This window comes from Streptomyces europaeiscabiei (assembly GCF_036346855.1).
In the GTDB taxonomy this organism is placed as follows: domain Bacteria; phylum Actinomycetota; class Actinomycetes; order Streptomycetales; family Streptomycetaceae; genus Streptomyces; species Streptomyces europaeiscabiei.
In genome coordinates, this window is sequence record NZ_CP107841.1 from 2,289,593 (window position 1) to 2,346,066 (window position 56,474).

Below are 56,474 nucleotides of genomic sequence, written 5' to 3' on the forward strand. Positions count from 1 at the left end.
GGCCTCGGCGAGCGGTTCGGCGTTGCCCGGCCGTCCGGCCAGGATCGCGGTGTGCGCGAAGGCCGCCGCCGTCGCCGTCTCGGTCGGCTCGGTGACCGTCAGCAGAGGGGTGCCCGGCCCGGCGAGCGCCTCGATGCCGATCTGCCGGTCCACGGCATCGACCAGCACCGCCGTGTCGAACCCGATGTCCGATCCCGTACGCGCCCCCGCGCGCCCCCAGTTCGTCGCGATCCGGCGCGCGGCGCGCGCCACCGGCTTGCGCGCGAGCACTCCGTCCCCATCAGCCACATGGTCACGCACCTTGGCCGAGGCGAGCACCAGCGAGACGGCGGCGGCGAGCCGCGCGCCCTCGCCCTGCGCGACGGAGGCGGTGCGCATCCCGCGCAGCGGACAGGGTCCGGCGGTGCGCCTCCAGTCGGTGGTGCGCTCGGCCTGAGCCTCCGTCAAAACGGAGACCAGCAGACCATCATAATTGGTGACGATCCGGGCGAACTGCCCGTGGTCCCCGCGCAGCGCGAGGCAGAGCCCGCACAGATGCGCCATCCATTGCGTCCGCAGCCCTTCGCCGAGCCGGTGGCTGCAGGGCCTCACTATTCCGAACACGACACTCCCCCGTGTCTCCCCGAGTCTCCGCCCGCTCGTCGGCGTGGCCGCATCGTAGCTGCCGGAACGTTCACCCGGACGGGCCTGGGCTCACCCAAACGCCACGAACAATATTATTTCACTCCCTGTCAGCAGGTGTGTACAGCGGAGCCCTTGGGGCACATGGACTCTCGACGAATTCGTTCTGCACCAGTACCGTCACGAAACCCCCGTGCGGCGTCTATCCACTTGGCGAGACCTCCGCATCATGGACGACGATAGGGATGCGGAAAGCACGAAAGACCGCTGCGAGAGGAGGCGTCCATGGGATCGGTGCGCAAGGCGAGTGCCTGGCTTGGCCTCGTCGACGACAACGATGACGAGCGTTACTACGACGACGACTACGCCGATGAGCGGGAGTCCGGCTCCGGCGAGGCCTGGGTCACCGACCCTCGCGTCAAGGTCGCGGCCGAGTCCGTGCAGGACCACGGCCGCCGGATCGGCACGGTCACGCCGGACAGCTTCCGTGACGCCCGGCACATCGGCGAGCTCTTCCGGGACGGCGTCCCGGTCATCATGAACCTCACGAACATGGAGCCCGGAGACGCCAAGCGTGTCGTCGACTTCGCGGCCGGCCTGATCTTCGGTCTGCGCGGCTCGATCGAGCGGGTGTCCAACCGCGTGTTCCTGCTGACCCCGGCCGACACGGAGATCGTCAGCGGCGAGGTCGTGAGCCGTCCGGTCGACGGTTTCTTCAACCAGAGCTGAGGCAGGGCCGCTCGCCGGCCCGTCCTTGCGGTGCGCGGTCGTACGACGCGGCTCACCGGAAGGCGTCAAGACCGGTGAGCGCCTTGCCCAGCACCAGTTGGTGCATTTCGACGGTGCCCTCGTAGGTGAGCACGGACTCCAGGTTCGTCGCGTGCCGCATCACCGGGTACTCGAGGGAGATTCCGTTCGCGCCGAGAATCGTGCGCGCGGTACGGCAGATCTCGATCGCCTCTCGTACGTTGTTCAGCTTGCCGAAACTGATCTGCTCGGGACGGAGCCGTCCCGCGTCCATCCGCCGCCCCAGATGGTGGGCGAGCAGAATCCCTTTGTGCAACTCGACCGCCATGTCGGCGAGTTTGGCCTGGGTGAGCTGAAATCCGCCGATCGGCTTCCCGAACTGCTCCCGCGTCCTTGCGTATTCGACGGCCGACTCGAAACACGCCCGTGCGGCACCCATCGAGCCCCACACGATTCCGTAGCGGGCATGCGAGAGACAACTCAGCGGCCCTTTCAGCCCCTTGACCTCCGGCAGTACGGCGTTTTCGGGCAACCGCACGTCGTCCAGGACGAGTTCACTGGTGACGGAGGCGCGCAGGGACCACTTGTGCTTGATCTCCGGCGCGGAGAACCCGGCGGTGTCCGTGGGCACGACGAACCCCCGGACGCCCTCCTCGGTCTGCGCCCACACCACGGCGACCCCGGCGACTGACCCGTTCGTGATCCACATCTTCCGCCCGTTCAGGACCCAGTCACCGCCGTCCCGCTTGGCGTACGTACGCATGGACGCCGGGTCGGAGCCGTGGTCGGGCTCGGTGAGCCCGAAGCACCCGATGACCTCACCGGAGGCCATGCGCGGCAGCCACGCCTGCTTCTGCTCCTCGCTCCCGAACCGGTGGATCGCGTACATGGCGAGCGACCCCTGCACGGACACCAGCGACCGGATCCCCGAGTCCGCGGCCTCCAGCTCCAGACAGGCGAGCCCGTACTGCACCGCACTGGCCCCCGCGCAGCCGTACCCCTGGAGCGACATCCCCAGTGCCCCGATCGCCCCCAGTTCCCGGGCCAACTCCCTGACCCCGGGGAGCTCCCCCTGCTCGTACCACTCGGCGACATGTGGCAACACACGATCCGCCGCCCAACTCCGCACGGTGTCCCGTACGGCGAGATCCTCGGGGTCGAGCAGCTCGTCGAGACCGAGAAAATCGGTGGGGTCGAAGCTCATGGGGGGTACCTCCGGCTCATAAAACTAGCGACGCTAATCACCGTACCCACCGTGCGCACCCTCCAAGGCCGATTGCGCGGTTCCCCCGCGCCCTGTGAGGGCCCTCTGGCCGCCCCACACGGCTCAGCGCACCGACTCCGCACGCACGGGGGTCGGCGCCTTGGCCCCCCGCGGCCCCGGCACCTCCGCGGAAGCCCCGCACTCCATCCCCCGAGGCAGTCGCAGGGCCATCACCGCGCCCAGCACGAGCAGCGCCGCACTCACCAGCAGCGTCACATGCAGCCCGTGGACGAACGAGTCCCGGGCGGCGTGCCGCAGCGCCTCCCCCGAGGGCCCGCCCAACCGGTCGGCGACCTCGTACGCCTCGCCGAGCGAGTGCCCTGCGGCAGCGGAGGCCGAGCCGGGAACCCCCGGCACGGACGACAGCCCCGGCGCGTACGCCGCGTTCATCACACTCCCGAGGAGCGCGATCCCGATACCGGCGCCCAGCTGGTACGACGTCTCACCGATCGCCGCCGCCCCGCCCGCCGAGGACGCCGGCGCCTCGCTCAGCATCGACTCGTACGCGCCGAAGAGAGTCGTCTCCAGGCCGAAGCCCAGCAGGACGAACCCGGCGAGCAGCAGCCCCGCGTTGTCGTGGCGCCCCATGGCCGTCAGCAGGACGACCGCGAAGGCGGTGAGGCAGAAGCCGAGGCAGACCATGCGGCGTGGCCCGAAGCGGTGCAGCAGGTGGGAGCCGACGAGCCCGGCCGCCATGGCGGCGATGGTCAGCGGCAGCAGTCGCAGCCCCGTCTGCAGGGGGGACAGCCCGAGGACCAGCTGCAGATACTGCGCGGCGATCAGCTCCAGCCCCACCAGCGCGAGCATCGCGAGGACGATGCAGCCGACGGACGTGCTGAACGCGGGGCGCGCGAACATCCGCAGGTCGACCAGTGGATGCGTCCTGCGCCGCTGCCGTCGTACGAACGCGATCAGCAGCCCTGCGCCGACGGCGAGCGCGAGCGCGGTGCCCGGGTCGAACGGCGGGTGTCCGCCGCCGAGCCGCTTCACGGCGAAGACGACGCCGAAGAGGCCGACAGCCGCCATCAGGGCGCCGACCACGTCCCAGGGGCCGTCGCGGTCGCCCGTCGACTCGGGCAGCAGCAGCCGTCCGATCGGCAGACCGACGAGCATCAGCGGGATGTTGACCAGGAAGACCGAGCCCCACCAGAAGTGCTCCAGCAGGAACCCGCCGAGCAGCGGTCCGACGGCCGCGCCCACCGCCGCTACCGCGCTCCAGATGCCGATGGCGAGCGCCCGCTCCCTCCGGTCGGGGAAGACCTGGCGCAGGATCGACAGCGTCGCGGGCATGATCATCGCGCCGCCGACACCGAGCAGGGCGCGGGCCGCGATCAGGATCTGCGGGTTGTCCGCGCAGGCCGCGAGGCCGGAGGCGACACCGAAGAGGGCGTATCCGAGAAGGAGGATCCTTCTGCGGCCGACCCGGTCGCCGAGGGTGCCGAAGAGGATCAGCAGCGAGGCGCAGACCAGCGGGTAGACGTCGACGATCCAGAGCAGCTCCATGCCACTCGGCTTGATGTCCTCGGTGACCGCGGGAACCGCCACGTGCAGCACGGTGGCGTCGACGGCGACGAGCAGCAGGCTGACGCACAGGACGACGAGGACGACCCAGCGGTTGGCACCGGCCCAGGCCTCCCGGCGGCGTCGCACAGCGGCCGTGGGCGTCCCGGACATGTACCTACCTCCCAGATGCTCTCGCGTTCGGCGGTACCAACGGGGTGGGGACTCCCCGGCGGCCACGGCCCGGGAGGAGCGGCGTCCCGGACCCGCGCAACGAAAGGCGAGCGAGCCGACAGCGTACGCGAGTCCCGGCCGGTGAAAAGTGGCGGGTGTCTCATGGAAGCTTCATGTGACGTGTGGCATACACCACGCCCCGGGCCGTCCACCGGTCCTCCATGACTCCTTCATCACTCGTCCGTGGTTCGCCGGTCACCGTCCATCACGGACCACCACGTGACCGCGTCCCGGCCGGTTCCCGACTCCGCCGATAATCGAGCGCGTGACCGATCTTGCTACGCGCCCGGCGCCGCCTCTCCCGAGACGGGCCGCCCCCGCACTCCTCGGGTACGCCGCCGTGCGCGCCCTGGGCCTCGTCGCCCTGGCCGTGTGGAGCGCGGCGCGCGACAAGAGCGCCCTGACGCTGCTGTCGGCCCGCTGGGACTCGCTCTGGTACACCCGCGTCGCCGAACTCGGTTACGGCTACGAGGTGCGCCTGCCGAACGGCGACATCCACTCGAACCTGGCCTTCTTCCCACTGCTCCCCTGGCTGGAGCGGGCGGTGTCGGCGGTGACCCCGCTGCCGTACGCCCACGCCGGTCTCGTCGTCGGCACGCTCGCCTCCTTCGCCGCGGCCTGGGGGATCTTCGCGGTCGCCGACCACGTGTACGGGCGTCGGGTCGGCGTGTGCGCGGTGCTGCTGTGGGCCGTGCTGCCGGTCGGGATCGTGCAGTCGATGGCGTACACGGAGTCGCTGTTCACCGCGTTGGCGGCCTGGTCGCTGTACGCCGTCCTGACCGGCCGCTGGGTGACGGCGGGCGCCCTGGCCGCCCTGGCCGGCCTGACCCGCCCCGTGGGGCTCGCGGTGGTCGCGGCGCTCTGGGCGGCGGCGATCGCGTCGTACCTGCGGGAACGGCGACACGCACCCGCTCCCGCGTCGGTACGGAACCGGAGTGCGGAGGCATCGAACGGCGCCCACCTCTGGCCGCGCGCCCTAGGGATGCTCCTCGCACCTCTGGGTGCCGCCGGTTACGTCCTGTGGGTCGGCCACCGCACGGGCAAGGGCCCGCTCGGATATCTCGACGTCCAGGCGGGCTGGCGCAACGGCTTCGACGGCGGCTACGCCTTCGCGCGTTTCGTCGCCGACAAGTTCACGTCGTTCCCGTCGGCCCTGGCGGGTGTCGGCCTGATCATCGGAGTGGCGTTGGTCATCTGGCTGTACGTGGTGTGCGTACGGCAGGGGCAGCCGCTGCCGTTGCTGGTCTACGCGGGGGTCGTCACCGCGCTGGCACTGTGCGCGTCGAGCTACTTCGGTTCGAAGCCCCGGCTGCTGATGCCCGCCTTCCCGCTGCTGCTGCCCCTCGCCCGGGCCCTCGCCGGAGCGCGTACACCCAGGTCAGCGACGATTGTCGGCGCGGTCGGGGTGGCGTCGGCGGTCTACGGGGCGTTCTGGCTGAATGGCTCGGGTCCGCCCTGACCGGCCCGCGACGGGCAGCGAGCGAACGGGTAATTCCGCGCAAGCATTCGGTGAACGAATTCAAAAGGGCCGCAAAACGACTGCTCAGCATTAGGCCATGGAATTGAAGGTCGAGTGGCGCAACGATTCGTCATTCAGCAGAAATAAACATCAATATGAGAGCAATCCCACATCACGGCGTCATCACAAAGCCGGTGATTCACGCCGCGCCGGAGCTCACTCGCTGTAACGTCGATTGGGTGCGTACCGAACTAAAGCCGACCCGTCTGGACCGGGTCTTCTCCAGGCTGGACCGTGAGCCGGAACGACCGGCCCACATCGATGTGCCGGTCATGACCCGGCACCGGGTGGTGCTCCTCGGCTCCACCCTGGCCTTCTACGTGGCCATCGTGTGGGCCGTCGTGATCACCTCGTGGCTGGTCCGGCTCGACTGGCAGATCATGTTCTTCCGGCCGTACCAGCAGTGGCAGCAGATCCACGCCTTCCTGGACTACTACGTCGTCCTGGGCCAGCGCGGCCCCACCGCCGTGATGGTCGCCGCGTGGCTGGGCTGGCGCTCCTGGAGACAGCACACCCTGCGCCCGATGCTCGCCCTCGGCGTCTCGCTGCTCCTGCTGAACATCACGGTCGGCGCCGCCAAGATCGGCATGGGGCGGCTCGGCCCGCACTACGCCACCGAGATCGGCGCCAACGAGATGTGGCTGGGCGGCGACATATTTCCTTCGGGACACACCGCCAACGCCGTGGTGACCTGGGGCATCCTGGCCTATCTGGCGTCGACGCCGAGAGCCAGACGCTGGCTGTCCGCACTGTCCGCCGTGATCTCGCTCGGCGTCGGTCTCACCACGGTCTACCTCGGTACGCACTGGTTGAGCGACGTCCTGCTGGGCTGGGCCGCCGGTCTGCTGATCATGCTGGCCCTGCCCTGGTTCGAGCCGCTGATCGCCCGCGCCGAGGCCTGGCTCTTCTCGCTGCGGGACACCTGGCGCGACCGCCGTACGGCGCCGGTGGCGGCACCCGCGCCGACACCCGTGCCGGCACCGGTGGCGGCGCCCACCGCGGTGGGCACGGCCTCGCTGCGGGGGCCCGGCGAGGAGCCCGCGACCGTCCGGGAGACCGGCATCGCGGCCCGCGCCGCACACTCCCCGATCGTGCCGCTGCATCTGTCCCCCGGACCTCATCTGACCAGGTCGGAGAGGGCCCCGGTCACCCCGACCGGCCCCCGGCGACCGCCTCACGCGGACCGGGTCGCGCACAACGCGACCTCGGCCCGGCCGGTCGCGGGAGGCTGACACGAGACAGCGGGGCCGGTACGCACCACCCATGCCCCGCACGGTGAAGGCCCGGCTCTCCGAGAGCCGGGCCTTCACCCGTCCTGGACCTGACGACGCCTGCTCTCAGCCCTTCCAGGCGCGCCTCACCCGGCCGTCCTCGACCTCGAGGTTGAGCCGGCCGAAGCGGTACTCCATGGTGATGATCGCGCCCGGCGGCAGCTTTCTGACAGTGGACCAGCCGCGTTCCGCGGCTCGGCGCTCGGCGTTCGGCGCCTCCAGTCCGACGTACGCGTCGGGGTCGTCCCGGGGCTCTTCGGGCGGGGTGGGGATGGGTGCCATGACCGCCACGGTAGGCGGCCGGAGGCCCGCTGTCCTCCCGCAGTCACGCTTCTGTCACAGAACCACGACACGCGTTTCGGCCCAACTCAGTCACACGTACGAGCGGTTCCTTACGCCTTCCGCGTGCTGCCGAACGTAATTCCCGCCCACTTCGGCACCATCGCGAATAGCCCGTCGGAAAGCATGTCCGGGACGCGGTGTGTCCGGTGCATGTCCAGCCTTTTCCCACTGATTCCCGGACGGCTCCCGAAGCCCCCACCTCATGGGAAATACACGGTTCCCGCACACTTTCCCCGTACGCCCCTGTCGGGGCGACCGGGGCGCGAGCATCATGGCGTGCGGCACGGGCCCAGGACGCGGCAGCGAAGGGGCGAGCGATGGGGACCGAGACCGTACAGGAGCCGGCACGACCCGTACGGACCAGGCAGCCGGGCCGGATCATGGTCGACTGGCTGACCACGACGGACCACAAGAAGATCGGCCACCTCTACCTGGTCACGTCGTTCCTGTTCTTCCTGGCGGCCGGTCTGATGGCGCTGGTGATGCGCGCCGAACTGGCCCGGCCGGGCACACAGATCGTGGACCACGAGCAGTTCAACCAGCTGTTCACGCTGCACGGCACGATCATGCTGCTGCTCTTCGCGACGCCGACCTTCGCCGGGTTCGCCAACGAGATCATGCCGTTGCAGATCGGCGCGCCCGATGTCGCCTTCCCCCGGCTGAACATGCTGTCGTACTGGCTGTTCCTGTTCGGCGGGCTGATCGTGATGGGCTCGCTGCTGGTGCCGTCGGGGCCCGCCGACTTCGGCTGGTTCGCCTACGCGCCGCTGAACAGTCTGGAGCGGTCGCCGGGGATCGGGGCCGACATGTGGATCATGGGGCTGGCGCTCTCCGGCTTCGGGACGATCCTCGGCGCGGTGAACTTCCTGACCACGATCATCGGGATGCGCGCCCCCGGCATGACGATGTTCCGGATGCCGATCTTCACCTGGAACACGCTGTTCACGTCGATCCTGATCCTGATGGCGTTCCCGGTGCTCGCCGCGGCGCTCCTGGTCCTGGAGGCGGACCGGCGGTTCGGCTCGCAGGTGTTCGACGCGGCCAACGGCGGGGCGCTGCTGTGGCAGCACCTGTTCTGGTTCTTCGGGCACCCCGAGGTCTACATCATCGCCCTCCCCTTCTTCGGGATCATCACGGAGATCATCCCGGTCTTCAGCCGCAAGCCGATCTTCGGCTATCTGACGCTGGTCGGGGCGACCATGGCGATCACCGGACTGTCGGTGGTGGTGTGGGCGCACCACATGTTCGCCACGGGCGCGGTGCTGCTGCCGTTCTTCTCGTTCATGAGCTTCCTGATCGCCGTGCCGACGGGGGTGAAGTTCTTCAACTGGACGGGGACGATGCTGAAGGGCTCGCTGTCGTTCGAGACGCCGATGCTGTGGGCGACCGGTTTCCTGGTGTCGTTCCTGTTCGGCGGTCTGACGGGGGTGATCCTGGCGTCGCCGCCGATGGACTTCCACGTCACGGACTCGTACTTCGTGGTCGCGCACTTCCACTACGTCGTCTTCGGCACGGTCGTCTTCGCCACCTTCGCGGGGTTCTACTTCTGGTGGCCGAAGTTCACCGGGAAGATGCTCGACGAGCGGCTCGGCAAGATCCAGTTCTGGACGCTCTTCGTGGGCTTCCACACCACGTTCCTGGTGCAGCACTGGCTGGGCGCCGAGGGCATGCCCCGGCGGTACGCGGACTATCTGGCCGCCGACGGCTTCACGGCCCTCAACACGCTCTCGACGATCGGCTCGTTCCTGCTGGGCATGTCCACGCTCCCGTTCCTCTACAACGTCTGGAAGACGTCCCGGTACGGCGTGCGGGTCGACGTCGACGACCCGTGGGGCTACGGCCGGTCGCTGGAGTGGGCGACCTCGTGTCCGCCACCGCGCCACAACTTCGTGACGCTGCCCCCGGTCCGCTCCGAGGCCCCGGCGTTCGACCTGCACCATCCGAGGTTCGCGGCGATCACACCGCCCCAGACCCGGAAGGGCCAGGAGAGGACGCCGCATCCCCGCTTCGGTCAAGAGCGGCCGACAGACGGTCCCGAAGGGTCCTGATCGCCCCGGTCAGCTCCGCCGGTTCGACGACCTCGAAGTCGACGCCGGTCATCATCACGTGAATGGCCATCACATCGAGGCTCGCGGCCCCGGTGCGCAGCAGACAGCTGTGCTCGTCGTGGGCCTCCAGGGTGCCCGCCGAGGGCGAGATCCGTTCGGCGGCCTCGTGCAGGGGCACCAGCAGCCGTACGACGGCGTGCGAGGCGTACACGCGTGTGGAGACGCCCTGGGAGACGTACGCGGCGAGATCCTCGGCCGGTGGCTCGCGGGGGACGAAGCGCGGGCCGTGCGGCGGCCTGGGCGTGACCCGGTCCACGCGGAAGGTGCGCCAGTCGGCGCGGTCGACGTCCCAGGCGACCAGGTACCAGCGGCGTTCGGTGCACACCAGGCGGTGCGGCTCGACGGTACGGCGGGTGGCGGTGCCGCCGTGGTCACGGTAGTCGAAGCGCAGCCGCTCGGCGTCCCGGCAGGCGTTCGCGAGCTCGGTGAGCACCGCCGGGTCGACCGCGGAGAGCTGGGGGCCGCGCAGCAGCGGCACGGTGAAGGCGTTCAGGGCGCCCACCCGGCGGCGCAGCCGGTTCGGCAGTACCTGTTCGAGCTTGGCGAGGGCGCGTACGGAGGACTCGCCGATGCCGTCGATGCCCTGCCCGGCGGCCGAGCGCAGCCCGACGGCCACCGCGACCGCCTCCTCGTCGTCGAGGAGCAGCGGCGGCAGCTCGGCCCCGGCGCCGAGCTGGTAGCCGCCGCCCGTGCCGGGGCTGGCGTTGACGGGATAGCCCAGCTCACGCAGCCGGTCCACGTCACGGCGGACCGTGCGCGCGGTGACGCCGAGCCGGTCGGCCAGGTCCGCGCCGGACCATTCGCGGTGGGCCTGCAGCAGCGAGAGCAGTCGTAGCAGCCGTGCGGATGTCTCCAACATGGGGCGAGTGTGTCAGCGGTCGCGGACAGCTTGTGTCCTCGACCGCCGACGTCGGCTCGGCTCGGCAGCTCCGCTCGGCTCGGTGGCTCCGCCAGATCGGCCAGATCGGGCAGATCGGTCAACTCACGGCGACGACCGTGACGGACAGGTCGTTGTGGGCCGTGTAGTACGGCTCACCCTCCACCGGGCCCTGCTCGGTCTCGGCGCGGATCCTGGGATAGACGAAGACCGGGTGCTTGTCGACGATGTCGTCGAGCAGCCGCGCGATCCGCACCCGCGGACCACTCTCTCCCTGGGGGCGCAGCCACAGGTCCCAGTGACCGGGCCGCAGGTCGCCGTAGGCGACGGTGAAGCGGAGGCCGCCCCGGTCGTCGTCCGAGGCGAGATCGGTCCGTACGGCGGGTAGCACCCCGTTCTGGTCGGTGAACTCGGCGTACGCGTCGGGCGTGGGCCCGGCGCCGTACAGCTGAACGCTCACCTCGAGCCGGCCGTCGCCGAGGTGGAGTTCGCCTGCCTCGGCGTGAGGGGAGCGCTCCCAACTACGGATGGTGAGGTTGCCGTGCTTGGTGCCGTACGGGATGCGGACGGCGATCCGGCCGGCGGAGGGGGTGGGGGCGCGGTCGACGAGGGAGCGCAGGTCGTTGACGCCGGGTGACAGGCGTCGCGGCTCGTCGTCGGCCACCTGGAGGTAGACGTCCCAGTAGCCTTCGGGGACGTCCACGCTGCTCGGCAGCGCGGCCCTCAGACGGCCTTTGCCGGCCGGGGTGAGCGGCAGTCGCACCCGCTGGTCACCGCTGCGGAGGACCAGGACCAGGTGGGCGGGGCCGGACTCGCCGCGGTCGGCGACCTCGAAAGTCAGTCCACCGGCGAAGTCGGCGACGCAGTCGGCGCGCGGGGGCGTAACCCTGTCCTCCTGGTCGTCGCGGTGCGTGGGCTGCTGCGGAGCCAGCGTCATCATGCGGTGCGCCCCTTCTTGATGGCGGAACGTCCGGCATCCCGAACGGCATACGCTCCACCGAGCAGAACACCACGGGTGCGGTGCAGTGAGCCGCGTATCCGACCCACCGACGAGCCTGGGCCACGGGCGGCGAGGTCGCCGAAGAGCGTCTCGTAGCGCTCGGCGATGCGGGTCGGGTCGAAGCGCTCGGAGTCCTGGAGCGCGGCGTGGGCCATCCGCTGCCGCTTGTCGTCGTCGTTGATGAGCTCCAGCAGACCGTCGGCGATGGCCTCGACGTTGCCCACCTTGACCAGGCGGCCGTCGACGCCGTCGTCGATGATCTCGCCGGGGCCGTGCGGGCAGTTGGTGGAGACCACCGGCAGACCGCAGCGCATGGCCTCGACGATCGTCATGCCGAACGACTCCAGGCTGGAGGTGACGGCCGCGATGGAGCCCTTGGCCCACTCGGGCTCGATGGGGTTGGCGGGGCCCATCAGATACACGTGGTTGTAGAGGCCCAACTTGTCGACGAGGGCGCGGAGTTTGTCCTTCTGCTTGCCGCCGCCGTAGATCCGCAGACGCCAGTCGGGCCGCTCTTCGCGCACCTTGTCGAAAGCCTTGATGAGCAGGTCGTAGCGCTTCACGGGCGCGAGCCGCCCGGCGGCGACGACCCACTTGCCGGAGCCGTCGGCCGGGTCGATGCCCGGCTCGGGCACCGGGTTGGGCACCGCCTGCAGGCGGACGCCGGGCAGCCGCATCTTCGAGCCGTACGCGCGCGCGTCGGCCTCGGTGGTCGTGGTGAGCGCGTCGAGCCTCGGGTAGACGCCGCGAAGGGTGGCGCGCAGGGCCGGGGAGTGACTGTCCAGCGTGAGGTGCTCCTGGCCGACGCGGACCGGGCCGCGGCGGGTCTGCCGGGCCATGTGCACGTTCAGTCCGGGGCGGGTGCCGACCAGGACGTCGGCGTCGACCGAGGAGAGGTGCTCGGAGATACGCCGGTCGGTCATGGCGCTGTACTGGGCGTAGCGGCCCTCGGCGCGCGGGAAGACCCTGGCGGGGCGCTCCAGGTCGGCGTGGCCCTTGTCGGCGCCGCCCTCCCTGATGTCGACGAGGCCCCGCAGCCGGACCCTCGGGTCGACGTCGAACACCGGCTCGTCACGGTGGCGGAAGACGGAGACGATCTCCACGTCGTGCTGTTCGGCAAGGGTGTTCGCCAGGTTGTACGTCGTGCGGATCGTTCCCCCGATGCCGTACGCGTTGTGTATGAGGAAAGAAATGTGCATGCGTCCCCCGAGCCCCCTGATTTCCCTGGTCATCCGTTGATTTCGCTGGTCATCCGTCAATGGCGGTGCTGGTCCACCGCCGCACCGTTAGACCCGGCATCCCTGGGAATGGTTGGACAGCATCATCAACTTGTTTTGGAACGGTTGCCCGATCGATAGGCGAAAGAGGGAACTTGTTCGCTTCGAAACGCATCAGGGCCGGTAAGGAAGCTGTGGAACGTCGAAACAGGTGTCGTTCATGTCCCCCTGGCCCACCCACCCCTTACCGTCCTGCCAGCGGGCCACCGACACACACGTCCGGCGTGTCCTCGGGGGCTCGGTGAGCCGCTCGAAGCGGACGGGCACGAGCAGTCCGTCGGCGCTGTAGGGCTCGTCGCGGTTCATGAACCGGTCGACACACGCGCGCGTCACACCTTCCTCGTCCCCCGCGCACGAGCGCGCCGCGTCCGTGAACCACATGGCGGCCGCCCAGCCCTCCAACTGCCACTGGGAGTGCGTCTTCAGACGTTTCGTCGCGTCCCGGAACTCCCGTACGGCCTCGTCGGCGTCGTCCGCGTGGTTGCGGCTGGAGCCGGTGGCCCACAGGGCGTTGCGACAGCGCGGGGCGTCCTTGTAGTCCTCGGCGACCGTGGAGGTCCAGTTCTGCACATTGGTGACCTTGGCGGTGAGTTCGACGCCCGCCTCGTCCATCGCCTCGCAGAGCCGGGCGTTGCCGTGGCCGTCGATGGCGTCGAAGACCAGGTCGACGCCCTGTTCCTTGATGTCGGCGGCGGCCGCGCGGAAGTTGGGCAGCGCGAAGTCGACCTGCTCGGTGACCACTTCGTACCCCTCGGCCTTCAGCCCCTGCACGACCAGGCGCGCGTACGCGGCCGACGCGGACTGGTTGTACGAGACCACGGCGGCGGTACGGGCGCCGTGCGCACGCTTGAAGTAGCGGTAGACCTCGGTGCCGCCGTACTGCCTGCCGTCCCAGCCGGTCGTGCCGCTGCGGGGCGCGAGGCTGCCGTAGACGCTGTACAGGTACGGGTACGTGTCGTACGCCGGGCCGATGGGCTGGCCGCCGATGTCGGGCACGCGCGCGCGTGCGACACGGGAGGCGCCCGCGTAGTCGAGGGCGGTGGTGGCGACGAGCGCCACCACCTCGTCCTCCTCCACTAGTCGGTGCACGCACTCGTTGTTGCCCACGCCGCTGCCGCCGTCGTCGCACTCCCGCACCTCGACGCGGCGGCCGTCGATGCCCCCGCGCGCGTTGAGCGCGGCGAAGTAGGCCTTCGCCCCGTCGCGCGGCCCGGTGAAAGCGGTACCGCCGACGGGGCTGGTGACGCTGGTGATGATCCCGACGCGCAACGGCTCGGCACTCGCCGGTGCCGTGGTGGCCCCCCGTCCCTCGAAGTCGCTCTCCGGAAGCCGGCTCCCGCAGGCCGTCGCCAGCAGGAGCAGCAGGCCTGCGGCAGCCGTCTCAGCAGCCCGGGCCCGGTGTCGCATTGCCGCTCAGCGCGACCAGTCCGCACAGCGTCTTGACGGAGACCTTCCAGGTGCCGTCCTGTTCGACGGCCGTGCCCGCCGCGTCCGGCAGAGCCGTGGCGCCCTCCAGGAGCAGGGTGTACGTCACGTCGGCGTCGGTGGCCGAGGTGAACACGACCTTCTGGACCTCGGCCTCCACCTGTCCGCCGCGTTCGTCACCGCTGAACGCGGCGAGGACCGGGCCCATCTCGTCGCCGTTCTCCAGCACGGCCTGTTTCTCCTTGGTGGAGGTGGCCGGGTCGAAGAACGTCTTCCAGTTCTTCTCGATCTGCTTCTCGGCCGCCTCCGTGTCCGCGGGACCGCTCGCGCTCACGGTCGCTTCGGCGGGTTCGCTGGTCGTCCGTTCCACGGACGGCGTGGGCGGCGCCGTGTCGCCGCCGCCACCGCTGTCGTCACTGCACGCCGCGAGGGCCGGGGCGAGGAGGAGGACGAGGGCGGCCGCCAGGGCCGTACCCCGTCCCGCCGCCCGTGGGCCGCGGCCCCGCCGTCCGTTCGCCCGCCTGAGGTCGCTCCCGAGAACCATCTGGCTCACCACCGGGTGTCGGTCCGGGCGGCTCGCGCCCGGTTCTTTCAGGGTCAGCTTGCAGAAGGCATAGTGCAAGCCATCGGCTGGGATGGACAGACACACGACGTGTGGGAGCCCCGATGCGGACAGCCCGACTGCGGACCGTGCACCCCGTCCTCTGGGCCGGCTGGGCCGCGCTCGCCGGCGGCGCGGTGCTGTGCGTCATCGGCTGGTACGGCGTCTCCGGCGAGCGTTTCGCCGAACGGCAGCTCCCCTACCTGGCCTCCTGCACGGTCCCCGGCGCCGCGCTGATCATCGCGGGCGCGGTCCTCCTCGCCCACGGCCGGAACGCCCTGGCCGCCACGCGCGTCGAGGAGTTGTACGGCCTCCTGGTCGCCGCCGAGCCCTCCGACGCCGACGCGTCCGGGCAGGCGGCCGTGCCCCTGGCCACCAGCGGCAGCCTGCTGATGGTGCCCGGCGGCACCCTATGGCACCGCGCGGACTGCCCCCTGGTGGCCGGCCGGGCGGAGGCGGTGCCGGTGGACTCCCGGGTGCTGAGCGGCGGCGAACTGCGGCCGTGCCCGATCTGTGAAGCGCCCTCCGGGAGCGACCCCGCCGAGCCCCCGGAGGGCTGATGGCGTCCCTGAGTTACGACCTCACGCTGGCCGGACTGTCGGTCGGCAGCGCGGCGGCCCTCACCGGAATCGGCCTGATCGTGACGTACCGGGCGACCGGAGTGCTCAACTTCGCGCACGGGGCGATCGCGATGGTGTGCGCGTATCTGCTGCGCCAGTTCACCGTGGAGTGGGGGTGGCCCCTCTGGCTCGGCGCCCTCGTGACCCTGTTCCTGGTCGCCCCCGCCGTCGGCCTCGCCCTGGAACGCCTCGTGTTCCGCCCGCTCGCCGTGCTCGGCAACGACCCGGCACAGACCCTGGTCGCCTCGATCGGCGTCTTCGTCCTCCTGGTCGGCGGGGCCGCGCTGCTGTGGGGCCAGGGGGCGCGGGACGACGCCCCGACGTTGGTGTCGGCCGACCCGTGGGATCAGCTGGCGGTGGCCGTGGCGATCGCGGCGACCGTGGGTGCGGTCACCCGCTGGACTCGCTTCGGCCGCGAACTCCGTGCCGTCGTGGACGACCGGTCCCTCGCCGTCCTCGGCGGCATCGACGCGGACCGGGTCGCCGCCGCGGGCTGGGCGTTCGGCTCGTTCACGGCGGGTCTGACGGGCGTCCTGCTGGCCCCCTACGTACGCCTCGACCCGTACGGCATGCCGCTGCTGGTGATGGAAGTGGTCGCCGTGGCGGTCGCCGCCCGGATGCGCAGCCTCCCGGTGGCCGTGCTGGTCGCACTGGGCATCGGGATCGCCCAGAGCCAGCTGACCCGGCTCCACCCGTCGGGCTGGGCGGAGCCGTTGCTCCAGGCCGTCGGCGCCAACCTCTTCGTCGTGGCCCTCCTGATCGCGGCCCTCGTCCTGCCCGGCGTGGGCACCCGCGACGTGCTGCCCCGCGCGGCGACCGCGCCGGTCCGCGCACCCGTCGGAGCGTGGATCGTGGCGCTTCTGCTGTTCCTGATCCCGCTGGGCTTCGCGGGCGAGGACCTGCACACGGCCGTCCAGGTACCGGCGCTGGGCGTGGTCCTGCTCTCCCTGGTGGTGGTGACGGGCAGGGGCGGCCAGATCTCCCTGGGCCAGGCGGCGTACGCGGGTCTGGGCGCGCTCTTCACGGCACTGCTGTCGGCCGGCCGCCTCCCCTTCCTCCCCGCGCTCCCCGAACTGACCGCCCTCCTGGTGGCCGTACTCCTCGTGGCCCCCCTGGGCCTGCTGACCGGCTGGCCCGCCATCAGCCGTCACGGTCTGGCGCTGGCCCTCGCCACGTTCGCCGTGGGCGTCGGCGTGAGCCGCTTCGTCTTCGCCCAGCCGTACGCGACCTCGGGCCTCACCCTCACCCGCCCCCCGGGCTTCGAGGGCGACCGCGCCTACTACGTCCTGGAGCTGGGTCTGCTGTCCGCGGCCCTCCTGGCCACCCACGCCCTGCGCCGCGGCCGCACGGGCCGGGCCCTCGCCGCCATGCGCGACCACGAGTCGGGCGCGTCGGCGGCAGGCGTACGCGTCCCCTCGCTGAAGCTGGCGGCGTTCGTGACGGGCGCCGCCCTGGCCGCCCTCGGCGGCGGCATGCTCGCCATGGGCGTCCGCGCCTTCGACCCCACCGCCTACGACCCCGTCCGCGGCCTTCTCTGGTTCGCCGCGATCGTCGTCCTGGGCGCCGACAGCACGCTCGGCGCGCTCGCGGCGGCCGCCCTGCTGGTCGGCCTGGACGCGGGCACCGAGGGCGGTGTGGCCGCGGCGGTCGTCGGCGTCCTGGCGGTACTGGTGGGCCGTTTCCCCGGCGGGCCCTACGAGGCGGTCCGGGCGGGATCCGCACGCCTGCGCCGGGGAGCGGGGGCCCGACGCGGGCTCACGGCGGCGGGGGTACGGGCTCGGGAGCGGGTGCGCGCCGGTGTGCCGGGGTCGGTCGCCCCGGGCCGGGGTGCGGCTTCGACGCGGGGCTCTGCACAGGACGCGAGCGGCGCATGGGCGAGGCGGGGCGTGGGTGCTGCCACAGGGGCGACGCTCGCCGCGGCGGACGGATCGATGCGGGACGGCGGCGTCGCGGGTGCGGCTGAGCAGGACGCGCCCGGCAGGGCCGACCGGGCCGACGGCCCAGCGGTGGGCAGGAGCCCGGCCGTGCGCCGCGACGGGCCCGGCCTAACGGCCCCGGGCGGCCGGCGGAGCCGTGGCGGAATCGGTCGACGGCGGCGGGCATCGGCGCCGGATCGACCAGCGCCGCAGGACCAGGGACAGCCCGCCGAGAGGAAGCCGGGAATGGCGGAGCCCTCCGAGAGAAGGCCGGGAATGGCGGAGCCCTCCGAGAGAAGGCCGGGAGTGACGGAGCCCTCCGAGCGTGGCGGGGCGCGGGCCGGCACGGTGGCGCAGCCGTCCCCTCCCGGCCTCGACTTTCCCGCCGGGCACCGGCACGGGACCGGCCCGGCCTCCCTTCCTCGGCCGGCCACCACCCCTGCCCCCGCCCCGCGCTTCCCTGGCGCCGTCCCTCCTCCTGCTCCCTCGCTCCAAGCCCGCCGCCTCCGCCTCGGATACGGCGGGTTCACGGCCCTCGACGGTGTCGATCTCGACGTCCTCCCGGGGTGGGTCAGTGCGGTGGTGGGCCCCAACGGTGCCGGGAAGAGCACGCTCTTCCACTGTCTGACCGGGACGCTGCGGCCCGGCACCGGCCAGGTGCGCCTGGGCGGGCGGGACATCACGCGGCTGCCCGCGCACGCCCGCACCCGGCTCGGGATCGCCCGGACGTTTCAACAGCTGGCTGTCTTCCCGTCGTTGACCGTGGCCGAGAACGTGCGGGTGGGCGCCGAGCAAGGGCGGGTCGCCGATCCGGAAGCCGTGGAGGCGGCGTTGCGGCTGTTCGGGCTGGACGGGGCCGTGCGGACGGCGCCGGCGGCCGGGCTGCCGACCGGGACGCTGCGGCGGGTCGAGCTGGCGCGGGCGCTCGCCGGGAGCCCGCGCGTGCTGCTGCTCGACGAACCCGCCGCCGGACTCGACACGGCCGAGGTGGCCGCCCTCGCCCGCGTGCTGCGCGCCCTCGCCGACGACGGCATGGCCCTGCTGGTCGTCGAGCACGACCTCGACCTCGTCGCGGACCTCGCGGACGTCGTGCACGTCATGGCGGCGGGCCGGATCGTCACCTCCGGCCCCGCCGACCACGTCCTCCGTTCACCGGGCACGCTCGACCCGCACGACCCGGCGGTCGAACGATGACTCTCCTCTCCCTCCGCCACGCCCGCGTCCGATACGGACCCCTGGAAGCCCTGCACGGCCTCACCCTCGCCGCCCCGGGCCCCGGCCTCACCGTGCTGCTCGGCCGAAACGGCTCCGGACGTACGACCGCGCTGCGGGCCCTCGCCGGAACGGTCCCGCTGTCCGGCGGTGCCGTCGTGTGGGACGGGGTCGACATCACCCGGACGCCCGCGTACGAGCGCGCCCGGCGCGGCCTCGTCCTCGTACCGGAGCGCCGGGCCGTCTTCGGTTCGCTCACCGTGCGCGAGAACCTCGAACTGGCCGCGCCGGACCTCTCGTACGCCCTGGACGCCTATCCGTGGCTCGACCCCCTGCTCCCCCGCCGCGCCGGCACCCTCTCCGGCGGCGAGCAGCGCATGCTCGCCCTCGCCCGCGCCCTGTCGGCCCACGCGCGGGTCGTCCTCGTCGACGAACCCACCCAGGGCATGTCACCCGCGGTCGCGGCCCGGACGTACGAGCTGCTGAGCGGCCTCCACACCTGTGTGGTCGTCGCCGAGCAGCGCCTGCCGCCGGGGCTGCGCGGCACGCCGGGCGCCCTCGTGTACGAACTGCGACGCGGGGAACTGGCGTTCGGCGGCGAGGCGGCGGAACTCGCCTGAGACGGCATGGGCCGTCGCGGTCCGGAGGAACACGGGCCCCAACCCGGCGGGTGTGCCGGGTGGGACGTCCGCGCCCAGGGGAACGGGGACGACGGACGGTTCAGAGGTCGAGCCGCTGGCCCGGCACGATCATGTCGGGGTCGCCGCCTATGACGGCCCTGTTGGCGGCGTACACCTGCCGCCAGGTGGTCCCGTGCCGGGCGGCGACACCGCTGAGCGTGTCGCCCCGGCGGACGGTGTAGTCACCGCGGGAGGCACTGCGGTCCGCGTGGCCGGCGGGGCGCGACGGCGCCTTCGACGGGGCCGCCTCGGCGGATTTCCCGGGCCCGGTGGGGTCGGCCGACCCGGTCGATCCGGTGGGGGCCGAGCCGGTGGAGGGCGCCGCGGGTGCGCTGCCGGACGCTCCGGCGCGCCCGGCGCAGGTGGGCCACGCTCCCCAGCCCTGGGCGCGCTGGACCTTCGTGGCGATCGCGATCTGCTGGGCCTTGGAGGCCTTGTCGGCGGTGGCCGCGTAGGCGCTGCCGCCGTAGGCACGCCAGGTGGGGGCTGCGAACTGGAGGCCGCCGTAGTAGCCGTTGCCGGTGTTGATGTGCCAGTCGCCGCCGCTCTCGCACTTGGCGATGCGGTCCCACACTCCGCTGTCGGCCGCCGAGGCGGTGCCGGTGACGGCCAGGAGGCCGAGCGGGGCGAGCAGTGCCGCCCCGGCGAGGACCGCCGTCGTGCGCTTCTTTCGAGCGCTGCCGCGCGCGGTATCGCCACATTCGGACATGAAGATCCCTCTCCACGGACCCGGGGTCCCCCAGGACGGGGCGCTTCCCGCGCATGGACGCGGGTGTCGCGCTCCGCCCCGTCCGCCGGCGGTGGTGCTGCGCGCTGTCCGGCTCTGCGCGGCCGGCGGACGTACCCGAGCGGTGCTCGTTGCACACGGCCGGGAATGTATGGAGGTTGACGAGCTGTCAGCAAGCAATCACTCGTCCTCCGAGGCCAGTTCGCCGTTACCGTGAGTAGCAACCAATTCCGGACACCCACTTCATTCCCTGATTTCCTGATATGTCGGCCAGCTGCCCTGACGATCTGTGACCCACTTCACCGGGTCAACCCCGCCGCACCCTCGGGAAGTTGGCGCGGAGTAACCAATTCCGCCCATGGATTCACCCTGCGCTCCGGTTGGTTCGATTCCGTTCGTCGTCGGGCGTGACTCCGGCCACAGATCGCCCGTTGTCTTCTTCATGAGCCGGAACCTCCGTGCTCATGGGCCGGGCGCCACCCGGCACCGACACGCACCGCATCCCGAGGAGCCACCCGTGCCGCGCATGCTCGAGGTCAGCGACGAGGTACGCGCCGAGATCGGCGACGAAGAGGCCGACCGGCTGCTCGCCGGAGAGAACGCCCCCGGCGGCTACGACTGCACGTCGTGCCGCACCCCCGGCGACTCCGAGCAGGAGCGCACCAGCACCGTTCTCTTCGTCGGCGACGAGACAGCCGTACTCGCCTTCGCCCACGCCACCTGTCTGCCCTCCCAGGTCGTGCAGGTCACCGAGGAGCAGTTGCAGGGCGCCGCCCGTTCCATCGCCGGGGACAGCCCGGCCCAGGCCGTGCCCGAGCAGGCCGTGCTCGGCGTCACCAGCGGACTGATCCTGCTCAGCGGCGAGCTGCACCCGGCACTGGTCGTCGAACCGACCGCCCCCATCGCCCGCCCCGGCACGACCGGCGTGGGCGACGACTTCCTGCCGCTGCTCATCGAGCAGGGCTTCATGCCGCTTCCCCAGATCGACTCCGTACCGCCCGTACTGCACGGCTGGTCCGTCCTGCTCGCCATGGGTCAGCTGCACGCCATCCTGCAGCCGGGCGGCTCCGGTGGTTCGCCGGTCGCGTGGTGGCAGGCGCATCAGGCGCTGCAGGTCGCCGACGCGTGGCGGGCGGCCGCGAACAAGCACCAGCAGGTGCTGATGTTCGCGGCGCCGGTGGGGTCGATCGGACGGCAGCCGCGGGAGGACCTGCTGCGGGACGCGCTCGACAAGGCGGCGGCCAACGGGAAGTTGGTGGCCGCGACGCTGCCGCTGGCCGGGACCTGATCGCCCCTCCCTGCGAGCCGTGACGACCCGCCGCAGCAGTGCGGCTGGTCAGGTGGCCGCGGGTCGCATCCCGGCGGCGATGGAACGGGGCGCGCCCACGCGGCGAGTGCATCTCGATACAGCCCCGCGCCCCTTCGGGGCACGGTTTCGGGCCGGAGGCTGAATGGTTGAGCTACCGCATCCCTTCCGCGGCGGGGTCGTTGGCACAGGCGTGCACGCATACGACGTTCCTCGCCGCCAGTCCTATCCGTCGATCCCGTCCATGCGGCCGACACAGGATCCTTCGGCCACGCCCATCTACGACACGCTCTACGCGGAGTGGGTCAGGACCTACCGGACCCTGCCGGGCGACCGGCACGGGGAGGAGGAGCTGGGGTTCACGGGTTTCGGCAGCCTGTCGCACGGCTCGGGCGGTCATCGCACCACCGGGTCGTACACCTCCGGCTCGTACGGCGCCCGGAACGCGGCGGGGCATCTCGCCACCCAGCGCGAGACACCGCCCGGTCACACGTCCACGACGACGGCCGTGTGGCAGCCGGTGGGGCGCATCCCCACCGGGCACACGGGGATGCACCACATCCCCTCCCCGCTGCCCCCGGGCCCACGCCGAGGTCTTTGAAGCGGGCACATGAGGAGGCGGCCACCCGGATGTCCGGGTGGCCGCCTCCTCATGTCGTGCGGGCTTCCTACTTCTTCCTGCCGCGCTTCTCGCGCACCCGTACCGAGATGTGGATCGGGGTGCCGTCGAAGCCGAACTCCTCACGCAGCCGACGCTCGATGAAACGGCGGTAACCGGCCTCGATGAAGCCGGAGGCGAAGAGGACGAAGCGCGGGGGCTTGGTGCCCGCCTGGGTGCCGAAGAGGATGCGGGGCTGCTTGCCGCCCCGGATCGGGTGCGGGTGGGCGGCGACCAGTTCACCGAGGAAGGCGTTCAGGCGGCCCGTCGGGACGCGGGTCTCCCAGCCGGCGAGCGCCGTCTCGATCGCGGGGACCAGCTTCTCCATGTGGCGGCCGGTGCGCGCCGACACATTGACCCGGGGCGCCCAGGCGACCTGGGCGAACTCGGTCTCGATCTCCCGCTCCAGGTAGTAGCGGCGCTCCTCGTCGAGGGTGTCCCACTTGTTGTACGCGATGACCAGCGCGCGGCCCGCCTCGACGGCCATCGTCACGATGCGCTGGTCCTGGACCGAGATGGACTCGGAGGCGTCGATGAGGATGACGGCCACCTCCGCCTTCTCGACGGCGGCAGCGGTGCGCAGCGAGGCGTAGTAGTCGGCGCCCTGCTGGAGGTGGACACGCTTGCGGATGCCCGCCGTGTCGACGAACTTCCAGGTGACACCGCCGAGTTCGATCAGCTCGTCGACCGGGTCACGGGTCGTGCCCGCGATCTCGTTGACGACGACGCGGTCCTCGTTCGCCACCTTGTTCAGGAGGGAGGACTTGCCGACGTTCGGGCGGCCGATCAGGGCGATACGGCGAGGGCCGCCGACCGCTGTGCCGAAGGTCTGCTCGGGTGCCTCCGGCAGGGCCTCCAGGACGGCGTCCAGCATGTCGCCGGTGCCGCGGCCGTGCAACGAGGAGACCGGGTGCGGCTCGCCGATGCCGAGGGACCACAGAGCGGTCGCGTCGGCCTCGCCGCTCGGGCCGTCGACCTTGTTGGCGCAGAGCACCACGGGCTTGCCGGCCTTGCGGAGCAGCCGGACGACGGCCTCGTCGGTGTCGGTGACGCCGACCTTGGCGTCGACGACGAACACGACCGCGTCGGCGGCCTCGATGGCGTACTCGGCCTGGGCGGCGACGGAGGCGTCGATGCCGAGGACGTCCTGCTCCCAGCCGCCGGTGTCGACGACCTTGAAGCGGCGGCCCGCCCACTCGGCCTCGTAGGTGACGCGGTCGCGGGTGACGCCGGGCTTGTCCTCGACGACCGCCTCGCGGCGGCCGATGATCCGGTTCACGAGCGTCGACTTGCCGACGTTCGGGCGGCCGACGACGGCGAGGACGGGCAGCGGGCCGTGGCCCGCCTCCTCGATCGCACCCTCGACGTCCTCGATGTCGAAGCCCTCTACCGCGGCGAGCTCCATGAACTCCGCGTACTCGGCGTCGCCAAGCTCTCCGTGCTCGTGCTCGGAGGGAAACTGGTCGTTCATGAAGTCCGTACCTCGTAGTTCATCGTGGTGATCGGTGGAACACCCGGCTTGCCCGCCGGCTGATCCACTACTCAGTGTCGCCCAGCGCCCGATCGGACGCCCGGCGTTTTACCGGCGGCCGGTGAGCCGCCGGGCATGCTCCAGGTGCGCGCCGAGATGCTTCTGGATGCGCACGGTCGCCTCGTCGAGGGCCTTGCGCGTACGCCGTCCGCTGCCGTCGCCCGCCTCGAACGGGTCGCCGAAGACGACGTCGACGCGGGAGCGCAGCGGGGGCAGTCCCTTCATCAACCGTCCGCGCCGCTCCGTGCTTCCCAGTACGGCCACCGGGACGATCGGCGCGCCGCCGCGCACGGCGAAATAGGAGAGTCCGGCACGCAGCGAGGCGAAGTCGCCCTCGCCGCGGGTGCCCTCCGGGAAGATTCCGAGCACGCCTCCGTTGTCCAGGACGGCGAGCGCCTGGGTGATGGCGGTGCGGTCGGCCGTCGACCGGTCCACCTTCACCTGCCCGATGCCGAGCAGGAAGGGGTCGAGGGGACCGATGAACGCCTCCTTCTTGATCAGGAAGTGCGTCGGGCGCGGTGCCACGCCCATGACCATCGGGCCGTCGATGTTGTGGGAGTGGTTCACGGCGAGGATCACCGGGCCGGTCGCGGGCACCCGCCAGGCGCCCAGCACACGCGGCTTCCACAGCCCGTACATCAGGCCGACGCCGATGCGCCGGCCCACCTCGGCGCCGCGCAGCGAAGGAGCCTCGGCCGACGGGGTCCGGGCCGAGGTTTCCCGGGCCGACGGGGCCCGGTCCGCGGAGGCTTCGCTCACTTTCCCGCCCGCTTCTCCTCGACGAGGGTGACCACGCACTCGATGACCTGCTGGAGGGTGAGGTCCGAGGTGTCCACCTCGACCGCGTCGTCCGCCTTGGCGAGCGGCGAGGTCTTGCGGCTGGAGTCGGCCGCGTCCCGCTTGAGGAGGGCCTCGCGGGTCGCCTGGACGTCGGCACTCTTCAGCTCACCGCTGCGGCGGGCGGCACGGGCCTCCGGCGAGGCGGTGAGGAAGATCTTCAGGTCCGCGTCCGGCAGCACGGTCGTACCGATGTCCCGTCCCTCGACGACGATGCCGTTCTCGGCGTCCGACGCGATGGAACGCTGCAGCTCGGTGATCCGCGCCCGCACCTCCGGTACGGCGCTCACCGCGCTGACCCTGGAGGTCACCTCCTGGGTGCGGATCGGCCCGGCGACATCCGTGCCGTCGACGGTGATGGTCGGCCCGGACGGGTCGGTCCCCGACACGATCTCCGGCTTCCCGGCCACGGCGGCGATCGCCGACGGGTCCTCTATGTCGATGGCGTTGTTGACCATCCACCACGTGATCGCCCGGTACTGGGCGCCCGTGTCCAGGTAGCTCAGCCCCAGCTGCGCGGCCACGGCCTTCGAGGTGCTCGACTTGCCCGTGCCGGAGGGGCCGTCGATGGCAACGATCACTGTGGCGCGTTCCACTGGGGAGCACCTTTCCTGTTCCGAGGTGGTGGGGCGAGACGGAAGACGCCCCGGACAAGGGTACTGGGTGCGCGTAGCCCGTCCGGCCGCACATCTCCGGCCAGGCGCACACCCCCAGCCCGTCCCGCGTTCGAGGACGAGGCCGTTCGGGCCGAAGCGGGGACCAGGGGCGCAGGCCCCGGCGGGGTCCGGGGCGGAGGCCCGGGATGGGACGGGTAGGGGCGGCGGGGGTGAGAGAACCACGCCGCCCCCACACCCCCGATACGCACACCCGCCCCTTCCCGCCCCCTACTGCCGAATCGCCCAGCCCCGCTCCCGCAACGCCCCGGTCAACACCACCGCCGCCTTCGGCTCCACCAACAGCTGCACCAGGCCGGCCTGCTGCCCGGTGGCGTGCTCGATGCGCACGTCCTCGATGTTGATCCCGGCGGCCCCCGCGTCGGCGAAGATACGGGCCAGCTGCCCCGGCTGGTCGTCGATGAACACCGCCACCACCTCGTAGGCCCGCGGAGCGGACCCGTGCTTGCCGGGGACCCGGACCTGACCGGCATTGCCCCGGCGCAGGACGTCCTCGATGCCGGTGGCGCCCTCGCGGCGCTTGGCCTCGTCGGATGCCTGGAGGGCCCGCAGAGCCTGGACGGTCTCGTCGAGGTCGGCCGAGACGTCGGCGAGGAGGTCGGCGACCGGACCGGGGTTGGCGGAGAGGATGTCGATCCACATGCGCGGGTCGGAGGCCGCGATCCTGGTCACGTCCCGGATGCCCTGCCCGCACAGCCGTACGGCCGACTCCTCGGCGTGCTCCAGCCGTGCGGCGACCAGGCTGGACACGAGGTGCGGCATGTGCGAGACGAGGGCGACGGCCCGGTCGTGGGCGTCCGCGTCCATGACCACCGGGACGGCCCGGCAGTGCGAGACCAGCTCCAGCGCGAGGTTCAGGACCTCGGTGTCGGTGTCCCGGGTCGGGGTGAGTACCCAGGGCCGGCCCTCGAAGAGGTCACCGGTGGCGGCCAGCGGCCCGGACTTCTCGCGGCCCGACATGGGGTGGCTGCCGATGTAGGCGGAGAGGTCGAGGCCCAGCTCCTCCAGCTCACGACGGGGGCCGCCCTTGACGGAGGCCACGTCGAGGTAGCCGCGCGCGAGGCCCCGGCGCATGGCGTCGGCGAGGGTCGCGGCCACATGTGCGGGCGGGGCCGCGACGATCGCGAGGTCCACCGGGCCCCCGGGTGCCTCTTCCGTGCCGGCGCCGAGCGCGGCCGCCGTACGGGCCTGCTGCGGGTCGTGGTCCGTGAGGTGGACGGCGACACCGCGCTGGGCCAGGGCGAGGGCGGCGGAGGTGCCGATCAGCCCGGTGCCGATGACGAGTGCGGTTCTCACTGGGCGATGTCCTTGCGGAGTGCGGCCGCGGTGCCCAGGTAGACGTGCGCGATCTCGGAGCGCGGCCGGTCAGACTCGATGTGCGCGAGGATCCGGACCACCCGGGGCATGGCGCCCTCGATGTCCAGTTCCTGCGCGCAGATCAGCGGTACGTCGACGATGCCGAGCTTGCGGGCCGCGGCGGCCGGGAAATCGCTGTGCAGGTCGGGGGTGGCCGTGAACCAGATGCTGATCAGGTCGTCCGGGGTGAGCCCGTTGCGCTCCAGGACCGCGGTGAGCAGCTCGCCCACCTGCTCGTCCATGTGCCCCGCCTCGTCCCGCTCGAGTTGGACGGCGCCCCGGACCGCTCGTACCGCCACGGCTCTGCTCCTCGCTGATGTACATCCCGGCTCTCTGTACAACCAGCCTAGTCAGCCCGCCCCGGGCCGGTGCGCGGCGCCCGCCTGCCGAGACACCCGGTCCGGAAGGGCTCCCCGGTGGCGGATCACCGTCGCAGACCCTGACAATGTCACGCGAACGTCACTGTCCCGCCACTTGGGGTGAAACACCTCCGCACGCCCTGGACGCCGTCCCGCGTGTCCGCTTGCATGGGGGAGGCCGTCCGCGCCACGCCTCGGGGGAGGCTCGCATGAAGCGCTCCGGACCACTTCTCACCCTTCTCGGCGGGCTGTTGCTCGCCCTGTTCATGCTGTCGCTCAACGCGACCACAGGGACCCGCGCCACCTCGTCGTCCACCAGGAACGACCCGCCGTCCGCCTCGGCGTCACCGAGTCCGTCACCGAGTCCGTCGCCGACGAGGACCTCGCCGTCGCCACGTCCGACGCCCACCCCGCCGGCCGACGCCGACTACGCGGGCCGCACCGACGACGACTCCGCGGCGATCGCCGTGACCCTGCGTGACGGCAGGGCGGTCGCCTACTTCTGCGACGGCCGCGACCAGGAGTCCTGGCTCAGGGGCGACGTCGAGGACGACGGCGGCATGCGGCTCACGAGCAGGGACGGCGCCGAGCTGAACGGCACGCTGAAGGGCGCCAGCGTCCGCGGCACGGTCGACGTCGGCGGCCGGGAGTACGGCTTCACGGCGCCCAGGACCGTCAAGCCCTCGGGGCTGTACCGCGCGACCGCCGACGTACGCGGGGCCGAGGTCGACGGCGGCTGGATCGTCCTGCCGGACGGCCGCCAGGTCGGCATCCTCAAGCGCGACGGCCGGCCCACGGCAGCACCGGAGATCGACCCGGAGACGGGGGCGGTGACGATCGACGGGCAGCGGCTCACAGCCCGCCCCGTCACACCGTGACTGCCTGCGGCCCACCCGTCACCCGTGCCTCGTCCCTTCGGCAGGTTCCGCAAGCCCATGACGCCCCCAGGAACCCCCTCACGGCAGGGAGCAGCTCATGACCGTCGACCCGAACGCCGCCACCCAGGACTTCCCGTCCCCGCGCCCCACCCCCGCCCGGGGCCCCGGCGGCGCCTCCCGCTATCTGGTCCCGGCCCTCGTGGCGTGCGCGGTGGCGGTCGGACTCGGCGCCTACGGCAAGGTGCACGACCCGGCGGGCACCGCGTTCAACCTCGCGGGCTTCAGCAGCACGGGCGCCGTGAAGTCATGGCTGGCGACGGCGTCGTTCGGCTTCGCGCTCGTGCAGCTGACATCGGCTCTGATGATGTACGGCAAGCTGCCGGGCCCGAGCTGGTCGGGGGTGCTGCACCGCTGGTCGGGGCGGGCGGCGTTCCTGATCGCGGTGCCGGTGGCGGTGCACTGTCTGTACGCCCTCGGCTTCCGGACGTACGAACCGCGCGTTTTGTGGCACTCTCTCCTGGGTTGCTTCTTCTTCGGTGTTTTCAGTGCAAAGATGCTGCTGCTCCGCTCGGAGCGACTCCCCGGCTGGCTCCTGCCGATCGTCGGCGGTCTCGTCTTCACCGCTCTCACGGTCGTCTGGCTGACCTCCGCCCTCTGGTTCTTCCGCACGTTCGGAGTGACGACATGACGATGGGTTCCACGCGGCGCACGGTGCTGGCCACCGGCGCGGCGGGCACGGCTGCGCTGCTCATGGGGTGCGGTGAGTACGGCGACGACGGAGGCGACTCCGGGGACGAGACCTCGCCGGGGGACGCCGGTACGGACGGCGGCGGGGAGCTGGCGAGGACGACCGACATCCCTGTGGGCGGCGGCAAGATCTTCAAGGACCGGAAGGTCGTCGTGACCCAGCCCGAGGAGGGCGACTTCAAGGCCTTCTCGGCGGTCTGCACCCACGCGGGCTGCATCGTCAGCAGCGTCTCGGACGAGACGATCAACTGTGCGTGCCACGGCAGCAGGTTCAAGATCACGGACGGTGCGGTGGTGAAGGGTCCGGCCACCCAGCCGCTGCCCGCCGAGGAGATCACGGTCGCGGGAAATTCGATTCAGCCGGCCTGAGCCGGCACGTACGCTCCCGGACATGGAGCCCCCGCACCCACACGCCCTGGTCCGCGACCACACGATCTACGCCTGTGTGATGGGCTCACGGGCCTTCGGTCTCGCGACGGACGACAGCGACACGGACCGGCGGGGCGTCTTCCTGGCCCCCACGGAGCTGTTCTGGCGCTTCGAGAAGCCGCCGACCCACGTGGAGGGCCCGGCGGAGGAGCAGTTCGGCTGGGAGCTGGAGCGCTTCTGCGATCTGGCCCTGCGCGCCAACCCCAACATCCTGGAGTGTCTGCACTCCCCCTTGGTGGAGCACGTCGACGCCACCGGCCGTGAACTGCTCGCCCTGCGCGGGGCGTTCCTGTCCCGCCAGGCCCACGAGACGTTCGCCCGCTACGCCCTCGGCCAGCGCAAGAAGCTCGACGCGGACGTCCGCACGCACGGCGCTCCCCGCTGGAAGCACGCCATGCATCTGCTCCGCCTCCTGATGAGCTGCCGCGACCTGCTGCGCACGGGCACGCTGATCATCGACGTGGGCGACCAGCGCGAGCCCCTGCTGGCGGTGAAGCGTGGCGAGGTCCCGTGGGCCCGGGTCGAGTCCTGGATGGCCCGGCTGGCCACGGAGGCCGAGGAGGCGGCGGCCCGCAGCCCGTTGCCGCCGGAGCCGGACCGGGAGCTGGTCGAGGACTTCGTCGTACGGACCCGGCGCGCCTCAGCCCTTCAGGTCGGCTCGGACCTCCGGGCCGGCTCAGACCTTCGGGCCGTCGAGCCGGACGCGGACGACGAAGTCGTGCAGGGCGTCGTAGGCGGCCGGGTTCTCCGGCAGCGCTGACAGGGCCTGTTCCTCGTCCAGTAGGCCCTGGAGCCGCTCCACATCCGCCGCGACCCGCTCCTGGTCGACGTCGGCCTTGCCGCGCTCGTGGGCAGCCTTCGCCGCGACGAGGTCCGGGAGATACGCGGGGGCCTCCTCGACCTCCGGCAGCAACGTGGGCAGATGGGCCTGCACCTTGCCGCTGCGCATGAGGTGGACGCCGGTGAGCAGCACCCGGAACGTGTAGAGGAGCGGCTTGAGTTCGCCGGTCTTCTCGAAGAGCCGCCACTGGGTGACGGCGAACCCCCGGTAGTGGTGGGCGTGGTGACGGGTGAGGACCCCGGGGGCGAGCGAGATCAGTTCGCGGTGCGCCTCGGTCGTGTGCACGACGAGCGGGGAGAGCAACTGCTCCAGCACATAGCCGTTGCGGCGCAGCATCAGCCGGGCGAACTTGCGCAGGTCGTGCGTGACGAGATCCATCTCGACGCCGTCCCGGTCCCACATCTTCGACCGGGTCTCCTCCGGCTCGCGCAACCCGACCAGTTCGGCCGTGGGCAGCAGATGCACACCGCGCAGGTCGACGTCCGAGTCGCGCGAGGGGAAGCCGTACAGGTGGGCTCCGGAGACGGTGGCGAACAGCAGGGGGTCGGGCTGTTCCGCGACCACGGGGGCCAGGTCGATGTCGAGGGCGTCGGTCATCCCTCAAGCGTCCCAGAGGGCTCCCAGCGAGACGAGGTCGCCCTGGTACTCGATCCGGTCCGCCCACTCGGACGGCCAGGCGTCCGGCCCGTGGTAGGCGCCCGCGAAGGCCCCGGTGAGGCAGGCGATGGAGTCCGAGTCGCCCGAGGTGCAGGCGGCGCGGCGCAGCGCGGTGACGGGCTCGTCGACGAAGAGCAGGAAGCACAGCAGCCCGGTGGCGAGGGCCTCCTCGGCGATCCAGCCCTCTCCGGTGGCCAGGCAGGGGTCCGTCTCGGGCGACGGGAGCCGCAGGGCGTCCCGGACCCGGTCCAGGGCCTGAAGGCACTCGTCCCAGCCCCGGGAGATGTAGTGCTCGGGCGAGGGGTCCTGGCTGTAGGTCCACAGGTCGCCGAGCCAGCGCGCGTGGTAGCGGGCGCGGTTCTCGTACGCGTAGGAGCGCAGCAGGCCGACCAGGCCCATCGGTTCGGTGCCCTGGGCGAGCAGCCGTATCGCGTGGGCGGTGAGGTCGGAGGCGGCGAGGGCGGTGGGGTGGCCGTGGGTGAGGGCGGCCTGCAACTGGGCTGCTCCAGCGCGCTGTTCGTCGCTGAGCGGGCCGATCAGACCGAGCGGCGCGACCCGCATGTTGGCGCCGCAGCCCTTGGAGCCGATCTGGCTGGCGAACTGCCAGGGGTGGCGCTCGACCGCGAGGAGGTCGCAGGCGACCAGGCAGGTGCGGCCGGGGGCGCGGTTGTTCTCCGGCGAGCGGGACCAGTCCACGAACTCCTTGCGGACGGACCTCTCCAGCGCCTCGGCGCCGAGCGACCCGCGGTCCATGGCCGCCCGCAGCCCGTGCGCCAGCGCCAGCGTCATCTGCGTGTCGTCGGTGACGATCGCGGGCCTCGGCAGCTCCATCTTCCGCCAGGGGCCGCACTTGGCGAGGATCGACGGGATGTCGTTGAACTCCGTCGGGAAGCCGAGGGCGTCTCCGAGGGCGAGTCCGATCAGGGATCCGGTGGCGGAGCGCTTCGTACGCAGCGTCATGGTCATCAGGGCCGTCCTTCCGTGGTGGGTCGCAGCAGGGGCGGGTGCAGGGCGGTGGCCCCACCCGCGCGGTACAGCGCGGCGGGCTTGCCGCGACCGCCGGTCAGGCGGGCGGCGCCGGGCACCTGTTCGACGAAGCCCGGCGTGGCCAGCACCTTGCGCCGGAAGTTGGGCCGGTCGAGCGGAGTGCCCCACACGGTCTCGTAGACCTGCTGCAGCTCGCCGAGCGTGAACTCGGGCGGACAGAAGGAGGTGGCGAGACAGGTGTACTCGAGCTTGGCGCCGACGCGTTCGTGGGCGTCGGCGAGGATGCGGTCGTGGTCGAAGGCGAGCGGACCGATTGCGTTGAACCGCAGCCACTGGGCCTGTGCCGCGTCACCACCGCCGTGCGGGGCGGGCAGGTCCGGGAACAGTGCGGCGAACGCGACGGTGACGACCCGCATCCGCGGGTCCCTCCCCGGCTCGCTGTAGGTCCGCAGCTGCTCCAGATGGAGCCCGGGGACGTCCGTGACCCCGGTCTCCTCCGCGAGTTCGCGCCAGGCGGCCTCCTCCGCGGACTCGTCCGGCAGCACGAACCCGCCGGGCAGTGCCCAGCGACCCGCGTACGGCTCCTGCCCGCGCTCGACGAGCAGCACCTGGAGGGTGCCCACGCGGACGGTGAAGACGGCCAGGTCGACGGTGACGGCGAAGGGTTCGAAGGCGTACTTGTCGTAGCCCTCCGGTGCGGTGCCGTTCGACGCCCCGACAGGTGCGGTCATGTCCACCCGCCCCCTTTATGGTCACCACGACTAATAGTCATACCGACTATAAAGGGGTGGGAGGCGGCGCACAACCCTTTTACGGGGAAAGGGAAGCCAAGAGCAGTGCCGGGAACGGCAAAGGGCCGGCCCCGGAGGTAAACCCGGGACCGGCCCACTGCTCGAACGTGACGCGGGACCCTAGAGGTCGACCTCCTGCATCAGCATCCCGACCTCGGTGTTCGACAGCCGGCGCAGCCAGCCCGACTTCTGGTCGCCGAGGGTGATCGGCCCGAACGCGACGCGCACCAGCTTGTCGACCGGGAAGCCGGCCTCCGCCAGCATCCGGCGCACGATGTGCTTGCGCCCCTCGTGCAGCGTGACCTCGACGAGGTAGTTCTTGCCGGTCTGCTGCACGACCCGGAAGTGGTCCGCGCGCGCGTACCCGTCCTCCAGCTGGATGCCGTCCTTGAGCTGCTTGCCCAGGTCGCGCGGGATCGGGCCCACGATGTGCGCGAGGTAGACCTTCTTCACGCCGTACTTGGGGTGGGTCAGCCGGTGCGCCAGTTCACCGTGGTTGGTGAGCAGGATGACGCCCTCGGTCTCGGTGTCGAGCCGTCCGACGTGGAAGAGCCGCGTCTCGCGGTTGGTCACGTAGTCGCCGAGGCACTGACGGCCCTCGTTGTCCTCCATCGTCGACACGACGCCGGCCGGCTTGTTCAGCGAGAAGAACTGGTACGACTGCGTCGCGACGGTCAGCCCGTCGACCTTGACCTCGTCGTTCTCGGGGTCGACGCGCTTGCCCTGCTCCAGGACGATCTCGCCGTTGACCTCGACCCGGGCCTGCTCGATCAGCTCCTCGCAGGAGCGCCGGGAACCGTAGCCCGCGCGCGCGAGGATCTTCTGCAGACGCTCGCCCTCCTGCTCGGCGCCCGGGAAGGTCTTGGGCGGCTTGACGTCCTTCTTGCCCGCGTACCGCTCGCGGTTGCGCTCCTCGGCCCGCGCGTCGTACTCGCGGGAGGTCGCCGGGGCCCAACGGCCGCGCCCACTGCTCGGGGACTGCTTGGGGCCGCCCTTGGCACCACCGCGGGCCGCGGTGCCCCGCCCGGACTTCGGTCCTTCGTGGGTGGCGCCGGGGCCCACGTCGTAGCGGCGCTCCTCGGGACGGGGCTTGCCCTCGCGCTTCGGCCTGTCGTCGCGCCCTCCCCCGCCCTTCGGCTGGGAGCCGCTTCCACCGGACCCGCGGGGCTTACCGCCCCCACCGCTCCCCCGGGGGTTGCCGCGCCCGTTGTTCCTGCCACTGCCGCTGCCACTGCTTCGCATCAAAGTTCCGTCGTCGTCGTGTCGTCTGCATCTGCATCCGGTGCATCCGGATCGAACGACGGGACCCCTTCCAGCGTCTCCGCCTCGATCGCCTCCGCCTCCGGGAGGAAGGGCGCGAGCTCCGGGAGCTCGTCCAGGCCGCGCAGGCCCATCCGCTCCAGGAAGTAGTTCGTCGTCCTGTACAGGATCGCACCTGTTTCGGGTTCCGCGCCCGCCTCCTCGACGAGACCGCGTTGAAGGAGGGTGCGCATGACCCCGTCACAGTTGACTCCCCGCACGGCGGAGACCCTGCTCCGGCTCACCGGCTGCCGGTACGCGACCACGGCCAGCGTCTCCAGCGCGGCCTGGGTCAGCCGGGCCTGCTGCCCGTCCAGCACGAACCGCTCGACGGCGGCGGCGTACTCGGGCCGGGTGTAATAACGCCACCCGCCGGCGATCAGCCGCAGCTCGAAGCCGCGGCCCTGCACGGCGTACTCGTCGGCCAGTTCCCTGAGCGCCCTGGCGATCTGGCGCCTGGGCCGCTCCAGGATCTTCGACAGGTGCTCCTCCGTCGCGGGCTCGTCCACGACCATGAGGACGGCCTCCAGGGCGGGCTTGAGATCGAGGTCGGCGACGGTACGCGAACCTGCGGGCACCCCGGTTCTCTCCTCGCTCACGCCTTCTCCTCCTCGGGCGACTCGGGCGACTCTGGCGGCTCGGGCGGCCGGTCGAACTCGTCCGTGACCACGGGCTCCGCGCCCCCGGCCCCACCGGTCCACCGCACGACGAGATCCCCGAGCGCGGTCTCCTGGTCGAGGGCCACGGCCTTCTCCCGGTAGAGCTCCAGCAGGGCGAGGAAACGGGCGACCACCGTGAGGGTGTCGTCGGTGTCCGCGACGAGCACCTGGAAGGACGCCTCCCCCAGCTCCCGCAGCCGCGCGACGACGATCCCGGCCTGTTCCTGCACGCTGACCAGCGGCGCGTGGATGTGATCGACGTACACCTGCGGCTTCGGCTTCGGCTGCATCGCCTTCACGGCCAGCCTGGCGAATCCTTCCGCCCCGATGCTGATGACCACCTCGGGCAGCAGTTGCGCGTGCTGCGGCTCCAGCCCGACCGTCCGCGGGTACCGTCGCGCCTCCTCGTCCAGCCGCCGGTTGAAGATATCCGCGATCTGTTTGTACGCGCGGTACTGCAGCAGCCGGGCGAAGAGCAGGTCCCTCGCTTCGAGGAGCGCCAGGTCGGCTTCGTCCTCGACCTCGGCGGCGGGCAGCAGCCTGGCCGCCTTCAGATCCAGCAGCGTCGCCGCGACCACCAGGAACTCGGTCGTCTCGTCCAGGTCCCAGTCCGGCCCCATCGCCCGGATGTGCACCATGAACTCATCGGTGACCTTGGAGAGCGCAACCTCGGTGACGTCCAGCTTGTGCTTCGAGATCAGCTGGAGGAGGAGGTCGAAGGGCCCCTCGAAGTTGGCGAGCCGAACCTTGAAGACCCCGTCGTCGGATTCTCCGGCCTGGTCGGCCACCCCATCCGGCACAGCGCCGGCTTCGGCTTCGGCTTCGGCTTCGGCTTCGGCTTCGGCTTCGGCTTCGGCTTCGGCTTCGGCTTCGGCTTCGGCTTCGGCTTCGGCTTCGGCTTCGGCTTCGGCTTCGGCTTCGGCTTCGGCTTCGGCTTCGGCTTCGGCTTCGGCTTCGGCTTCGGCAGGAACGACGGCGGGCGGTTCCTCGTCACCGCCGCCGGCGTTGTGGGCAGGCGTTCCGCGGGGCGGACCGGGTGGGCACAACGCCCCACCGGCCTCGGCCGAAGAGCGCTCCTGAGCCGAAGACCCGCCCGTATCCGGCTCAGCCGGCGGAGCCAGTGGCCCCCTCCCCAGCGCACGCCGACGACCGCCCGAACCGCCGGAGGCCGCCGCAGAGGAGTCATACGAGGTCATAACCCCCGCAGGCTACCTCTACCGCCCCCGAAGCCGTCGTACGAGGATGCTCGCGTCCCCTCGGGACTCCAGATCCGCCAGCACCACGGCGACGGCCTCCCGCACGATGCGTCCGCGGTCGACGGCCAGCCCGTGCTCCCCGCGCAGCACCAGCCGCGCGTGTTCGAGATCCATGAGCTCCTCGGCGGAGACGTACACCGTGATCTTCTCGTCGTGCCGCTCCCGCCCACTGGGGCGGCGCCCGGAGCCCCGCCCCCGCTTGCGGGGCGCGGCGGTGGCAGAACCTTCCTGCGGTTGCGGCTGCGGCTGACGTCCGGCCGCGGCGGCCCGCTCGGCCCCCGCGGCGGCGGACCGGCTGCGCGGCTGGTCACCGTCGGACTCGGCATCGGCGGCCACATGCTCGGACCCCTCGCCGTCACCGCCCCGCACGGGCACGGAAGGCGGTGCGTCCTCAGCGCCGACGACCCCGTCGCTGTCCCCGGCGGGAGCGGGCACACGGGCTTCTCCGCCTGGCCCCCGCCGGGGAGCGGACGGCTGCAGCGCCATTCCCCCTGTCGTACGGAAGAGTTCGTCGGCCCCCGGCAGACTCACTCGGCGTGACACCGGGCGAGCACCTCCCTGGCGAGCTGACGGTAGGCGGCGGCACCGACGGAGTTGGAGGCGTACGTGGTGATCGGCTCACCGGCGACCGTGGTCTCCGGGAAGCGGACCGTGCGCCCGATGACCGTGTGGTAGACGTGCTCGTCGAACGCCTCGACGACACGCGCGAGGACCTCACGGCTGTGCACGGTGCGCGAGTCGTACATCGTGGCGAGGATGCCGTCGAGCTCCAGGTCGGGGTTGAGCCGCTCCTGGACCTTCTCGATGGTCTCCGTCAGCAGTGCGACACCGCGCAGGGCGAAGAACTCGCACTCCAGTGGCACTATCACCTTGTGTGCGGCCGTCAGGGCGTTCACGGTGAGCAGGCCGAGCGAGGGCTGACAGTCGATCACGATGTAGTCGTAGTCGGCCAGCAGCGGCTTGAGCGCCCGCTGCAGCGTGGACTCGCGCGCGACCTCGGAGACCAGCTGGACCTCTGCCGCCGACAGGTCGATGTTGCTCGGCAGCAGGTCCATGTTGGGGACCGCGGTCTTCAGCAGGACCTCGTCGGCTGACATGCCCCGCTCCATGAGCAGGTTGTAGACCGTGAGGTCGAGCTCCATCGGGTTCACCCCGAGGCCGACCGAGAGAGCACCCTGCGGGTCGAAGTCGACGAGCAGGACCCGGCGGCCGTACTCCGCGAGCGCGGCACCCAGGTTGATGGTCGACGTCGTCTTGCCGACGCCACCCTTCTGGTTGCACATCGCGATGATCTTCGCGGGGCCGTGGTCGGTCAGCGGGCCCGGGATCGGGAAGTACGGCAGCGGGCGACCGGTCGGACCGATGCGCTCGCGGCGCTGGCGGGCCGCGTCGGGCGCGAGCGTGGCCGCGTACTCCGGATCGGGTTCGTACTCGGCGTCGGGGTCGTAGAAGTGCCCGTCGGGCAGCTCGTCGTAGTCGGCGAAGTGGTTGTGGACCCCGCCACTTCCGTCGCCGGCCATGGCGTTCACGTGTAGGCCATCCATGCTCTGGAGTGCTGTCGGAGTTGCCTGCGGGCTCTGGTGGGCCGCGAAGGTGCGGACAGCGACCGAGCCGACAGCCGCGAACCCTGTGGGGCCCGAGACCGGCGCAGACATTCCTGGTTGACCACCCCCGGGAGTAAATGTCGACTCATTCACAAGTCGTCTTACCTCCTTGGTGACCAGGAAACTTCTAGATAGGTCAGCGTGGCACCATGCCGACAGCTGGCGACTCTATGGCGTGTCGGCGGTTCGCAGCAACACAATCCGCCGGACCCGGCCCGATGTGTCGGCAATGAAACATGCGGCTGTCAAGGGCGTAGGGCCGTCGCACGGCAGGTTTCACCGGTGCGCGAAACATCCGAACGGTTACGTTCGACGCGAGTTGCGCGAGTGTCGCAAAGTGACCATACACACATCCGGCCGGACCTTGTCGGGCAAGATCCGGCCGGGACGGTGCTGTTGACGACCTGTGTTGACGTATCGCCTTTTACCGAAAGGTGACTTGAAGCAGCCGGTCGGCGGCCGGTCTGCGGCTTTTCCGACGGCGGGTCAGCCGAGCAGCGACGCCAGCTCGACGTGCTCCAGGCCGTGCGCCTCGGCGACCTCGCGGTAGACGACCCCTCCGTCATGGGTGTTGAGCCCCCTGGCCAGGGCGGGGTCACGGCGCGACGCCTCGGCCCAGCCGTGGTCGGCGAGTTCCACGATGTACGGCAGCGTGGCGTTGGTCAGCGCGTAGGTGGAGGTGTTGGGCACCGCGCCCGGCATGTTGGCCACGCAGTAGAAGACCGATCCGTGGACCGGGAACGTCGGCTCGGCGTGGGTGGTGGGCCGGGAGTCCTCGAAGCAGCCGCCCTGGTCGATCGCGATGTCGACAAGGACACTTCCCGGCTTCATCCGCGACACCAGCTCGTTGGTGACCAGCTTCGGCGCCTTGGCGCCCGGGATCAGGACGGCGCCGATGACGAGGTCGGCCTCCAGGCACGCCTTCTCCAGCTCGAAGGCGTTGGAGACGACCGTCTGGATCTTCGTGCCGAAGACCTTGTCGGCTTCCTTGAGCTTGTTGATGTCCTTGTCGAGCAGGGTCACGTGGAAGCCCATGCCGATGGCGATCTGGGCGGCGTTCCAGCCCGACACGCCGCCGCCGATGACGACGGCCCGGCCTGCGAGCACACCCGGCACGCCGCCGGGCAGCACACCGCGGCCACCGTTGGCCCGCATCAGGTGGTAGGCGCCGACCTGCGGGGCCAGCCGGCCCGCGACCTCGGACATCGGCGCGAGCAGCGGCAGCGCGCGGCTGGGCAGCTCGACCGTTTCGTACGCGATCGCGGTGGTGCCCGACAGGACGAGGGCGTCGGTGCACTCCTTGGAGGCGGCCAGGTGCAGGTAGGTGAAGAGCGTCTGGTCCTTGCGGAGGCGGTGGTACTCCTCGGCGATGGGCTCCTTGACCTTGAGCAGCAGGTCGGCGGTGGCCCACACCTCGTCGGCCGTGGCCAGGATCTCGGCGCCGGCGGCGACGTACTCGACGTCCGGGATCGACGAGCCGACACCGGCGCCCTGCTCGATGACGACCTGGTGGCCGTGGCGCACCAGTTCGTGCACGCCGGCGGGGGTGATGGCCACCCGGAACTCGTTGTTCTTGACCTCGCGGGGGATGCCGACCTTCACGTCGATCACGGTCCTTGGCTCGGAGGGGTGTGGGGCTCGCACCTACAGCGGCACATGCCCAGGCAATGCAGGGCATACCCGTACGTATCGGAGCGCACCGGGAGACACCGCAGGAGAACCGGCGGCGTAGCCAGTCTAATGAAGGTCTCCCCGCTGTCTAGCCTTTCAATGCATCAATCTTTCGCGGATGCACTACGGATTTCGCAGGCGTTAGCGTCCTGTTCCGGCTCGATCTCATGGGTTTCGGGGTCCAGGGCCTCGTCGTCCAGCAGCCGCTCGGCGGCCTGCCGGTGCAGCCGGGCCGCCGCCGGGTCGCCGAGCCGCTCCAGGGTGTCGGCGATCCGGAGCTGGATCGCGGCCTGCAGCCGGGTGTCGTCGGCGCGCCGCGCCCACTCAGCCGCCTCCTGGCAGGTCTGCAGCGCCTCCTCGGGCCGCCCCGCGTACTCCTGGACGCGTGCCATCTCGCTCAACGCCCTTGCCTGGCCGCCCACATCACCGAGCCTGCGGTGGCCGGTGAGCGCCGAACTCCAGTTGCGCAGCGCTTCTCCGTAGCGGCCCGCGTAGGTGTGCGCGGTGGCGATCCGGCCGTACAGCCGGGCGGCGTCCTGGCGCTCGTCGCGGGCGAGCCGCTGGGCGAGCGCCCTGCCGTACCAGTCGGCGGCCCGGTCGTAGTCCTCCAGCTCCTGATGGGCACCGCCTACGGATTCCATCGCGCGGCCGGTCGCGTACGGGTCGCTCGCCCGCCGTCCGGCGTCGAGCGCGGCCCGGTAGCGGGCCAGCGCGGCCTGCGTACGGCCGGTCCGGGCATCCAGGTCGCCGAGGTTCAGCAGCGCCGCCGCCTGCTCCCGGGGCAGGTCGCGGCGCTCGGCGACATCGAGGACGAGGCCGTGGATGCCGTACAGGTCGGGCGCCGCGGCCTGGGTGCCGAAGTGGGCCACCATGGCCCGGACCAGCTGGGACATCAGCCGCCGGGCAAGGGTGTCCAGCTCCCCGTCGGCGACCGCGAGCCGGGCCGCGGCCAGCAGTGCGGGCCGGCGGACGCGCAGCCACTCCTCGGCGGCCCTGGGGGTGGGGAACCGCAGCGCCTTGGGCATCGCGAGGAGCTTCTCGCGGGCCAGCGGACTGTCGGTCTCGGTGATGGCCCGGCAGGACTGCAGCAGCCGTACCGTCCGCTCCAGCATCCGCGCGCGGGCGAGCTGCAGCTCGCCCGGTCGCTCCTGGCTCTCGGCGAGGGACCACAGCAGCGGCTGCAGGCAGCCGGGGACCTCGTACTGCGGCAGCCCCGCATCGGCCTGGTGCAGGAACCCCAGAGCCACGAAGTCGTCCAGCGCGGTGCGGGCCGCGCCGACCGAGCAGCCGGCGAGCCCGGAGGCGATGTGCGGGTCGACCAGGCCCGCCGGGGCGAGCGCGAGGAGGCGCAGTATCCGGGCGGCGGTGGTCGGCAGGGAGGCGTACGCCAGCTTGAGGACCCTGGCCAGCGGCGGACTGTCGTCGTTCTCCGCGCGCAGCTGTTTGGCCAGGTCGGAGACGGCCGCGGCGGGTCGGGCGGCCAGCCAGCCCCCGGCGAGCCGCAGCGCGGCGGGCTGGGACCCGCACACCTCGGCGAGCCCCTCGGCCGAGCGGGGGTCCACGGTGATGCGCACCGAGCCGCTGAAGCGTTCCAGCAGCTCCACGGCGGACTTGGTGTCCAGTCCGCCCAGCGTGCACGGGCGGACGTCGGAGATGCCCGTCAGCGGCCCCTCGGAGACGGCCACGACCAGGGAGTCGGGGGTGTCCGGCAGCAGCGCGTCGACCTGTTCGGCGTCGGCCGCGTCGTCCAGCAGGACCACCACCCGGCGGTCGGCCAGCGCCTCCCGCAGCGCCTCGCTGAGGTCGTCCTCGTCGGCACCGGCAGGCGCCGGCAGCCCGAGTTCGCCGAGCAGGTCCCGCGCCGCCCGCTCGACCGGCACCCGGGTGCCGTCGGGTTCGGTGAGCCGGGCCCGCAGCACACCGTCGGGGTAACCGTCGGTAACCTGCCGTACGAGTTCCTCGGCCAGCGCGGTGCGGCCGAAGCCGGGCCGGCCGGCGATGAGCAGCACACGCGCGTGGGGCGCCTTCCGGCCCGCGAGGGTGTTGAGCCCGGCCCGGCCGATGTCGGCCCGCAGTTCCTTCAACTCTCTTGTCCGACCGAGGAACTGACTGTCCGTGGGGGCGGCCTCGGCAGCCGGGGGCCGCCCTGCTCCGGACACCTGGGTACCCCCGATGTCGACCGCCTGATCCGCCACGGGCCACACTCCCGTCCCACCGCACGAGCAAGCCCGCCGGGACTCCGGTTCGGGCGTTTCCCGAGCCTAGTTCACGCTCTGCGACGATCTGGGCGGAGCAGGGCGGCGAGGTCGCCCGATCGGATCAGCAGATCGTACGACCGGTGGTGTGTGGTTGCCGTGAAAGCGGGTTCAGGACTCGAACGGCCGGGCGGGCCACGGTGCCTCCGCCGCGCGCAGCGACTCCACACCGCCCCCACTCCTCGCCGCCACCAGCGAAAGTACCCCCACCACCAGGCAGTTGTTGTGCAGCTCCCCGGCGAGAACCCCGCGCACCACCTCGTCCAAGGGCACCCGGGCCAGCTCCATGTCGGCCTCCTCGTCCTCCACCTCGAACCGCTGCCCCTCGGCCTCCGACAGGTCCTGGGCCAGGAAGATCCGTACGGCCTCGTCACAGCCGCCGGGCGTGGTGTAGACGTCGGTCAGCACCCGCCACTCCTCCGCCTTGACGTGCGCCTCCTCGTACAGCTCGCGCTGGGCGGCGTGCAGGGGGTTCTCGCCGGGCACGTCGAGCAGTCCGGCGGGAATCTCCCACAGCTTCTCGCGGACGGGGTGGCGGTACTGCCGGACGACCAGGACCCGGTCCTGGTCGTCGACGGCGAGGACGGCGACGGAGCCGGGGTGGACCTGGTAGTCGCGGCGGGCGACCGAACCGTCGGGCATGACCACCTCGTCGGTGCGCACGGAGGTCTTGTTGCCGACGAACGGCGTCTCGCTCGCCCGGACCTCCCACTCCTCGGCGGTGTCCTTGATCGTCATGTCGACTCGTCCTCCCACACGTGCAACGAAGAAACCGGGGCACACATCCCGAAAGACGCGCACCCCGGTCACCGTACAGCTCTTGTGTCGCCCGGTTTTACTTACCGGTCTTGCGCTCCACCGCGGCCTTCACCAGCCCCGCGAAGAGCGGGTGCGGGCGGGTCGGGCGGGAGCGCAGCTCGGGGTGCGCCTGGGTCGCGACCAGGTACGGGTGGACGTCGCGCGGGTACTCGACGTACTCGACGAGCTTGCCGTCGGGCGAGGTTCCCGTGAACTGCAGGCCGGCCTTCTTCTCCAGTTCCCCGCGGTAGGCGTTGTTCACCTCGTAGCGGTGACGATGGCGCTCCTCGACGTACTCCTTGCCGTCGTACACCTCGCGCACGATCGAGCCCTCGGCGAGCTTGGCCGGGTACATGCCCAGCCTCATCGTTCCGCCCATGTCACCCTCACCGGCGACGATGTCCAGCTGCTCGGCCATGGTGGAGATGACCGGGTGCGCGGTGGCGGAGTCGAACTCGGTGGAGTTGGCGTCCGGGATGTCGGCCAGGTTGCGCGCGGCCTCGATCACGATGCACTGCAGGCCGAGGCAGAGGCCGAGCAGCGGGATCCTGTTCTCGCGGGCGTAGCGGATGGCGCCGACCTTGCCGGAGACACCTCGGTCGCCGAAGCCGCCGGGGATGCAGATGGCGTCGACGTCGGCGAGCTGGGCCGCGGCGCCGGCCGGGGTCTTGCAGTCGTCCGAGGTGACCCACTTGATCTTCACGCGGGCCTTGTTGGCGAAGCCGCCCGCGCGCAGGGCCTCGGTGACCGAGAGGTAGGCGTCGGGCAGGTCGATGTACTTGCCGACGAGCGCGAGGTTGATCTCGTGGAGCGGGTTGTGGACGCGGTCGAGCAGGTCGTCCCAGGTCGTCCAGTCCACGTCGCGGAACGCCAGGTCCAGCTTGCGGACCACGTAGGCGTCCAGGCCCTCGCCGTGCACGGTCTTCGGGATGTCGTAGATCGAGCGGGCGTCGGGACACGCGACCACGGCGGCCTCGTCGACGTCGCACATCAGGGAGATCTTGCGCTTGATCGCGGCGGGCACCTCACGGTCACAGCGCAGCACGATCGCATCTGGCTGAATACCGATGTTGCGCAGCGCCGCAACCGAGTGCTGGGTCGGCTTCGTCTTCAGCTCTCCCGACGGACCGATGTACGGCAGGAGCGAGATGTGGACGACGAAGACGTTGTCACGGCCGACCTCGTGACGGACCTGGCGGACGGTCTCCAGGAACGGCAGCGACTCGATGTCGCCGACGGTGCCGCCGACCTCGGTGATGACGACGTCGACCTCGTCGGAGGCCATGCGCCGGATGCGGTGCTTGATCTCGTTGGTGATGTGCGGGATGACCTGCACGGTGTCGCCGAGGTACTCGCCGCGCCGTTCCTTGGCGATGACCGTGTTGTAGACCTGGCCGGTGGTGACGTTGGCCGAGCCGTCCAGGTCGCGGTCGAGGAAGCGCTCGTAGTGGCCGATGTCCAGGTCGGTCTCGGCACCGTCGTTGGTGACGAACACCTCACCGTGCTGGAAGGGGTTCATCGTGCCGGGGTCGACGTTCAGGTAGGGGTCGAGCTTCTGCATCACGACGCGCAGACCTCGGGCCTTGAGCAGCATGCCGAGACTGGAGGCGGTCAGGCCCTTGCCGAGCGAGGAGGCGACACCCCCGGTGACGAAGATGTGCTTGGTCGTCGTGTTTCGAAAAGCAGCGGGCGGCATGGCCAAGAGGGGGCTCCCGTGGTCGCGGTTCGGTATGCGGGTCGGCCGCCGCCCGAGCGGATCCGCCGGGGGTGCCTTCGCTGCGGTTCGGGGGTCCCTTCCGAGTCGGGGCGCCCACCGGTCCACGGGCTACCAGGGTATCAGCGACAGGACACGATCGCTTCCGGCCACGCTCCGCGCACGGGTCGACACGTACGCGTACGACAGTCGGCGAACTCGGTCGGCCTTCACCCCTGGCTCACCCGTTCGGCCCACTCGCGTTGCCTGGAGCGGCACGCGGAGCCCTCCGGTGCGTCGTATCCTCTTCGGACACTCGCTGCCGAGCGCGGCCGGCGCGACGGCACCACCCCCGCCCGTCTCCGGTAATCATGAGAGCTCGTCAGTCCGTTGAGCAACGACCGCCTCATTTGCGTTGAGGATCGTTGAGCGACATCGCATGACACCGTCCCTTGGATCACTCTGGAAACATGGTTCCTTTGTCGTTCCCTTGGGTCCCCTGACCGCACACCGCACAGCGACCGCCCCTCGGGGGGCGACGACGTGGCCGTTCGACTGGAGTTGCACGTGGCCGGGCGCATCGAAGACTACGCACTCATCGGAGACATGCAGACAGCGGCGCTGGTCTGCCGGGACGGCACGGTCGATTGGCTGTGCCTGCCCCGCTTCGACTCCCACGCCGTCTTCGCGGGACTGCTCGGCACCGAGGAACACGGATTCTGGAGACTGGGCCCCGCGCACGCCTCGGACGCCGAGCCGCCGACGGCCTCCCGCCGCCGGTACCGCGGCGACTCGCTGATCCTGGAATCCGAGTGGGACACCCCGCGCGGCACGGTCCGTGTGACGGACTTCATGCCGCCCCGTGACGGTGCCCCGCAGCTGATCCGGATCGTGGAGGGCGTCAGCGGCCGGGTGCCGATGCGCTCGGCGCTGCGCATGCGGTTCTCGTACGGCCGTGTGGTGCCCTGGGTGCACAAGCACGAGGGGCGCACGGTGGCCGTCGCCGGGCCGGACTCGGTGTGGTTCGACACCGAGTGCGAGACGTACGGCAAGGCGCTGACCACGTACGCCGACTTCACGGTGACGCCCGGCGACCGGATCGCGTTCACGATCTCCTGGGAGCCCTCGCACAAGCAGCCACCGCCGCTGCCGGAGCCCGAGCCGTCGCTGCGGGCCACCGAGGAGTTCTGGCACGACTGGGTCGAACAGTGCACGTACCACGGCCCGTACCGCGAGGCCGTGATCCGCTCGCTGATCACGCTGAAGGCTCTGACGTACGCCCCCACCGGCGGCATCGTCGCCGCGCCGACCACCTCGCTCCCGGAGCACATCGGCGGCGTCCGCAACTGGGACTACCGCTACACCTGGCTGCGTGACGCGGCCATCACCCTCTCCTCGCTGCTGCGCACCGGCTACCGCGACGAGGCCCGCGCCTGGCGCGAGTGGCTGCTCAGGGCCGTCGCCGGCGACCCCGAGAACCTGCAGATCATGTACGGCATCGCCGGTGAGCGGGAGCTGGGCGAGGCCGAGCTGGAGTGGCTGCCCGGGTACGAGAACTCGGGCCCGGTCCGGGTCGGCAACGGCGCCGCGCACCAGCTCCAGCTGGACGTGTACGGCGAGGTCACCGAGGCGCTGCACCTGGCCCACATGACGGGCCTGGCCCGCAACGACTACGCCGCTCTCCTCCAGCTGAAGCTGATCCGCTATCTGGAGGACCACTGGGACCAGCCGGACGAGGGCATCTGGGAGGTGCGCGGCCCACGCCGCCACTTCGTGCACTCCAAGGTCATGGCCTGGGTCGCCGTGGACCGCACGATCAAGCTCATCGAGTCCGGCGACGCGGACGGCCCGCTGGAGAAGTGGCGCGAGCTGCGCGACGACATCCACCGGGACGTGTGTGAGAAGGGTTACGACAAGGAGCGCAACACCTTCACACAGTCGTACGGCTCGAAGGAGCTGGACGCCTCGCTGCTGCTGATCCCGCAGATGGGCTTCCTGCCGCCGGACGACAAGCGGGTCATCGGCACCATCGAGGCGATCCAGCGCGAGCTGTCGACCCCGGACGGCTTCATCCTGCGCTACCCGACCTCCGGCGAGGACGAGGGCGTGGACGGCCTGCCGGGCGACGAGGGCGCGTTCCTCGCCTGTTCGTTCTGGATGGCCGACGACCTGGCGATGATCGGCCGGGTGGACGAGGCCCGCAAGCTCTTCGAGAAACTGCTCGCCCTCCGCAACGACCTGGGCCTCCTCGCCGAGGAATGGGACCCGGTCCTCAAGCGCCAGGTGGGCAACTTCCCGCAGGCGTTCAGCCACGTGCCGCTCATCGACACGGCCCTGCGGCTGACCGCTTCGGGGGCGTACGGCGGCTGAGTGCGCCGTCCGGTCCGGCGCGCACGGCGGCGGACCGGGGCGCGCGGCGGCGGACCCTGTCGCGAGCGGGCGCGTGCGGCAAGCGCTTGCGCTCGCTGGCACGGGTTCAACTCGTCCGCCGCCCCAGCTGCCCCTGGCTGCGGGCGATGGTGCCGCTGGGGCGATGAGGGCGCCTCCCGCTCGAGCGAAGCCGAGAGTGGAGGATGGTGGGCGCGGCGGCACCTCGTGACCACCGAGCGGCGGAACCTCCCCGGCCGGAACCGGCGCCGGGTCCCCGGATACACGACAGGGAGCCCTCACCAGGCCCCATCCGCCGCCCCCGCCTAGCCTGGAAAGAGCCCTGTCCCCTGACCGGAAGGGGGCGGCTCACCATGGCTCCCCTCTCGAAGGCGCACGCGGCCCTCACCGCACTGCGCGAGGATCTGTCCGGCGACGTGTTCGCGCCGGGGGATCCTGGGTACGACGACGCCCGCACGGTCTTCAACGCCATGATCGACCGACGTCCGGCCGTGATCGCGCAGTGCGCGGACGAGACCGATGTCGTCCGTTCCGTGCGTTTCGCCCGCGATCTGGACCTGAAGATCGCGGTGCGCGGCGGTGGCCACAGCGTGGCCGGAATGGCGCTGAACGACAACGGCCTCGTCATCGACCTGCGCCGGATGCACGGCGTCACGGTCCACCCGGGGTCCATGAGCGTCCGGGTCGAGGGCGGGGCCACCATGAGCCATCTCGACCGCGCCACCGAACCCCACCGACTGGCGACCACGGGCGGCCGGGCGTCGACCACGGGCGTGGGCGGCTTCGTCCTCGGCGGCGGCAGCGGCTGGCTGGACCGCACCTTCGGCCTCGCCGTCGACAACCTGCTCGGTGCCGAACTGGTGACCGCCGACGGCCAGACGGTCCGCGCGAGCGCCGAGGAGAACCCGGACCTGTTCTGGGCGCTGCACGGCGGCGGCGGTAACTTCGGCGTGGCCACCGCGCTCACCCTCCGGCTGCACGAACTGCCCGCGTTCGCCATCGCCCTGCTGCTCTACCTCCCGGAACACGGCCCCGAGGTGCTGCGCGTGTACCGCGAGGTCATCGAGAACGGCCCACCGGAGGCGAGCGGCGGTGTCCTCTATCTCACCGGCCCGCCCGAGGAGTTCGTGCCCGAGCATCTGGTGGGCAGGCTCGCGTGCGGTGTCCTGCTGACGTACGCGGGCACCGAGGAGGACATGCGCAAGATCGCCCAGCCGCTGCTGGCGCTGCCGCACGAGGCCGAGGTGGTCGGCGCGATGCCGTACGCGGACGTGCAGTGCATGATCGACGACCCGCCGGGCATGCGGAACTACTGGTCGGCGGAGTATCTGACCGGTCTGCCGGACGAGTTGGTGGACCTCTTCACCACCCGTGCCTGGACGATGCCCGTGCCGACCGGTACCCAGCACGTTCTCTTCCCGCTGGGTGGCGCGATCGCCGACGGCCCCGACCACTACCCCGTGCCGTACCGGAACTCCCCGTGGGTCGTGCACCCCTTCGGCGTCTGGGAGGACCCCGCGGACGACGAGCGGTGCGTGCGGTGGGTACGCGACGTCCGAGCCGACGTGCGGCCGTGGAGCACCGGCGCGGTCTATCTCAACTTCGTCGGCGACGAGGGCGCCGACCGGGTGGTGGCCGGTCTCGGCGTCGACAACTACCGCCGGCTGACCGCGGTGAAGACCCGGTACGACCCCGACAACGTCTTCCGCTTCAACCACAACATCCCGCCGGCCTGACGACCGGGTACCGTCCGCTCCATGGACACCCGTGACACCCGCGCACCAGGTGACGGCAGCGAGGCGCAGGGCGGTATCACCGTGCGGCGGGCGCTGGAGCTGCCCGGACTGCGCGGCGGGCTGCCCGAGGTCCTGGCCGGCGCCGACCGGCTGCACCGGACCGTGCGCTGGGTGCACGCGGGCGAGGTCCCGAACATCGCCTCGCTGCTCAAGGGCGGCGAACTGCTGCTGACCACCGGGTACGGGCTCGGCACCCGTCCCGCCGACCAGCGCGCGTTCGTCCGGACCCTCGCCGAGCGCGGTATCTCGGCCCTCGTGATCGAACTGGGCCCGCGCTTCACCCGGCTCCCTGCCGCCCTCGTCGAGACGGCGCGCTCGGCCGGTCTGCCCCTGGTACAACTGCACCGCGAGGTGGCCTTCGTGACGGTCACCGAGGAGATCCACACCGAGATCGTCAACGGCCACTACGCGCTCCTCCAGCAGGCCGAGGAGGTCCACCGCCGCTGCACCGAGGCCCTGCTCGGCGGGGGCGGGATCCCCCAGGTCCTCGACATCCTGGCCGGCTTCAGCGGTAACCCGGTCTTCCTGGAGACCGCCGACGGGCAGCTCCTGTACGCCGCCGGGAGCGGCCCCGCGGACACCGATCCGCTCCAGGTGTGGGAGGGGCTGCGCGACCGGCAGCAGGACGCGCCGCCGGCCGGGACGACCATCGTCGACGTACCCGGAGGCGGCCCCGGAACGGGCTCGGTACGCGCCCGGCTGGTCCTCCTTCCCGTCGTCGCCCCCCTGGCCCCCGTGCACCGGATGGCCGCCGAGCGCGCGGCCGGCGTTCTCGCCGTCGTCCTGATGCAGGCCCGGCAGGAGGAGGAACTGGCGGCGCGCGGACGCGGCGACTTCCTCACCGACCTCGCCGAGGGCCGCGTCAAGGCCCAAGACGCCCCCGCGCAGGCCCGCGTCCTCGGCTTCAAGCCGGGCGGCGGCCCCCTGCTCCCCGTCGTCATGCGGCTCGCCGACGGCCTCTCCCCCGAGGGGGGAGGCTGGGCCGTCCTCGCCCGCGCGGTGGCCGAGGAGCTGGCCTCCGTGGGTGTGCCCGTCCTGCTCGGCGTACGCCCGGTCGAGGGCCGCGTCCCGCTGCTGCTGGGCCTGCGCGCGGAGTCGGAGCGCCCGGCGGTCGCCGACAAGGTCGCGGCGGCGCTGCGTGCCGGGGCGGAGCGTGCCGGGATGCGGCGGCCGGGCGGGCGGCCGCCCGTGGTGGTCGTGGGCGTGCCCGGCGGCTGGGCGGCCGCCTCGGCGGGGCTGCGGCACGCGGCGGAGACGGCGACGGCCGCGCAGGGGCTGGCCGACCGCCCCTGGTACGACGCCCGGCGCCTCGACATCGACCTGCTGCTGTGGCGGCTGCGCGACCACCCCGACCTGGCCGCCTTCGTGGACCGCGCGATCGGCCCCCTCCGCGACCACGACGACCGTGCCAAGCCCCCGCTGCTGCCCACCCTGGAGACCTATCTGGCGCACGCGGGCCGCAAGGCGGAGACCGCCCGCGAGCTGCACCTCAACCGCCAGACCCTCTACAACCGCCTCGCCCGCATCGGCGAGCTGCTCGGCACCGACCTGGACGACCCGCAGGCCGTCCTGGCCCTGAGCCTGGCGCTACGGGCCCGCCGACACGTCGCCTGAGGCCGTGAGCGTCAGGTGAGCGGGCGCAGCTGCGTCAACTCGTCGTAGACGCTGAGCACCTGGGCCACCGTCTCGTCCTCCGTCGGCCAGGTGGCGGCCTGCCGCGTGCCCCGCTCCCGCAGCGCCTCACAGCGGGCCGGGTCACCGAGAAGGCGTACGACGGCCGTGGCGAGCGCCTCGGCGTCGCCGTACGGGACGAGTTCGGCACCGTCGCCGACCAGGTCGGGCAGCGATCCGACGGCGGCGGCGACGAGCGGCACGCGCGCGTGGAGCGCCTCCTGGGCGAGCACGGAGCGTGCCTCGGGGTCGCCGGGCAACAGCGCGACGTCGGCGGCCGCGATCAGCTCGGAGGCGTCGTCGCGCCGCCCCACGAGCCGCACGGGCAGCTCCTCGTCCTCGATACGGCGCTGCAGAACGCTCCGCAGAGCCCCCTCGCCCGCGACGACGAGCAGCGGCGCCGGGTCGAGACCGCGCCATTGACGGGCGGCGTCGAGCAGCGTGTCGTACCCCCGGTGGCGGTCCAGCGTGCCGGCGGCCATGAGCAACGGGCGGTCCGTGGCGCCCAGTTCGGCCCGGATCTTGGAGGCGGGCCGGTCCGGGTCCGCGCAGGGGTCGGCCCGGCGTGGCGTGGGCAGGGCGACGGCGGCGAGCCGGGCGTCGCGCGCACCCCTGCTGCGGGCCCGGTCGACCAGGTCGGAGGAGGTGCCGAGGACCACGGCGGCGGCCTTGGCGACGCGCCGCTCCAGCAGCCGCAGCAGATGCGCCCGCGCGCCCTCCGCGTGCGCACGCGTGTGCCAGGTGACGACGAGCGGGGTGGTGCGCCGGCCGAGCGCGAGGGTGGCCCGGAAGCCGGCGTGCAGGCCGTGCGCGTGCACCAGGTCGGCGTCCGCGCAGGCGCTGCGCAGGCTGGCCACCGAGGCGGGGTCGCTGCTGCGTGGCACGTGGACGTGGTGGGCGCCGACGCCGGTGAAGTCGTACACACCGTCGGCCTCACCGGGGGCGCACACGGTGACCCGCACGCCCCGGGCGACCAGGCCGGAGGCCAGCGACCGCACATGCGCACTGCTCACCGCGCTGCCGCCGCCGAGCACTTGCACGGTTCGCAGCGGCGACTGGCCGTGCGGTGAGTGGCTGCTCACGTGGCTCACGTGGCCGGGGCTCCTGGTTCGGGTCGGACGGTCACGAAGAAACGTACAGAAGGATCCCGCGGTGGGGGTGGACCGTACGAGGCGATTCCGTACGGTCCACGCAGCACGTCCTGCTACGTCGTTCCTGTCCAAGGATGCCAGGCCGCAAGAGTGTTCCGGGACAGCCGGACGGGGCGGGAGCCGGAGGGCCGGGCAACCCCGGAGCAACGGTCACCCACACGAGTGAACTCCCGCACGAGGTTGCCCCTCCGTTCGACTCCCGTCCCACTCCCTACCCGCGGCTTTCACCGCCCTGCGCACGCACAGCCGACGAAAGCGGCGGGCCCGGCCCTCGTCCTACGCGTCCGCGCGGGCCGCCGCCAGCAACTCCTCCGCGTGCGCCCGCGCCGTCTCGGAGTCCTCCTGGCCGGCGAGCATGCGCGACAGCTCACGCACCCGGTCCTCCCCCTCCAGGACCTTCACACCGGACCGGGTCACGGACCCGTCGCTGGTCTTCTCCACCAGCAACTGCCGGTCGGCGAAGGCGGCCACCTGGGGCAGATGGGTGACGACCACGACCTGCGCCGACCTGGCGAGCCGGGCGAGGCGCCGGCCGATCTCGACCGCGGCCTTGCCGCCGACACCCGCGTCGACCTCGTCGAAGAGGTACGTCGGCACGGGGTCCGTCCCCGCGAACACGACCTCCACGGCCAGCATCACCCGCGACAGCTCACCACCGGACGCGCCCTTGGCGATGGGCCGGGGCGGCGCCCCCGGATGCGGGGCGAGCAACAGTTCGACCTCGTCGACACCGGACGGCCCGTACGCGACCGTACGCCCGCCCACCTCGACGCCCTCGGGATCGACGCTCTGCCGGATCTCGAACGACACGCGCGCGTGCGGCATGGCGAGCGAGGCCAGCTCGGCGGTGACGGCGGCGGCGAACCGCTCGGCGGCCTCCGCCCGCGCATCGGTCAGGGCCTGGGCGAGCCCGCCCAGTTCGGCGCGCAGCGCGTCCCGCTCGGCGGTCAGCTCGTCGATCCGCTCGTCGTCGCCGTCGAGTTCGGTGAGCCGCTGGGTACCCTCCTCGGCCCAGGAGAGCACGGAAGCGGTGTCCTGTCCGTACTGGCCGTACTTCCGGGTGAGCGCGTTGAGAGCGGCCCGTCGCTCCTCGACGGCCGCCAGCCGCAGCGGGTCGGCGTCCAGGTCGTCGGCGTATCCCGCCAGCTCCCCCGCCACATCTCCCAGCAGGATCCCGATCTCCCCGATCCGCTCGGCGAGCGCGGCCAGCGCCGGGTCGTGCGACCGCACGGCCTCCAGCGCCCGGTGTGCGCCCGCGACGAGCGTGGAGGCGTCCACGCCCTCCGGGTCCTCGGGGTTGCCCGCGAGCGCGGCGTGCGCGGCCGTGGCGGCGGAGGCCAGTGCCTCCGCGTGCCCGAGCCGCTCGGCCTCCTCGGCCAGTTCCACGTCCTCGCCGGCCCGCGGCTCGACGCCCGCGATCTCGTCGAGCCCGTACCGCAGCATGTCGGCTTCCTGGGCCCGCTCACGGGCGCGCGTGACGATCTCGTCGAGTTCGCCGGCCACGGCCCGCAGCCGCCGGTAGGCCTCGCCGTACTTGGTGAGCGGCACGGCCACGGCGTCCCCCGCGTACCGGTCGAGCGCCGCCCGCTGCCGGGACAGCTTCAGCAGCCCCTGCTGGTCGGTCTGCCCGTGCACGGCCACCAGTTCGTCGGCCAGCTCGGCGAGCACGCCCACCGGGACGGAACGCCCGCCCAGATGTGCCCGCGACCGTCCCTCGGCGGAAACGGTACGGCTGATCAGCAACGCCCCGTCGTCGAGTTCGGCCCCGGCCTCCTCGGCCCGGACGATCGCCGCCGCGCCCTCGGGCACGGTGATCCGGCCCTCCACGACGGCGTTCTTCGCGCCGATCCGTACGAACGCCGGGTCCGCCCGCCCGCCGAGCAGCAGGCCAAGACTGGTGACGACCATGGTCTTGCCCGCACCCGTCTCACCCGTCACAGCGGTGAAGCCGGGCGACAGCTCGACCACCGCGTCGTCGATGACTCCGAGCGACCGTATCCGCATCTCCTCCAACACGGACACGACCATACGAGGTCGGAGGAGCGAAGTGCGACGCCCCCCGTCCCCAATGTCACTCCGGCGAGCTACAGCGCCCCGAAAGGGGCGCGGGGAACCACGTGATCAGCCACTAACCACCCGCGGCCGCCGACGAGTCCCCGCCGGCCCCCACGAGGCGCTAGTGCCGAGCCCCCCGCCATCCGGAGACCGGCAGCGCGAACTTCGCCACCAGCCGATCCGTGAACGACGCATGATGCAACCGGGCCAGCCGCACCGGAACGGCCCCTCGCCGCACCTCGACGCGCGCCCCCGGCGGCAGCTCGACGGTCCGCCGCCCGTCGCACCACAACACCCCCGGCGGGATGTGCGGCAGGACCTCGACCGCAAGCACCGAGTTCGGCGAGGTCACCAACGGCTTCGCGAACAGCGCATGCGCGCTGATCGGCACCATCAGCAGCGCCTCGACCTCGGGCCACACCACGGGCCCACCCGCCGAGAACGCGTACGCCGTGGACCCGGTCGGAGTCGACAGCACGATGCCGTCGCACCCGAACCCGGTCACCGGCCGGCCGTCGATCTCGAGGACGACTTCGAGCAGCTTCTCGGCGCCGGCCTTCTGCACGGCCGCCTCGTTCAGCGCCCAGTCCGTGTGGACGATGTTGCCGTTCTGGTGAACGACGACATCGACGGTCATCCGCTCCTCGACCTCGTACGCCTTGGTCACCACCCGGTCGACGACCTTGTCGAGGTCGTCCCGTTCGGCCTCCGCGAGGAAGCCGACGCTGCCGAGGTTGACGCCGAGCATCGGCACCCCGGACGCGCGGGCGAACTCGGCGCCGCGCAGCAGCGTGCCGTCACCGCCGAGGACGATGAGCAGCTCACACCCGTCGAGGCACTGCGGGGTGGCCTCCTTGACGAGTTCCACCTCCTCGGGCACCGGAATGTCCTCGGCCTCGTGCTCCAGGACACGCACACCGATGCCGTGGTGCAGCAGCCCCTTGACGACGAGTTCGGCACTGCGGATCGCCGCCGGCCGCCCGGTGTGGGTGAGCAGGAAAACAGTTCGAGATCGGTCCTGAGTCAACGCGGCCCCTCCGCCACTGCTCGGTCGACGTCGGCCGGGTCCAGCGCGGGAGCTCCGGCACGCAGCCACAGAAAGTACTCGACATTGCCCGAGGGCCCGGGCAGCGGACTGGCCGTCACACCCTTCACCCCGAGCCCCAGTTCGCCGGCCCGCCCGGCCACCCCGCGCACCGCTTCGGCGCGCAGCTGCGGACTCCGTACGACTCCCCCACTGCCCAGCCGCTCCTTACCCACCTCGAACTGCGGCTTGACCATCATCACCAGATCGGCATCCGGCTTCACGCACCGCACCAGGGCGGGCAGTACCAGGCCGAGTGGGATGAAGGACAGATCCCCCACGACAAGATCCACAGGCTCCCCATCGATCGCTTCGAGCGTCAACTCGCGTACGTTCGTACGGTCCTTGACGGTGACGCGTTCATCACTCTGCAGAGTCCAGGCGAGTTGTCCGTATCCGACGTCCACGGCGACGACCTGCGCGGCCCCGGCCCGCAGCAGTACGTCGGTGAAGCCGCCGGTGGAGGCGCCGGCGTCCAGCGCCCGCCGCCCCTCGACGGCGAGTCCTAGAGGGACGAACACATCGAGGGCGCCCGCGAGCTTGTGGCCGCCTCTGGACACGTACTCCGGGTCGCCGTCGTCGGTCACGACCACGATCGCGGCGGCGGTCTCCACCTGGGTGGCGGACTTGGTCGCGACGGTCTTGCCGACGGTGACGCGCCCGGCGGCGATCAGCTGGCTCGCGTGCTCACGCGACCGCGCGAGCTTCCGCCGGACCAGTTCGGCGTCCAGACGGCGGCGTGCGACTCCTGCCACGGTGGGTTCAGCTCCTGCTCTCGTACTGCGATCGATAGGTGCGACCCGAAGGGTCTCATCGAGGGCCGGTGGTCGGGTGACGGGTGGGAGCCGTAGGTCCCGGGCGGGCGTCGAGCGCGGTGAGCGCGTCACGCAGCCCCCGGTGTACATCCTCGTACACCTCCACGTGGCCGTCGGTCGCGAGGTGGTCGGCGTCGGCCAGCCGGTCGAGCACGCCGTCGACCTCCGGGTGGCCGGTGGCGGTGCGGGGCACGTTCAGCGGGGCCGGGGCTGCGGGGTCGTCCCCGGGGTCGACGACCGGGGGCTCCGACTGCGGGCCGGGCTCGCCGGCCGCGCCGGCCGCGATCTCCGGAACCACTGCTTCCACCCCAGCTCCGACCTCGGGCAAAGAGTCGCTCATGCCCAGACGCTACCGCGAAGCTCTGGGGTACCGTCGAGCGCGATGGCAACGATTGAGGAGTGCCGCGCCGCACTCGAAAAGCTCTCGGACAACATGGCAGGCGCCGAAGGACACGCGAGCGAGGCCACGGCCCTCGACCGCTCGGTGAGCTGCCATGTAAAGGATCTCGACGTCACCTTCGTGGGCCGTATGCGCGACGGGCGCATCGAGGTGCACGACACCCTTCAGGGGCCGCCGTCCCAGAAGGCCCAGATCCGGCTCGCCATGACGGGCGACGACCTGGTGTCCCTCGTCGGCGGCGAACTGAACTTCGCCAAGGCCTGGGGTTCGGGCCGGGTGAAGCTGGAGGCGGGTTTCCGGGACCTGCTCCAGCTCAGGAAGCTTCTGTAGCGGCCACCTTCTCGGTCTCCTCCATGCCGCTCCGTGCCCTGCGCGCCGCCGGCACCACGAGCGGTGTCCCCGTCTCCGGGTCGTCGATGACCTGACAGCGCAGCCCGAAGACCTCCTCGACCAGCTCGGCCGTGACGATCTCCGAGGGGGCGCCCTCGGCGATCACCGAGCCGCCGCGCAGGGCGATGAGGTGGGTGGCGTATCGGGCGGCGTGGTTGAGGTCGTGCAGCACCGCTACCAGGGTGCGGCCCTGCCCCTCGTGGAGTTCGGCGCACAGGTCGAGCACGTCGATCTGGTGCTGGATGTCCAGGAAGGTGGTCGGCTCGTCGAGCAGCAGCAGCGGGGTCTGCTGGGCGAGTGCCATGGCGATCCAGACGCGCTGGCGCTGGCCGCCGGACAACTCGTCGACGTAACGGTCGGCCAGTTCGGCGACCCCGGTCGACTCCATCGACTCCCGGACGATCCGCTCGTCCTCGGTGGACCACTGCCGCAGCAGCCCCTGGTGCGGGTACCGGCCGCGGCCCACGAGGTCGCCGACGGTGATCCCGTCGGGCGCGATCGACGACTGCGGCAGCAGACCGAGCGTCCGCGCGACCTTCTTGGCGGGCATCGACTGGATGACCTGCCCGTCGAGCAGCACCCGCCCCTGGGACGGCTTCAGCATCCGGGAGAGGGCGCGCAGGAGCGTGGACTTGCCGCAGGCGTTGGGGCCGACGATCACGGTGAACGAGTTGTCGGGTATCTCCACCGACAGCTGCTCGGCGATGACCCGCTGGTCATAGGCGAGGGTGACGTTCTCGGCGGACAGGCGGTTCACTGTGCTCCTCTTGTCGTTCTCGTTCGCCGACGCGCCGCGGTCCGGCCCGGGGGATGTCGGCCTGATCGACTTCGGCCTGATCAACTTCGGCCTGATCGCGTTCGGCCTGATCAACTTCGGCCTGATCGCGTTCGGCCTGATCAACTTCGGCCTGATCGCGTTCGGCCTGATCTCATTCGGCGCGTTCGGCTCGGGGCGGCTCATATCCGTCCGGCCTTCCGCTCGGTGACCAGCAGCCACAGCAGATAGACGCCGCCGAGCACGCCGGTGACGACGCCGACGGGCAGCTGGTCGGCCCCGAAGGCCCGCTGCGAGGCCCAGTCGGCGACGATCAGCAGGGTCGCGCCCATGCACATCGCGGGCACCAGGTTCGGGCCGGGCGAGCGGGTCAGCCGCTTCGCGAGCTGGGGCGCGGTGAGGGCGACGAAGCCGACCGGCCCGGCGGCCGCGGTCGCCCCGGCGGTGAGCAGCACCGCCGACACCATCAGCAGCAGCCGTACACGCTCGACGCTCACCCCGAGGGCGTACGAGACGTCGTCGCCCATCTCCATCATCCGCAGCCCGCGCGCGTTGCCGAGCACCAACGGCACGAGGATCACGCACATGATCAGCAGTGGCCAGACCTGGGCCCAGTCACGGCCGTTGAGGGAGCCGGTCATCCAGACGACCGCGCGGGCCGCGTCGACGAGGTCGGCCTTGGTGATCAGATAGCCGTTGACCGCCGTGACGATCGCGGAGAC

The 56,474-nt window shown here is 71.6% G+C and carries 52 protein-coding genes (2 of these 52 running past the window's edge); 18 read left to right on the top strand and 34 right to left on the bottom strand.

Translation table 11 applies throughout. The annotated features are described in order from the left end of the window. Positions 1-603, bottom strand: partial view of a DUF5685 family protein gene (locus OG858_RS09820; RefSeq protein WP_319067115.1) — the beginning only. 615 nt of this gene lie to the left of the window's left edge; the window shows 603 of its 1,218 coding nt (coding positions 1-603); the start codon lies at positions 601-603; its stop codon lies off the left edge, out of view. 303 nt (positions 604-906) lie between these two features. On the opposite strand from OG858_RS09820, the gene OG858_RS09825 reads away from it, so the two are divergent. Continuing rightward, positions 907-1,350: a cell division protein SepF gene (locus tag OG858_RS09825; protein WP_037702072.1), complete on the top strand. Its 444-nt coding sequence runs from the start codon at positions 907-909 to the stop codon at positions 1,348-1,350. Positions 1,351-1,402: 52 nt separating this feature from the next. Here OG858_RS09825 and OG858_RS09830 read toward each other — a convergent pair whose 3' ends face one another. Beyond that, positions 1,403-2,572 carry an acyl-CoA dehydrogenase family protein gene (locus OG858_RS09830; protein ID WP_319067114.1) on the bottom strand — a complete coding sequence of 390 codons (1,170 nt, stop codon included), beginning with the start codon at positions 2,570-2,572 and terminating at the stop codon, positions 1,403-1,405. Positions 2,573-2,695: 123 nt separating this feature from the next. Then, on the bottom strand, positions 2,696-4,306 hold the full coding sequence (locus OG858_RS09835; protein WP_086752494.1) for an MFS transporter: 1,611 nt from the start codon (positions 4,304-4,306) through the stop codon (positions 2,696-2,698). Between the two features lie 325 nt (positions 4,307-4,631). On the opposite strand from OG858_RS09835, the gene OG858_RS09840 reads away from it, so the two are divergent. After that, entirely contained in the window at positions 4,632-5,825 is a 1,194-nt protein-coding gene (locus OG858_RS09840; RefSeq protein ID WP_327723782.1) for a glycosyltransferase family 39 protein, read from the top strand. 239 nt (positions 5,826-6,064) lie between these two features. Next, positions 6,065-7,117, top strand: coding sequence for a phosphatase PAP2 family protein (locus OG858_RS09845; protein ID WP_319067111.1), 1,053 nt, complete (start codon positions 6,065-6,067; stop codon positions 7,115-7,117). 105 nt (positions 7,118-7,222) lie between these two features. On the opposite strand, the gene OG858_RS09850 is transcribed toward OG858_RS09845, so the two are convergent. Next, positions 7,223-7,438 (bottom strand): I78 family peptidase inhibitor, encoded by a 216-nt coding sequence (locus tag OG858_RS09850; RefSeq protein ID WP_086746643.1) that lies wholly within the window; start codon positions 7,436-7,438, stop codon positions 7,223-7,225. A gap of 377 nt (positions 7,439-7,815) precedes the next feature. Here OG858_RS09850 and ctaD point away from each other — a divergent pair, with 377 nt between their 5' ends. Then, positions 7,816-9,546: an aa3-type cytochrome oxidase subunit I gene (gene ctaD, locus OG858_RS09855; RefSeq protein ID WP_086746642.1), complete on the top strand. Its 1,731-nt coding sequence runs from the start codon at positions 7,816-7,818 to the stop codon at positions 9,544-9,546. Here ctaD and OG858_RS09860 read toward each other — a convergent pair. The 5 genes from OG858_RS09860 to OG858_RS09880 all read right to left on the bottom strand — a co-directional run bounded on the left by OG858_RS09860 (position 9,455) and on the right by OG858_RS09880 (position 14,729). Continuing rightward, on the bottom strand, positions 9,455-10,465 hold the full coding sequence (locus tag OG858_RS09860; RefSeq protein WP_086746641.1) for a helix-turn-helix transcriptional regulator: 1,011 nt from the start codon (positions 10,463-10,465) through the stop codon (positions 9,455-9,457). The two genes, ctaD and OG858_RS09860, sit on opposite strands and share 92 nt — an antisense overlap. Before the next feature lie 118 nt (positions 10,466-10,583). Beyond that, entirely contained in the window at positions 10,584-11,420 is an 837-nt protein-coding gene (locus OG858_RS09865; RefSeq protein ID WP_086746640.1) for a hypothetical protein, read from the bottom strand. Continuing rightward, positions 11,420-12,682 carry a glycosyltransferase family 4 protein gene (locus OG858_RS09870; RefSeq protein ID WP_319067110.1) on the bottom strand — a complete coding sequence of 421 codons (1,263 nt, stop codon included), beginning with the start codon at positions 12,680-12,682 and terminating at the stop codon, positions 11,420-11,422. The genes OG858_RS09865 and OG858_RS09870 overlap by 1 nt, the downstream gene beginning before the upstream one ends. 192 nt (positions 12,683-12,874) lie before the next feature. Next, positions 12,875-14,167, bottom strand: coding sequence for an ABC transporter substrate-binding protein (locus OG858_RS09875; protein ID WP_328544983.1), 1,293 nt, complete (start codon positions 14,165-14,167; stop codon positions 12,875-12,877). Beyond that, positions 14,142-14,729 (bottom strand): hypothetical protein, encoded by a 588-nt coding sequence (locus tag OG858_RS09880; RefSeq protein WP_256960791.1) that lies wholly within the window; start codon positions 14,727-14,729, stop codon positions 14,142-14,144. The genes OG858_RS09875 and OG858_RS09880 overlap by 26 nt, the downstream gene beginning before the upstream one ends. A gap of 122 nt (positions 14,730-14,851) precedes the next feature. On the opposite strand from OG858_RS09880, the gene OG858_RS09885 reads away from it, so the two are divergent. From OG858_RS09885 to OG858_RS09895, 3 genes are read left to right on the top strand one after another with little or no spacing between them, the layout of a single operon-like run. Beyond that, complete coding sequence (locus OG858_RS09885; RefSeq protein ID WP_086751006.1) at positions 14,852-15,346, top strand: hypothetical protein; 495 nt, start codon at positions 14,852-14,854, stop codon at positions 15,344-15,346. After that, positions 15,346-18,516: an ABC transporter permease subunit gene (locus OG858_RS09890; RefSeq protein WP_328544982.1), complete on the top strand. Its 3,171-nt coding sequence runs from the start codon at positions 15,346-15,348 to the stop codon at positions 18,514-18,516. Before OG858_RS09885 ends, OG858_RS09890 begins: the two co-directional genes overlap by 1 nt. Then, positions 18,513-19,154, top strand: a complete 642-nt coding sequence (locus OG858_RS09895; RefSeq protein ID WP_319067106.1) for an ABC transporter ATP-binding protein — start codon at positions 18,513-18,515, stop codon at positions 19,152-19,154. The genes OG858_RS09890 and OG858_RS09895 overlap by 4 nt, the downstream gene beginning before the upstream one ends. Before the next feature lie 100 nt (positions 19,155-19,254). Here OG858_RS09895 and OG858_RS09900 read toward each other — a convergent pair whose 3' ends face one another. Next, entirely contained in the window at positions 19,255-19,923 is a 669-nt protein-coding gene (locus OG858_RS09900; RefSeq protein ID WP_319321116.1) for a LysM peptidoglycan-binding domain-containing protein, read from the bottom strand. Between the two features lie 535 nt (positions 19,924-20,458). Between OG858_RS09900 and OG858_RS09905 the strand changes: the two genes are divergently transcribed. Next, positions 20,459-21,229 carry a hypothetical protein gene (locus OG858_RS09905; RefSeq protein WP_086747761.1) on the top strand — a complete coding sequence of 257 codons (771 nt, stop codon included), beginning with the start codon at positions 20,459-20,461 and terminating at the stop codon, positions 21,227-21,229. A gap of 262 nt (positions 21,230-21,491) precedes the next feature. Continuing rightward, the gene (locus tag OG858_RS09910) at positions 21,492-21,848 is read left to right on the top strand and encodes a hypothetical protein (RefSeq protein WP_086747760.1); all 357 of its coding nucleotides are present in this window, start codon (positions 21,492-21,494) and stop codon (positions 21,846-21,848) included. A gap of 67 nt (positions 21,849-21,915) precedes the next feature. Here OG858_RS09910 and der read toward each other — a convergent pair whose 3' ends face one another. The 5 genes from der to aroH all read right to left on the bottom strand — a co-directional run bounded on the left by der (position 21,916) and on the right by aroH (position 26,602). Further along, the gene (gene der / locus OG858_RS09915; protein ID WP_086747759.1) at positions 21,916-23,376 is read right to left on the bottom strand and encodes a ribosome biogenesis GTPase Der; all 1,461 of its coding nucleotides are present in this window, start codon (positions 23,374-23,376) and stop codon (positions 21,916-21,918) included. A 108-nt stretch (positions 23,377-23,484) separates the two neighbouring features. Then, a complete protein-coding gene (locus OG858_RS09920) occupies positions 23,485-24,234 on the bottom strand; it encodes a lysophospholipid acyltransferase family protein (protein ID WP_179200910.1) in 750 nt (249 codons plus the stop codon). After that, positions 24,192-24,869, bottom strand: coding sequence for a (d)CMP kinase (gene cmk, locus OG858_RS09925; protein WP_086747758.1), 678 nt, complete (start codon positions 24,867-24,869; stop codon positions 24,192-24,194). Before cmk ends, OG858_RS09920 begins: the two co-directional genes overlap by 43 nt. A 288-nt stretch (positions 24,870-25,157) precedes the next feature. Beyond that, entirely contained in the window at positions 25,158-26,243 is a 1,086-nt protein-coding gene (locus tag OG858_RS09930; protein WP_319263510.1) for a prephenate dehydrogenase, read from the bottom strand. Then, the gene (aroH, locus tag OG858_RS09935; protein WP_037702127.1) at positions 26,240-26,602 is read right to left on the bottom strand and encodes a chorismate mutase; all 363 of its coding nucleotides are present in this window, start codon (positions 26,600-26,602) and stop codon (positions 26,240-26,242) included. The genes OG858_RS09930 and aroH overlap by 4 nt, the downstream gene beginning before the upstream one ends. A 269-nt stretch (positions 26,603-26,871) precedes the next feature. Between aroH and OG858_RS09940 the strand changes: the two genes are divergently transcribed. The 4 genes from OG858_RS09940 (at position 26,872) to OG858_RS09955 (ending at position 29,476) form a co-directional block, all read left to right on the top strand. Beyond that, the gene (locus OG858_RS09940) at positions 26,872-27,540 is read left to right on the top strand and encodes a hypothetical protein (RefSeq protein WP_319067101.1); all 669 of its coding nucleotides are present in this window, start codon (positions 26,872-26,874) and stop codon (positions 27,538-27,540) included. A 97-nt stretch (positions 27,541-27,637) separates the two neighbouring features. Next, on the top strand, positions 27,638-28,228 hold the full coding sequence (locus tag OG858_RS09945; protein WP_327749086.1) for a DUF6529 family protein: 591 nt from the start codon (positions 27,638-27,640) through the stop codon (positions 28,226-28,228). After that, positions 28,225-28,656, top strand: a complete 432-nt coding sequence (locus tag OG858_RS09950; protein ID WP_086750679.1) for a Rieske (2Fe-2S) protein — start codon at positions 28,225-28,227, stop codon at positions 28,654-28,656. Before OG858_RS09945 ends, OG858_RS09950 begins: the two co-directional genes overlap by 4 nt. Before the next feature lie 22 nt (positions 28,657-28,678). Further along, positions 28,679-29,476, top strand: coding sequence for a nucleotidyltransferase domain-containing protein (locus tag OG858_RS09955; RefSeq protein ID WP_327749085.1), 798 nt, complete (start codon positions 28,679-28,681; stop codon positions 29,474-29,476). Here the strand turns inward: OG858_RS09955 and OG858_RS09960 are convergent. The 12 genes from OG858_RS09960 to OG858_RS10015 all read right to left on the bottom strand — a co-directional run bounded on the left by OG858_RS09960 (position 29,393) and on the right by OG858_RS10015 (position 43,230). Then, a complete protein-coding gene (locus OG858_RS09960) occupies positions 29,393-30,154 on the bottom strand; it encodes a nucleotidyltransferase domain-containing protein (protein WP_327749083.1) in 762 nt (253 codons plus the stop codon). The genes OG858_RS09955 and OG858_RS09960 overlap by 84 nt on opposite strands. A 3-nt stretch (positions 30,155-30,157) precedes the next feature. Beyond that, complete coding sequence (locus OG858_RS09965; protein ID WP_086750676.1) at positions 30,158-31,180, bottom strand: ADP-ribosylglycohydrolase family protein; 1,023 nt, start codon at positions 31,178-31,180, stop codon at positions 30,158-30,160. Then, on the bottom strand, positions 31,180-31,932 hold the full coding sequence (locus OG858_RS09970; protein WP_327749082.1) for an NUDIX hydrolase: 753 nt from the start codon (positions 31,930-31,932) through the stop codon (positions 31,180-31,182). Before OG858_RS09970 ends, OG858_RS09965 begins: the two co-directional genes overlap by 1 nt. A 180-nt stretch (positions 31,933-32,112) precedes the next feature. Beyond that, positions 32,113-33,234 (bottom strand): pseudouridine synthase, encoded by a 1,122-nt coding sequence (locus OG858_RS09975; RefSeq protein WP_319067096.1) that lies wholly within the window; start codon positions 33,232-33,234, stop codon positions 32,113-32,115. Beyond that, the gene (scpB, locus tag OG858_RS09980; protein ID WP_086751653.1) at positions 33,234-33,890 is read right to left on the bottom strand and encodes an SMC-Scp complex subunit ScpB; all 657 of its coding nucleotides are present in this window, start codon (positions 33,888-33,890) and stop codon (positions 33,234-33,236) included. Before scpB ends, OG858_RS09975 begins: the two co-directional genes overlap by 1 nt. Continuing rightward, positions 33,887-35,146, bottom strand: a complete 1,260-nt coding sequence (locus OG858_RS09985) for a segregation and condensation protein A (RefSeq protein WP_408059381.1) — start codon at positions 35,144-35,146, stop codon at positions 33,887-33,889. The genes scpB and OG858_RS09985 overlap by 4 nt, the downstream gene beginning before the upstream one ends. An 18-nt stretch (positions 35,147-35,164) precedes the next feature. After that, positions 35,165-35,749: a hypothetical protein gene (locus OG858_RS09990; protein ID WP_319067093.1), complete on the bottom strand. Its 585-nt coding sequence runs from the start codon at positions 35,747-35,749 to the stop codon at positions 35,165-35,167. Continuing rightward, on the bottom strand, positions 35,734-36,861 hold the full coding sequence (locus OG858_RS09995) for a ParA family protein (RefSeq protein WP_079024375.1): 1,128 nt from the start codon (positions 36,859-36,861) through the stop codon (positions 35,734-35,736). Before OG858_RS09995 ends, OG858_RS09990 begins: the two co-directional genes overlap by 16 nt. 435 nt (positions 36,862-37,296) lie before the next feature. After that, complete coding sequence (gene ald / locus OG858_RS10000; protein ID WP_319067091.1) at positions 37,297-38,421, bottom strand: alanine dehydrogenase; 1,125 nt, start codon at positions 38,419-38,421, stop codon at positions 37,297-37,299. A gap of 164 nt (positions 38,422-38,585) precedes the next feature. Continuing rightward, complete coding sequence (locus OG858_RS10005; RefSeq protein ID WP_328544981.1) at positions 38,586-40,676, bottom strand: tetratricopeptide repeat protein; 2,091 nt, start codon at positions 40,674-40,676, stop codon at positions 38,586-38,588. 171 nt (positions 40,677-40,847) lie between these two features. After that, the gene (locus OG858_RS10010) at positions 40,848-41,474 is read right to left on the bottom strand and encodes an NUDIX domain-containing protein (RefSeq protein ID WP_037702169.1); all 627 of its coding nucleotides are present in this window, start codon (positions 41,472-41,474) and stop codon (positions 40,848-40,850) included. 97 nt (positions 41,475-41,571) lie between these two features. Further along, on the bottom strand, positions 41,572-43,230 hold the full coding sequence (locus OG858_RS10015) for a CTP synthase (protein ID WP_086749962.1): 1,659 nt from the start codon (positions 43,228-43,230) through the stop codon (positions 41,572-41,574). 564 nt (positions 43,231-43,794) lie between these two features. Here OG858_RS10015 and OG858_RS10020 point away from each other — a divergent pair. From OG858_RS10020 to OG858_RS10030, 3 genes are all read left to right on the top strand, one after another. Then, the gene (locus OG858_RS10020; protein ID WP_086749963.1) at positions 43,795-45,597 is read left to right on the top strand and encodes a glycoside hydrolase family 15 protein; all 1,803 of its coding nucleotides are present in this window, start codon (positions 43,795-43,797) and stop codon (positions 45,595-45,597) included. Between the two features lie 371 nt (positions 45,598-45,968). After that, positions 45,969-47,351 carry an FAD-binding oxidoreductase gene (locus tag OG858_RS10025; protein ID WP_086749964.1) on the top strand — a complete coding sequence of 461 codons (1,383 nt, stop codon included), beginning with the start codon at positions 45,969-45,971 and terminating at the stop codon, positions 47,349-47,351. A 21-nt stretch (positions 47,352-47,372) separates the two neighbouring features. Then, positions 47,373-49,025 (top strand): PucR family transcriptional regulator, encoded by a 1,653-nt coding sequence (locus OG858_RS10030; protein ID WP_319067088.1) that lies wholly within the window; start codon positions 47,373-47,375, stop codon positions 49,023-49,025. A gap of 11 nt (positions 49,026-49,036) precedes the next feature. On the opposite strand, the gene OG858_RS10035 is transcribed toward OG858_RS10030, so the two are convergent. The 5 genes from OG858_RS10035 to OG858_RS10055 form a co-directional block, all read right to left on the bottom strand. After that, positions 49,037-50,173 (bottom strand): glycosyltransferase family 4 protein, encoded by a 1,137-nt coding sequence (locus tag OG858_RS10035; RefSeq protein ID WP_328544980.1) that lies wholly within the window; start codon positions 50,171-50,173, stop codon positions 49,037-49,039. A gap of 336 nt (positions 50,174-50,509) precedes the next feature. Then, positions 50,510-52,261 carry a DNA repair protein RecN gene (recN, locus tag OG858_RS10040; protein WP_328544979.1) on the bottom strand — a complete coding sequence of 584 codons (1,752 nt, stop codon included), beginning with the start codon at positions 52,259-52,261 and terminating at the stop codon, positions 50,510-50,512. Between the two features lie 148 nt (positions 52,262-52,409). Next, positions 52,410-53,315 (bottom strand): NAD kinase, encoded by a 906-nt coding sequence (locus tag OG858_RS10045; protein ID WP_037702189.1) that lies wholly within the window; start codon positions 53,313-53,315, stop codon positions 52,410-52,412. Continuing rightward, positions 53,312-54,127, bottom strand: a complete 816-nt coding sequence (locus tag OG858_RS10050; protein ID WP_086746354.1) for a TlyA family RNA methyltransferase — start codon at positions 54,125-54,127, stop codon at positions 53,312-53,314. Before OG858_RS10050 ends, OG858_RS10045 begins: the two co-directional genes overlap by 4 nt. A 55-nt stretch (positions 54,128-54,182) precedes the next feature. Then, entirely contained in the window at positions 54,183-54,527 is a 345-nt protein-coding gene (locus OG858_RS10055; RefSeq protein WP_408059382.1) for a hypothetical protein, read from the bottom strand. A 42-nt stretch (positions 54,528-54,569) separates the two neighbouring features. Here OG858_RS10055 and OG858_RS10060 point away from each other — a divergent pair, with 42 nt between their 5' ends. After that, a complete protein-coding gene (locus OG858_RS10060; RefSeq protein WP_037702198.1) occupies positions 54,570-54,917 on the top strand; it encodes an SCP2 sterol-binding domain-containing protein in 348 nt (115 codons plus the stop codon). Here the strand turns inward: OG858_RS10060 and OG858_RS10065 are convergent. Next, positions 54,901-55,800: an ABC transporter ATP-binding protein gene (locus OG858_RS10065; protein WP_086746356.1), complete on the bottom strand. Its 900-nt coding sequence runs from the start codon at positions 55,798-55,800 to the stop codon at positions 54,901-54,903. The two genes, OG858_RS10060 and OG858_RS10065, sit on opposite strands and share 17 nt — an antisense overlap. On the opposite strand from OG858_RS10065, the gene OG858_RS10070 reads away from it, so the two are divergent. Next, positions 55,706-55,963 (top strand): hypothetical protein, encoded by a 258-nt coding sequence (locus tag OG858_RS10070; protein ID WP_328545373.1) that lies wholly within the window; start codon positions 55,706-55,708, stop codon positions 55,961-55,963. The genes OG858_RS10065 and OG858_RS10070 overlap by 95 nt on opposite strands. Here the strand turns inward: OG858_RS10070 and OG858_RS10075 are convergent. Then, positions 55,935-56,474, bottom strand: the 3' portion of a protein-coding gene (locus OG858_RS10075; protein ID WP_319067296.1) for a FecCD family ABC transporter permease. It continues 510 nt past the right edge of the window; the window shows 540 of its 1,050 coding nt (coding positions 511-1,050); the start codon falls outside the window, past its right edge — the gene reads right to left on this strand; it ends in the stop codon at positions 55,935-55,937. The genes OG858_RS10070 and OG858_RS10075 overlap by 29 nt on opposite strands.

Bases quoted from the DNA above. Each gene is read 5' to 3' on its own strand.
- OG858_RS09825 (WP_037702072.1), top strand. From the start codon at position 907: ATGGGATCGGTGCGCAAGGCGAGTGCCTGGCTTGGCCTCGTCGACGAC.
- OG858_RS09830 (WP_319067114.1), bottom strand. From the start codon at position 2,572: ATGAGCTTCGACCCCACCGATTTTCTCGGTCTCGACGAGCTGCTCGAC.
- OG858_RS09835 (WP_086752494.1), bottom strand. From the start codon at position 4,306: ATGTCCGGGACGCCCACGGCCGCTGTGCGACGCCGCCGGGAGGCCTGG.
- OG858_RS09850 (WP_086746643.1), bottom strand. From the start codon at position 7,438: ATGGCACCCATCCCCACCCCGCCCGAAGAGCCCCGGGACGACCCCGAC.
- ctaD (WP_086746642.1), top strand. From the start codon at position 7,816: ATGGGGACCGAGACCGTACAGGAGCCGGCACGACCCGTACGGACCAGG.
- OG858_RS09860 (WP_086746641.1), bottom strand. From the start codon at position 10,465: ATGTTGGAGACATCCGCACGGCTGCTACGACTGCTCTCGCTGCTGCAG.
- OG858_RS09865 (WP_086746640.1), bottom strand. From the start codon at position 11,420: ATGACGCTGGCTCCGCAGCAGCCCACGCACCGCGACGACCAGGAGGAC.
- OG858_RS09870 (WP_319067110.1), bottom strand. From the start codon at position 12,682: ATGCACATTTCTTTCCTCATACACAACGCGTACGGCATCGGGGGAACG.
- OG858_RS09875 (WP_328544983.1), bottom strand. From the start codon at position 14,167: ATGCGACACCGGGCCCGGGCTGCTGAGACGGCTGCCGCAGGCCTGCTG.
- OG858_RS09880 (WP_256960791.1), bottom strand. From the start codon at position 14,729: ATGGTTCTCGGGAGCGACCTCAGGCGGGCGAACGGACGGCGGGGCCGC.
- OG858_RS09885 (WP_086751006.1), top strand. From the start codon at position 14,852: ATGCGGACAGCCCGACTGCGGACCGTGCACCCCGTCCTCTGGGCCGGC.
- OG858_RS09890 (WP_328544982.1), top strand. From the start codon at position 15,346: ATGGCGTCCCTGAGTTACGACCTCACGCTGGCCGGACTGTCGGTCGGC.
- OG858_RS09895 (WP_319067106.1), top strand. From the start codon at position 18,513: ATGACTCTCCTCTCCCTCCGCCACGCCCGCGTCCGATACGGACCCCTG.
- OG858_RS09900 (WP_319321116.1), bottom strand. From the start codon at position 19,923: ATGTCCGAATGTGGCGATACCGCGCGCGGCAGCGCTCGAAAGAAGCGC.
- OG858_RS09910 (WP_086747760.1), top strand. From the start codon at position 21,492: ATGCGGCCGACACAGGATCCTTCGGCCACGCCCATCTACGACACGCTC.
- der (WP_086747759.1), bottom strand. From the start codon at position 23,376: ATGAACGACCAGTTTCCCTCCGAGCACGAGCACGGAGAGCTTGGCGAC.
- OG858_RS09940 (WP_319067101.1), top strand. From the start codon at position 26,872: ATGAAGCGCTCCGGACCACTTCTCACCCTTCTCGGCGGGCTGTTGCTC.
- OG858_RS09945 (WP_327749086.1), top strand. From the start codon at position 27,638: ATGACCGTCGACCCGAACGCCGCCACCCAGGACTTCCCGTCCCCGCGC.
- OG858_RS09950 (WP_086750679.1), top strand. From the start codon at position 28,225: ATGACGATGGGTTCCACGCGGCGCACGGTGCTGGCCACCGGCGCGGCG.
- OG858_RS09955 (WP_327749085.1), top strand. From the start codon at position 28,679: ATGGAGCCCCCGCACCCACACGCCCTGGTCCGCGACCACACGATCTAC.
- OG858_RS09960 (WP_327749083.1), bottom strand. From the start codon at position 30,154: ATGACCGACGCCCTCGACATCGACCTGGCCCCCGTGGTCGCGGAACAG.
- OG858_RS09965 (WP_086750676.1), bottom strand. From the start codon at position 31,180: ATGACCATGACGCTGCGTACGAAGCGCTCCGCCACCGGATCCCTGATC.
- OG858_RS09970 (WP_327749082.1), bottom strand. From the start codon at position 31,932: ATGACCGCACCTGTCGGGGCGTCGAACGGCACCGCACCGGAGGGCTAC.
- OG858_RS09975 (WP_319067096.1), bottom strand. From the start codon at position 33,234: ATGCGAAGCAGTGGCAGCGGCAGTGGCAGGAACAACGGGCGCGGCAAC.
- OG858_RS09985 (WP_408059381.1), bottom strand. From the start codon at position 35,146: ATGACCTCGTATGACTCCTCTGCGGCGGCCTCCGGCGGTTCGGGCGGT.
- OG858_RS09995 (WP_079024375.1), bottom strand. From the start codon at position 36,861: ATGTCTGCGCCGGTCTCGGGCCCCACAGGGTTCGCGGCTGTCGGCTCG.
- OG858_RS10010 (WP_037702169.1), bottom strand. From the start codon at position 41,474: ATGACGATCAAGGACACCGCCGAGGAGTGGGAGGTCCGGGCGAGCGAG.
- OG858_RS10015 (WP_086749962.1), bottom strand. From the start codon at position 43,230: ATGCCGCCCGCTGCTTTTCGAAACACGACGACCAAGCACATCTTCGTC.
- OG858_RS10025 (WP_086749964.1), top strand. From the start codon at position 45,969: ATGGCTCCCCTCTCGAAGGCGCACGCGGCCCTCACCGCACTGCGCGAG.
- OG858_RS10030 (WP_319067088.1), top strand. From the start codon at position 47,373: ATGGACACCCGTGACACCCGCGCACCAGGTGACGGCAGCGAGGCGCAG.
- recN (WP_328544979.1), bottom strand. From the start codon at position 52,261: ATGGTCGTGTCCGTGTTGGAGGAGATGCGGATACGGTCGCTCGGAGTC.
- OG858_RS10055 (WP_408059382.1), bottom strand. From the start codon at position 54,527: ATGAGCGACTCTTTGCCCGAGGTCGGAGCTGGGGTGGAAGCAGTGGTT.
- OG858_RS10060 (WP_037702198.1), top strand. From the start codon at position 54,570: ATGGCAACGATTGAGGAGTGCCGCGCCGCACTCGAAAAGCTCTCGGAC.